Origin of the sequence: Pseudomonas sp. LSJ-87 (genome assembly GCF_032971465.1) — a bacterium.
Classification (GTDB): Bacteria; Pseudomonadota; Gammaproteobacteria; order Pseudomonadales; family Pseudomonadaceae; genus Aquipseudomonas; species Aquipseudomonas putida_Z.
The window spans coordinates 1-57,464 of record NZ_JAWJYQ010000013.1 but is presented as its reverse complement, the minus strand read 5'-3'; the positions used below and the strand labels follow the sequence as shown (position 1 = coordinate 57,464).

The 57,464-nt window shown below is 64.0% G+C and carries 49 protein-coding genes; 16 read left to right on the top strand and 33 right to left on the bottom strand.

Annotated features, from left to right (window positions below):
• Nucleotides 1–75: 75 nt before the first annotated feature.
• The 9 genes from RYH74_RS09950 (at nucleotide 76) to RYH74_RS09910 (ending at nucleotide 13,789) form a co-directional block, all read left to right on the top strand.
• Nucleotides 76–675 (top strand): LysE/ArgO family amino acid transporter, encoded by a 600-nt coding sequence (locus RYH74_RS09950; protein WP_003258234.1) that lies wholly within the window; start codon nucleotides 76–78, stop codon nucleotides 673–675.
• Nucleotides 676–984: 309 nt separating this feature from the next.
• Complete coding sequence (locus tag RYH74_RS09945; protein ID WP_013974076.1) at nucleotides 985–1,581, top strand: superoxide dismutase; 597 nt, start codon at nucleotides 985–987, stop codon at nucleotides 1,579–1,581.
• A gap of 329 nt (nucleotides 1,582–1,910) precedes the next feature.
• Nucleotides 1,911–3,965, top strand: a complete 2,055-nt coding sequence (locus RYH74_RS09940; protein ID WP_025340519.1) for a putative bifunctional diguanylate cyclase/phosphodiesterase — start codon at nucleotides 1,911–1,913, stop codon at nucleotides 3,963–3,965.
• Nucleotides 3,966–4,123: 158 nt separating this feature from the next.
• Entirely contained in the window at nucleotides 4,124–5,461 is a 1,338-nt protein-coding gene (locus RYH74_RS09935) for an imelysin family protein (RefSeq protein ID WP_317409332.1), read from the top strand.
• A gap of 276 nt (nucleotides 5,462–5,737) precedes the next feature.
• Nucleotides 5,738–7,165, top strand: coding sequence for a di-heme oxidoredictase family protein (locus RYH74_RS09930; protein WP_075046243.1), 1,428 nt, complete (start codon nucleotides 5,738–5,740; stop codon nucleotides 7,163–7,165).
• 20 nt (nucleotides 7,166–7,185) lie between these two features.
• On the top strand, nucleotides 7,186–8,250 hold the full coding sequence (locus RYH74_RS09925; protein WP_025340522.1) for an imelysin family protein: 1,065 nt from the start codon (nucleotides 7,186–7,188) through the stop codon (nucleotides 8,248–8,250).
• 2 nt (nucleotides 8,251–8,252) lie between these two features.
• A complete protein-coding gene (locus RYH74_RS09920; protein ID WP_013974083.1) occupies nucleotides 8,253–9,350 on the top strand; it encodes a DUF1513 domain-containing protein in 1,098 nt (365 codons plus the stop codon).
• Nucleotides 9,351–9,583: 233 nt separating this feature from the next.
• On the top strand, nucleotides 9,584–10,732 hold the full coding sequence (locus RYH74_RS09915; RefSeq protein WP_075046245.1) for an efflux RND transporter periplasmic adaptor subunit: 1,149 nt from the start codon (nucleotides 9,584–9,586) through the stop codon (nucleotides 10,730–10,732).
• Between the two features lie 12 nt (nucleotides 10,733–10,744).
• Nucleotides 10,745–13,789 carry a multidrug efflux RND transporter permease subunit gene (locus tag RYH74_RS09910; RefSeq protein WP_317409330.1) on the top strand — a complete coding sequence of 1,015 codons (3,045 nt, stop codon included), beginning with the start codon at nucleotides 10,745–10,747 and terminating at the stop codon, nucleotides 13,787–13,789.
• Nucleotides 13,790–13,957: 168 nt separating this feature from the next.
• Here the strand turns inward: RYH74_RS09910 and RYH74_RS09905 are convergent, their stop codons facing one another.
• The 5 genes from RYH74_RS09905 to colR all read right to left on the bottom strand — a co-directional run bounded on the left by RYH74_RS09905 (nucleotide 13,958) and on the right by colR (nucleotide 17,670).
• Nucleotides 13,958–14,191 (bottom strand): hypothetical protein, encoded by a 234-nt coding sequence (locus RYH74_RS09905; RefSeq protein WP_286918954.1) that lies wholly within the window; start codon nucleotides 14,189–14,191, stop codon nucleotides 13,958–13,960.
• Complete coding sequence (locus RYH74_RS09900) at nucleotides 14,188–14,889, bottom strand: lipopolysaccharide kinase InaA family protein (RefSeq protein WP_025340526.1); 702 nt, start codon at nucleotides 14,887–14,889, stop codon at nucleotides 14,188–14,190. The genes RYH74_RS09905 and RYH74_RS09900 overlap by 4 nt, the downstream gene beginning before the upstream one ends.
• Before the next feature lie 6 nt (nucleotides 14,890–14,895).
• A complete protein-coding gene (locus tag RYH74_RS09895; protein ID WP_025340527.1) occupies nucleotides 14,896–15,579 on the bottom strand; it encodes a class I SAM-dependent methyltransferase in 684 nt (227 codons plus the stop codon).
• Nucleotides 15,580–15,686: 107 nt separating this feature from the next.
• The gene (locus RYH74_RS09890) at nucleotides 15,687–16,997 is read right to left on the bottom strand and encodes a sensor histidine kinase (protein ID WP_286100539.1); all 1,311 of its coding nucleotides are present in this window, start codon (nucleotides 16,995–16,997) and stop codon (nucleotides 15,687–15,689) included.
• Nucleotides 16,987–17,670: a two-component system response regulator ColR gene (colR, locus tag RYH74_RS09885; protein ID WP_003255215.1), complete on the bottom strand. Its 684-nt coding sequence runs from the start codon at nucleotides 17,668–17,670 to the stop codon at nucleotides 16,987–16,989. The genes RYH74_RS09890 and colR overlap by 11 nt, the downstream gene beginning before the upstream one ends.
• 183 nt (nucleotides 17,671–17,853) lie before the next feature.
• On the opposite strand from colR, the gene RYH74_RS09880 reads away from it, so the two are divergent.
• The gene (locus RYH74_RS09880; RefSeq protein ID WP_075046248.1) at nucleotides 17,854–18,582 is read left to right on the top strand and encodes a phosphatase PAP2 family protein; all 729 of its coding nucleotides are present in this window, start codon (nucleotides 17,854–17,856) and stop codon (nucleotides 18,580–18,582) included.
• Nucleotides 18,583–18,783: 201 nt separating this feature from the next.
• On the opposite strand, the gene groL is transcribed toward RYH74_RS09880, so the two are convergent.
• The 5 genes from groL to RYH74_RS09855 all read right to left on the bottom strand — a co-directional run bounded on the left by groL (nucleotide 18,784) and on the right by RYH74_RS09855 (nucleotide 23,552).
• Complete coding sequence (gene groL / locus RYH74_RS09875) at nucleotides 18,784–20,424, bottom strand: chaperonin GroEL (RefSeq protein WP_085592107.1); 1,641 nt, start codon at nucleotides 20,422–20,424, stop codon at nucleotides 18,784–18,786.
• Between the two features lie 47 nt (nucleotides 20,425–20,471).
• Nucleotides 20,472–20,765, bottom strand: coding sequence for a co-chaperone GroES (locus RYH74_RS09870; protein WP_003260750.1), 294 nt, complete (start codon nucleotides 20,763–20,765; stop codon nucleotides 20,472–20,474).
• Between the two features lie 334 nt (nucleotides 20,766–21,099).
• Nucleotides 21,100–21,561 carry an FxsA family protein gene (locus RYH74_RS09865; RefSeq protein ID WP_025340530.1) on the bottom strand — a complete coding sequence of 154 codons (462 nt, stop codon included), beginning with the start codon at nucleotides 21,559–21,561 and terminating at the stop codon, nucleotides 21,100–21,102.
• A gap of 67 nt (nucleotides 21,562–21,628) precedes the next feature.
• Entirely contained in the window at nucleotides 21,629–22,360 is a 732-nt protein-coding gene (locus RYH74_RS09860; RefSeq protein WP_075046249.1) for a HugZ family protein, read from the bottom strand.
• A 181-nt stretch (nucleotides 22,361–22,541) separates the two neighbouring features.
• Nucleotides 22,542–23,552, bottom strand: a complete 1,011-nt coding sequence (locus RYH74_RS09855; protein WP_238066901.1) for a DUF481 domain-containing protein — start codon at nucleotides 23,550–23,552, stop codon at nucleotides 22,542–22,544.
• 166 nt (nucleotides 23,553–23,718) lie between these two features.
• On the opposite strand from RYH74_RS09855, the gene RYH74_RS09850 reads away from it, so the two are divergent.
• Complete coding sequence (locus tag RYH74_RS09850) at nucleotides 23,719–24,072, top strand: MGMT family protein (RefSeq protein WP_085592113.1); 354 nt, start codon at nucleotides 23,719–23,721, stop codon at nucleotides 24,070–24,072.
• Nucleotides 24,073–24,115: 43 nt separating this feature from the next.
• The gene (locus RYH74_RS09845) at nucleotides 24,116–25,663 is read left to right on the top strand and encodes an AmpG family muropeptide MFS transporter (RefSeq protein ID WP_025340534.1); all 1,548 of its coding nucleotides are present in this window, start codon (nucleotides 24,116–24,118) and stop codon (nucleotides 25,661–25,663) included.
• Nucleotides 25,664–25,795: 132 nt separating this feature from the next.
• Here RYH74_RS09845 and RYH74_RS09840 read toward each other — a convergent pair whose 3' ends face one another.
• From RYH74_RS09840 to RYH74_RS09830, 3 genes are all read right to left on the bottom strand, one after another.
• Nucleotides 25,796–27,040 (bottom strand): MFS transporter, encoded by a 1,245-nt coding sequence (locus RYH74_RS09840; RefSeq protein ID WP_025340535.1) that lies wholly within the window; start codon nucleotides 27,038–27,040, stop codon nucleotides 25,796–25,798.
• A gap of 226 nt (nucleotides 27,041–27,266) precedes the next feature.
• A complete protein-coding gene (locus tag RYH74_RS09835; RefSeq protein ID WP_025340536.1) occupies nucleotides 27,267–28,109 on the bottom strand; it encodes a mechanosensitive ion channel family protein in 843 nt (280 codons plus the stop codon).
• A 114-nt stretch (nucleotides 28,110–28,223) separates the two neighbouring features.
• Nucleotides 28,224–28,709, bottom strand: a complete 486-nt coding sequence (locus RYH74_RS09830) for a YajQ family cyclic di-GMP-binding protein (protein ID WP_013974099.1) — start codon at nucleotides 28,707–28,709, stop codon at nucleotides 28,224–28,226.
• Between the two features lie 100 nt (nucleotides 28,710–28,809).
• Here RYH74_RS09830 and RYH74_RS09825 point away from each other — a divergent pair, with 100 nt between their 5' ends.
• Genes RYH74_RS09825 through RYH74_RS09815 form a run of 3 tightly spaced genes read left to right on the top strand, consistent with a single transcriptional unit; the run spans nucleotide 28,810 to nucleotide 32,364 of the window.
• Nucleotides 28,810–29,727, top strand: coding sequence for a putative 2-dehydropantoate 2-reductase (locus RYH74_RS09825; RefSeq protein ID WP_317409328.1), 918 nt, complete (start codon nucleotides 28,810–28,812; stop codon nucleotides 29,725–29,727).
• Between the two features lie 38 nt (nucleotides 29,728–29,765).
• Nucleotides 29,766–31,796, top strand: a complete 2,031-nt coding sequence (locus RYH74_RS09820; RefSeq protein ID WP_075046254.1) for an ATP-binding protein — start codon at nucleotides 29,766–29,768, stop codon at nucleotides 31,794–31,796.
• Between the two features lies 1 nt (nucleotide 31,797).
• Nucleotides 31,798–32,364 carry a cob(I)yrinic acid a,c-diamide adenosyltransferase gene (locus tag RYH74_RS09815; protein WP_317409327.1) on the top strand — a complete coding sequence of 189 codons (567 nt, stop codon included), beginning with the start codon at nucleotides 31,798–31,800 and terminating at the stop codon, nucleotides 32,362–32,364.
• 128 nt (nucleotides 32,365–32,492) lie between these two features.
• Here the strand turns inward: RYH74_RS09815 and RYH74_RS09810 are convergent, their stop codons facing one another.
• The 4 genes from RYH74_RS09810 to secA form a co-directional block, all read right to left on the bottom strand.
• Nucleotides 32,493–33,437, bottom strand: a complete 945-nt coding sequence (locus RYH74_RS09810) for a Nudix family hydrolase (protein WP_286100543.1) — start codon at nucleotides 33,435–33,437, stop codon at nucleotides 32,493–32,495.
• The gene (locus tag RYH74_RS09805) at nucleotides 33,434–34,066 is read right to left on the bottom strand and encodes a glutathione S-transferase family protein (RefSeq protein WP_317409326.1); all 633 of its coding nucleotides are present in this window, start codon (nucleotides 34,064–34,066) and stop codon (nucleotides 33,434–33,436) included. The genes RYH74_RS09810 and RYH74_RS09805 overlap by 4 nt, the downstream gene beginning before the upstream one ends.
• Nucleotides 34,067–34,209: 143 nt before the next feature.
• A complete protein-coding gene (argJ, locus tag RYH74_RS09800) occupies nucleotides 34,210–35,427 on the bottom strand; it encodes a bifunctional glutamate N-acetyltransferase/amino-acid acetyltransferase ArgJ (RefSeq protein WP_023662147.1) in 1,218 nt (405 codons plus the stop codon).
• A gap of 173 nt (nucleotides 35,428–35,600) precedes the next feature.
• Nucleotides 35,601–38,336: a preprotein translocase subunit SecA gene (secA, locus tag RYH74_RS09795; RefSeq protein WP_075046258.1), complete on the bottom strand. Its 2,736-nt coding sequence runs from the start codon at nucleotides 38,334–38,336 to the stop codon at nucleotides 35,601–35,603.
• Between the two features lie 390 nt (nucleotides 38,337–38,726).
• Here secA and RYH74_RS09790 point away from each other — a divergent pair, with 390 nt between their 5' ends.
• Nucleotides 38,727–39,182 (top strand): DUF721 domain-containing protein, encoded by a 456-nt coding sequence (locus RYH74_RS09790; RefSeq protein ID WP_075046260.1) that lies wholly within the window; start codon nucleotides 38,727–38,729, stop codon nucleotides 39,180–39,182.
• A gap of 47 nt (nucleotides 39,183–39,229) precedes the next feature.
• Here RYH74_RS09790 and lpxC read toward each other — a convergent pair whose 3' ends face one another.
• The 16 genes from lpxC to mraZ form a co-directional block, all read right to left on the bottom strand.
• Complete coding sequence (lpxC, locus tag RYH74_RS09785; RefSeq protein ID WP_003260771.1) at nucleotides 39,230–40,141, bottom strand: UDP-3-O-acyl-N-acetylglucosamine deacetylase; 912 nt, start codon at nucleotides 40,139–40,141, stop codon at nucleotides 39,230–39,232.
• Nucleotides 40,142–40,253: 112 nt separating this feature from the next.
• Complete coding sequence (gene ftsZ, locus RYH74_RS09780) at nucleotides 40,254–41,450, bottom strand: cell division protein FtsZ (protein ID WP_003260772.1); 1,197 nt, start codon at nucleotides 41,448–41,450, stop codon at nucleotides 40,254–40,256.
• 55 nt (nucleotides 41,451–41,505) lie between these two features.
• The gene (ftsA, locus tag RYH74_RS09775) at nucleotides 41,506–42,762 is read right to left on the bottom strand and encodes a cell division protein FtsA (RefSeq protein WP_015271706.1); all 1,257 of its coding nucleotides are present in this window, start codon (nucleotides 42,760–42,762) and stop codon (nucleotides 41,506–41,508) included.
• A 14-nt stretch (nucleotides 42,763–42,776) separates the two neighbouring features.
• Nucleotides 42,777–43,646: a cell division protein FtsQ/DivIB gene (locus RYH74_RS09770; protein ID WP_025340544.1), complete on the bottom strand. Its 870-nt coding sequence runs from the start codon at nucleotides 43,644–43,646 to the stop codon at nucleotides 42,777–42,779.
• A gap of 5 nt (nucleotides 43,647–43,651) precedes the next feature.
• Complete coding sequence (locus RYH74_RS09765; protein ID WP_023661967.1) at nucleotides 43,652–44,608, bottom strand: D-alanine--D-alanine ligase; 957 nt, start codon at nucleotides 44,606–44,608, stop codon at nucleotides 43,652–43,654.
• Nucleotides 44,605–46,053 carry a UDP-N-acetylmuramate--L-alanine ligase gene (murC, locus tag RYH74_RS09760; protein WP_013974110.1) on the bottom strand — a complete coding sequence of 483 codons (1,449 nt, stop codon included), beginning with the start codon at nucleotides 46,051–46,053 and terminating at the stop codon, nucleotides 44,605–44,607. The genes RYH74_RS09765 and murC overlap by 4 nt, the downstream gene beginning before the upstream one ends.
• Nucleotides 46,046–47,125 (bottom strand): undecaprenyldiphospho-muramoylpentapeptide beta-N-acetylglucosaminyltransferase, encoded by a 1,080-nt coding sequence (gene murG / locus RYH74_RS09755; protein WP_075046262.1) that lies wholly within the window; start codon nucleotides 47,123–47,125, stop codon nucleotides 46,046–46,048. The genes murC and murG overlap by 8 nt, the downstream gene beginning before the upstream one ends.
• A complete protein-coding gene (gene ftsW / locus RYH74_RS09750) occupies nucleotides 47,115–48,329 on the bottom strand; it encodes a putative lipid II flippase FtsW (protein WP_075046263.1) in 1,215 nt (404 codons plus the stop codon). The genes murG and ftsW overlap by 11 nt, the downstream gene beginning before the upstream one ends.
• A complete protein-coding gene (gene murD / locus RYH74_RS09745) occupies nucleotides 48,326–49,672 on the bottom strand; it encodes a UDP-N-acetylmuramoyl-L-alanine--D-glutamate ligase (protein ID WP_039613069.1) in 1,347 nt (448 codons plus the stop codon). The genes ftsW and murD overlap by 4 nt, the downstream gene beginning before the upstream one ends.
• Nucleotides 49,673–49,678: 6 nt before the next feature.
• Entirely contained in the window at nucleotides 49,679–50,761 is a 1,083-nt protein-coding gene (gene mraY / locus RYH74_RS09740) for a phospho-N-acetylmuramoyl-pentapeptide-transferase (RefSeq protein ID WP_025340548.1), read from the bottom strand.
• Nucleotides 50,761–52,128, bottom strand: a complete 1,368-nt coding sequence (locus RYH74_RS09735; RefSeq protein WP_317409324.1) for a UDP-N-acetylmuramoyl-tripeptide--D-alanyl-D-alanine ligase — start codon at nucleotides 52,126–52,128, stop codon at nucleotides 50,761–50,763. The genes mraY and RYH74_RS09735 overlap by 1 nt, the downstream gene beginning before the upstream one ends.
• The gene (locus RYH74_RS09730; protein ID WP_410902910.1) at nucleotides 52,121–53,611 is read right to left on the bottom strand and encodes a UDP-N-acetylmuramoyl-L-alanyl-D-glutamate--2,6-diaminopimelate ligase; all 1,491 of its coding nucleotides are present in this window, start codon (nucleotides 53,609–53,611) and stop codon (nucleotides 52,121–52,123) included. Before RYH74_RS09730 ends, RYH74_RS09735 begins: the two co-directional genes overlap by 8 nt.
• On the bottom strand, nucleotides 53,608–55,350 hold the full coding sequence (locus RYH74_RS09725) for a peptidoglycan D,D-transpeptidase FtsI family protein (RefSeq protein WP_162276789.1): 1,743 nt from the start codon (nucleotides 55,348–55,350) through the stop codon (nucleotides 53,608–53,610). Before RYH74_RS09725 ends, RYH74_RS09730 begins: the two co-directional genes overlap by 4 nt.
• Complete coding sequence (gene ftsL, locus RYH74_RS09720; protein WP_025340552.1) at nucleotides 55,350–55,643, bottom strand: cell division protein FtsL; 294 nt, start codon at nucleotides 55,641–55,643, stop codon at nucleotides 55,350–55,352. The genes RYH74_RS09725 and ftsL overlap by 1 nt, the downstream gene beginning before the upstream one ends.
• The gene (gene rsmH / locus RYH74_RS09715; protein ID WP_025340553.1) at nucleotides 55,640–56,587 is read right to left on the bottom strand and encodes a 16S rRNA (cytosine(1402)-N(4))-methyltransferase RsmH; all 948 of its coding nucleotides are present in this window, start codon (nucleotides 56,585–56,587) and stop codon (nucleotides 55,640–55,642) included. Before rsmH ends, ftsL begins: the two co-directional genes overlap by 4 nt.
• Nucleotides 56,584–57,039: a division/cell wall cluster transcriptional repressor MraZ gene (gene mraZ / locus RYH74_RS09710; protein WP_004575120.1), complete on the bottom strand. Its 456-nt coding sequence runs from the start codon at nucleotides 57,037–57,039 to the stop codon at nucleotides 56,584–56,586. The genes rsmH and mraZ overlap by 4 nt, the downstream gene beginning before the upstream one ends.
• Between the last annotated feature and the right edge of the window lie 425 nt (nucleotides 57,040–57,464).

Genomic DNA, 57,464 nt, shown 5'->3' with positions numbered 1-57,464 from the left:
GCTCTATTTGTTTTTCTTATACAGCGTGGTTCATCACAATGACCAGCATCTTTTGGACTCTTTGGAGAGCACGCCATGTGGCAAAGCTATCTCAACGGCATGCTCGTGGCCTTCGGCCTGATCATGGCCATCGGTGCACAGAACGCCTTCGTCCTCGCCCAGAGCTTGCGCCGCGAGCATCATTTGCCGGTGGCGGCACTGTGCATCGTCTGTGACGCCATCCTGGTGGCGGCCGGAGTGTTCGGCCTGGCCACCGTGCTGGCGCACAACCCGACGTTGCTGGCGATCGCCCGCTGGGGCGGTGCGGTGTTCCTGATCTGGTACGGCGCCAAGGCTTTGCGCAGCGCCTGCTCCAGGCAGAGCCTGCAGCACCAGCAAGGCCAGGGTGCGCGCTCACGCCGCGCGGTACTGCTCAGCGCCCTGGCGGTGACCCTGCTGAACCCGCACGTGTACCTCGACACGGTGCTGCTGATCGGCTCACTGGGCGCCCAGCAGGCTGCGCCTGGCGCCTACGTGGCCGGCGCTGCCAGCGCCTCGCTGCTGTGGTTCTCGACCCTGGCGATCGGTGCCGCCTGGCTGGCACCGTGGCTGGCCAGGCCGGCGACCTGGCGCATGCTCGACCTGATGGTGGCGGTGATGATGTTCGCGGTGGCGGCGCAGTTGATCTTCAACTGACCTCAAGGGCCCTATCGCCGGCAAGCCAGCTCCCACAGGGATATCACCAGGCCTGAGGTCGGTGATATCCCTGTGGGAGCTGGCTTGCCGGTGATGAGGCCCTTGCAGGCAATAGCTGACGCCACTGGTCGGCACGCCCCGACCGCTCTGGAACCTCTATTCCCTATCTTTGTTGCGTGGTTATGCGCCGGGCCCGGTGCTATGATCCAGCCCTTGCGTCGCAAAGAGTACAAACTCGCCGACGCTCATCGGGCCGCCCGTGATCGGCCTTGCGCAAACCGCAAACAGACCTGAATCAGGAGATCCACCATGGCTTTTGAATTGCCGCCGCTGCCGTACGCCCACGATGCCCTGCAGCCGCACATCTCCAAGGAAACCCTGGAGTATCACCACGACAAGCACCACAACACCTATGTCGTGAACCTGAACAACCTGGTCCCAGGCACCGAATTCGAAGGCAAGACCCTGGAAGAGATCGTCAAGAGCTCTTCGGGCGGCATCTTCAACAACGCCGCTCAAGTCTGGAACCACACCTTCTACTGGAACTGCCTGGCACCAAACGCCGGTGGCCAGCCGACCGGTGCCCTGGCTGACGCCATCAACGCCGCTTTCGGTTCCTTCGACAAGTTCAAGGAAGAGTTCACCAAGACTTCGGTTGGCACCTTCGGTTCCGGCTGGGGCTGGCTGGTGAAGAAGGCTGACGGTTCCCTGGCCCTGGCCAGCACCATCGGCGCCGGCTGCCCGCTGACCAGCGGCGACACCCCGCTGCTGACCTGCGACGTCTGGGAACACGCCTACTACATCGACTACCGCAACCTGCGTCCGAAGTACGTCGAGGCGTTCTGGAACCTGGTCAACTGGGCCTTCGTTGCCGAACAGTTCGAAGGCAAGACCTTCAAGGCCTGAGTCATTCAGCCCTGAACGAAAAACCCGGCCCGGTGCCGGGTTTTTTTATGCCTGTACCGGCCTCTTCGCGGGTGAACCCGCTCCCACAGGTACGGCGCAGCTTGTGGACTTGATGCTATCCCTGTGGGAGCGGGTTTACCCGCGAAAAAGCCAGCACGGTTTTGCTTGCTCAGCCCGCATAGCACGCTAACATCAAACCTCTGGAAGATTGTTACAGCGCATTCAAGTTGCGGGGTCAGGCAACCGATACACTATTGATGGTCGGCCGATAGTGTATCGTCATCGTTGATGGCAAAATGATGCCATGCGCATGGATTAAGGAAACCCCATTGAAGCTGGAATTGCGGAACAGCTTGTCGGTCAAGTTGCTCAGGGTCGTGCTGCTGTCGGCGCTAGCGGTCGGTGTCGTGCTCAGCTGTGCGCAAATCGTCTACGACACCTACAAGACCCGCCAGGCCGTGAACAACGATGCCCAGCGCATCCTCGACATGTTCCGCGACCCCTCGACCCAGGCGGTATACAGCCTCGACCGCGAAATGGGCATGCAGGTGATGGAAGGCCTGTTTCAGGACGAATCGGTACGCATGGCCTCCATCGGCCACCCCAACGAAACCATGCTGGCGGAAAAGTCCCGCCCGTTGCAGGACATGTCCATGCGCTGGCTGACCGACCTGATCCTCGGCCAGGAACGTACCTACACCACGCAACTGGTCGGCCGCGGCCCCTACAGCGAATACTACGGCGACCTGAGCATCACCCTGGACACCTCGTCCTACGGCGAAGACTTCCTGATCAACGCCGTGATCATCTTCATCTCCGGTGTGCTGCGGGCCCTGGCCATGGGCCTGGTGCTGTACCTGGTCTACCACTGGCTGCTGACCAAACCGCTGTCGAAGATCATCGAGCACCTCACCCAGATCAACCCCGACCGCCCAAGCCAGCACCAGCTGCCGCTGCTCAAGGGCCACGAGAAGAACGAGCTGGGCCTGTGGGTAAATACCGCCAACCAGCTGCTGGCCTCGATCGAGCGCAACACCCATCTGCGCCACGAGGCGGAAAACAGCCTGCAACGCATGGCCCAGTACGACTTCCTCACCGGCCTGCCCAACCGCCAGCAGTTGCAGCAGCAACTGGACAAGATCCTCGTCGACGGCGGCCGCCTGCAACACCGCGTGGCGGTACTGTGCGTAGGCCTGGACGACTTCAAGGGCATCAACGAGCAGTTCAGCTACCAGGTCGGCGACCAGCTGCTGCTGGCCCTGGCCGACCGCCTGCGCGCCCACAGTGGCCGCCTGGGCGCCCTGGCACGCCTGGGTGGTGACCAGTTCGCCCTGGTGCAGGCCAATATCGAGCAGCCCTACGAGGCGGCCGAACTGGCGCAGAGTATCCTCGACGACCTGGAAGTGCCGTTCGACCTCGACCACCACCAGCAGATCCGCCTGCGCGCTACCATCGGCATCACCCTGTTCCCGGAAGACGGCGACAGCACCGAGAAGCTGCTGCAGAAAGCCGAACAGACCATGACCCTGGCCAAGGCCCGTTCGCGCAACCGCTACCAGTTCTACATCGCCAGCGTCGACAGCGAGATGCGCCGCCGTCGCGAGCTGGAAAAGGACCTGCGCGAAGCCCTGCCGCGCAACCAGCTGTACCTGGTGTACCAGCCACAGATCAGCTACCGCGACCACCGCGTGGTCGGTGTCGAGGCATTGCTGCGCTGGCAGCACCCGGAGCTGGGCATGGTGCCGCCAGACCAGTTCATCCCCCTGGCCGAACAGAACGGCAGCATCATCAGCATCGGTGAATGGGTGCTCGACCAGGCCTGCCGGCAATTGCGCGAATGGCACGACATGGGCTTCAGCGAGCTGCGCATGGCGGTCAACCTGTCCACCGTGCAGCTGCACCACAGCGAACTGCCGCGGGTGGTCAACAACCTGCTGCAGGCCTATCGCCTGCCGCCGCGCAGCCTGGAACTGGAAGTCACCGAGACCGGCCTGATGGAAGACATCAGCACCGCCGCCCAGCACCTGCTGAGCCTGCGCCGCTCCGGAGCATTGATTGCCATCGACGACTTCGGCACCGGCTACTCGTCGCTCAGCTACCTGAAATCGCTGCCGCTGGACAAGATCAAGATCGACAAGAGCTTCGTCCAGGACCTGCTGGACGACGATGATGACGCCACCATCGTTCGCGCCATCATCCAGCTGGGCAAGAGCCTGGGGATGCAGGTGATCGCCGAAGGCGTGGAAACCGCCGAACAGGAAACCTACATCGTCGCCCAGGGCTGCCACGAGGGCCAGGGCTACCACTACAGCAAGCCGCTGTCGGCCCGTGAGCTGACCAACTTCCTCAAGCAGGCGCAGCGAAACCAGGTTTCGATGCTCTGAGCCCCCTGCCCGGTTACAGGCCGTGACCGGCATTTACACGAATTGCATGCCCGCCCCCTTTACAGCAAATGCAAATCTTTCGCATGATGTTGCGGTTTCGCGTGCCACGGCGCACGGTCCACCCCTTGGTCCAACCACACGACGCAGGAAAACCAATAATGATTCGAATGCCTCTGGCCTCCGCCAGTCTGCTGGCCATTGCCATCGCTCTCGCCGGTTGCGGTGAAGGCAAGGACGACAAGGCCGCCGCGCCGCAAGCCCAGGCACCTGCTGCCGCCAGCACCACCACTGCGGCGCCCGGGGCTGTCGACGAAGCCGCCGGCAAAGCCGTGGTCAAGCATTACGCTGAGCTGGTCTACGCCGTGTACAGCGACTCGCTGAGCACCGCCAAGACCCTGCAGACCGCAGTCGACGCGTTCCTGGCCAAGCCCAACGACGAAACCCTGAAGGCAGCCAAAGAAGCCTGGGTCGCCTCGCGCGTACCGTACCTGCAGAGCGAAGCCTTCCGCTTCGGCAACACCATCATCGACGACTGGGAAGGCCAGGTGAACGCCTGGCCGCTGGACGAAGGCCTGATCGACTACGTCGACAAGAGCTATGAGCACGCCCTGGGCAACCCGGCGGCCAACGCCAACATCATCGCCAACACCGAGATCCAGGTGGGCGAAGAAAAGATCGACGTCAAGGACATCACCCCCGAGAAGTTGGCCAGCCTGAACGAACTGGGCGGCTCCGAGGCCAACGTCGCCACCGGCTACCACGCCATCGAGTTCCTGCTCTGGGGCCAGGACCTGAACGGCACCGGCCCGGGCGCGGGCAACCGTCCGGCGTCGGACTACCTCGAAGGCAAGGGCGCCACCGGTGGCCACAACGACCGCCGCCGTGCCTACCTGAAAGCGGTCACCGACCTGCTGGTCAAGGACCTCGAAGAGATGGTCGGCAACTGGGCACCGAACGTCGCCGACAACTACCGCGCCAAGCTGGAAGCCGAGTCGGTCAACGACGGCCTGCGCAAGATGCTGTTCGGCATGGGCAGCCTGTCGCTGGGTGAACTGGCTGGCGAACGCATGAAGGTTTCGCTGGAAGCCAACTCGCCGGAAGACGAGCATGACTGCTTCAGCGACAACACTCACTACTCGCACTTCTACGACGCCAAGGGCATCCGCAACGTCTACCTGGGCGAGTACACCCGCCCGGACGGCAGCAAGGTGACCGGCCCGAGCCTGTCGTCGCTGGTGGCCAAGGTAGACCCGGCCGCCGACGCCACCCTCAAGGCCGACCTGGAAGCCACCGAAGCCAAGATCCAGGTGATCGTCGACCACGCTCTCAAGGGCGAGCACTACGACCAGCTGATCGCTGCCGACAACGCAGCCGGCAACCAGATCGTGCGTGACGCTATCGCCTCCCTGGTCAAGCAGACTGGTGCGATCGAGCAGGCCGCGGGCAAGCTGGGCATTGCCAACCTGAACCCGGATACTGCGGATCACGAGTTCTGATCCTGCTGTAGCGGTTCTGAAAGAGGCGGCCTTCGGGTCGCCTTTTTTGCTTCCGGCCCTATCGCCGGCAAGCCAGCTCCCACAGGTACCCCACAGGGCTCAAGGGCTGTGAAGTACCTGTGGGAGCTGGCTTGCCGGCGATAGGGCCCGACCAGGCACCACAGACCATGGCCAACTGACACCGATTTCATCCAGCAATTGCAAATTGCTCTTATTCAAACTCCCTCACCCTGCTAAGCTTGCACGCCGGTTTTTCGCTCACGCCCAGGATTCTCGATGTCCTTGTCGCTGTCCCGACTCTCCCCCCTGCTGCTGGCCTTTGCCCTCGCCGCCTGTGACGACGCCCCGCGTTTCACCCAGGCCGAGCCCGGCGAAGCGTTGTCGGGCGGCAAAGCCACTGTGCAGCGCACTGACCGCAATGCCTATTCCCTGCCCTCGGCCAACCTCTCGCCCGAGCGGCGCCTGGACTTCGCCGTAGGCAACAGCTTCTTCCGCAACCCCTGGGTGATCGCCCCGTCCACCACCACCGCCCGTGACGGCCTGGGCCCGCTGTTCAACACCAATGCCTGCCAGAACTGCCACGTGCGCGACGGCCGCGGCCACCCGCCAGAGCCGGGCGACAGCAACGCCGTATCGATGCTGGTACGCCTGTCGATCCCCGACCAGCCCTACCTGGCCAAGGTGGTCGAACGCCTCGGCGTGGTGCCGGAGCCGGTCTATGGCACCCAGCTGCAGGACATGGCCATCCCCGGCGTGACGCCGGAAGGCAAGGTGCGGGTGAGCTACACCAGCGAAACGGTGTCGTTCGAGGACGGCCACCAGGTCGAGCTGCGCAAGCCGGCCCTGCAGATCACCCAGCTCGGTTATGGCGTGATGCACCCCGACACGCGCTTTTCGGCGCGGGTGGCGCCGCCGATGATCGGCCTGGGCCTGCTCGAAGCCATCCCCGAAGCCGACCTGCTGGCCAACGAAGACCCGGATGACCACAACCGCGACGGCATCCGCGGCCGGGCCAACCGGGTGTGGGACGATGCCCAGGGCAAGACCGTGGTCGGCCGCTTCGGCTGGAAGGCCGGGCAGCCCAACGTCAACCAGCAGAACGTGCACGCCTTTGCCGGCGACATGGGCCTGACCACCACCCTGCAGCCCAACGACGACTGTACCCCGGCGCAGGCCGACTGCCTGGCCGCGCCCAACGGGGACGGTGCCAATGGCGAGAAGGAAGTCAGCGACAACATCCTGCGCCTGGTCACTTTCTACACCCGCAACCTGGCCGTGCCGGCCCGCCGCGACGTGGGCTCGCCACAGGTGCTGGCGGGCAAGAACCTGTTCTATCAGGCTGGCTGCCAGGGCTGCCATACACCGCAGTTCACCACCGCCGCCAATGCCGCCGAGCCGGAGCTGGCCAACCAGCTGATCCGTCCCTACAGCGACCTGCTGCTGCATGACATGGGCCCGGGCCTGGCCGACGAGCGCACCGAATTTGCCGCCAACGGCCAGGACTGGCGCACCCCGCCACTGTGGGGCATCGGCCTGAGCGAAACGGTCAGTGGCCACAGCCAGTTCCTGCACGACGGCCGCGCCCGCAACCTGCTCGAAGCCGTGCTCTGGCACGGTGGCGAGGCCGAGGCGGCACGCAATTTCGTACTCACTTTCAATGCCGAGCAGCGTGCCGCGTTGCTGGCTTTCCTGAACTCACTTTAAAAAGCGCAAAGGAGCCGGGCATGTTCCGACCCAAACTGTTGTTCACCAGCCTCGCCGCACTCGCCCTCGGCGCCTGCTCGCCGCAGGACCCGCAAGCCGTGACCTCCGCTGCCATCGCCAAGCAGGTGATCCTGCCCACCTACAGCCGCTGGGTCGAAGCCGACCGCACGCTGGCCGCCAGCGCCCTGGCCTACTGCGAAGGCAAGGAAACCCTGGACAAGGCCCGTGCCGACTTCCTCAACGCGCAAAAGGCCTGGGCCGAGCTGCAACCGCTGCTGGTCGGCCCGCTGGCCGAAGGCAACCGCGCCTGGCAGGTACAGTTCTGGCCCGACAAGAAGAACCTGGTCGGCCGCCAGGTCGAGCAGCTGGTCAACGCCGACCAGCCGGTCGATGCCGCGGCCCTGGGCAAGGCCAGCGTGGTGGTACGTGGCCTGTCGGCCTACGAGTACATCCTGTTCGACAGCAAGCCGGACATCGCCACAGCCGAGCAGAAAGCCCGCTACTGCCCGTTGCTGGTGGCCATTGGTGAACACCAGAAGGCCCTGGCCGAAGAGATCCTCAAGGGCTGGAACAGCACCGACGGCATGCTCTCGCAGATGACCAAGTTCCCCAACCAGCGCTACGCCGACTCCCACGAGGCCATCGCCGACCTGCTGCGCGCTCAGGTCACCGCCCTGGACAGCCTGAAGAAAAAGCTCGGTGCGCCGATGGGCCGCCAGAGCAAGGGTATCCCGCAGCCACTGCAGGCCGAAGCCTGGCGCAGCCACAGCTCGCTCAAGAGCCTGGAGGCCAGCCTCAAGGCCGCCGAAGCGGTCTGGGTCGGGGTCGACAACCAAGGCCTGCGCGGCTTGCTGTCCAGCGATCAGAAAGCCCTGGCGGACAAGATCGATGCCGCCTACGCTGCCTCGCTCAAACTGCTGGCCGCCAACCAGAAGACCCTGGGCGAGCTGCTGGCCGACGACGCCGGCCAGCAAACCCTGAACCAGATCTACGACAGCCTCAACGCCGTCCACCGCCTGCACGAAGGCGAGCTGGCCAAGGCGTTGAACATCCAGCTGGGCTTCAATGCCAACGACGGTGACTGATCATGCTGCGACGCCAGGCCCTCAAACTCGGTAGCGTATTGCTCAGCGCCCTCACCCTGGGCGGCTGGAGCCTGTTCCGCAACAAAGGCAGCGAGCCCCTGCTGCTGTCGGCGCGTGACGACGGCGACGGCAAGCACTATGCGGTCGGGTTCCGCCTGGACGGCACCCAGGTGTTCAGCACCCAGGTCGCCCAACGTTGCCATGCCATCATCCATCACCCGGACCTGCCGATCGCCCTGTTCGTCGCCCGCCGTCCCGGCACCGAAAGCTACCTGGTCGACCTGCGCGACGGGCGCCTGCTGCAGACCGTCACCTCGCAGCCGAACCGGCACTTCTACGGCCACGCGGTCATCCACAAAGGTGGCGAATGGCTGTATGCCACCGAGAACGACACCACCGACCCGGGGCGTGGCGTACTCGGTGTGTACCGCTTCGAAGGCGAGCGCCTGGTGCACAGCGGGGAGATTCCGACCCACGGCATCGGCCCGCACGAAGTGGCCTGGCTGCCGGACGGCGAAACGCTGATCGTGGCCAACGGCGGTATCCGCACCGAAGCCGAAAGCCGGGTGGAGATGAACCTCGACGCCATGGAACCGAGCCTGGTGCTGATGCAGCGCGACGGTACCCTGCTGAGCAAGGAAACCCTGGCCCAGCAGATGAACAGCGTGCGCCACCTGGCGGTAGGCAGCGATGGCACTATCGCCGCCTGCCAACAGTTCATGGGCGATGCCGATGAAACCGCAGAGCTGCTGGCGATCAAGCGCCCGGGCGAGCCGTTCAAGGCCTTCCCGGTGCCGGAGCGGCAGTTGCAGGCCATGGCCCAGTACACCGCCAGCGTGGCTATCCACAGCGAGCTGCGGCTGGTGGCGCTGACCGCGCCACGGGCCAACCGCCTGTTCGTCTGGGACCTGGACAGCGGCGCGGTGCGGCTGGATGCGCCAATGCCCGATTGCGCAGGGGTGGGCGCGGTACAGGACGGCTTTGTCGTCACCTCCGGGCAGGGCCGTTGCCGGTTCTATGATTGCCGCAAGGCCGAGCTGGTCGGGCAACCGATGAACCTGCCGTCCGGTTTCTGGGACAACCACCTGCATCTCGTCTGATTTTCGGGTTGGCTGTACTGGCCCCTTCGCGGCTAAAGCCGCTCCCACAGGAATAGCGCAACCCGCTGACTGCGCGGTCCCTGTGGGAGCGGCTTCAGCCGCGAAGGGGCCGGCCCAGGCATTCCACTCCCCTTCCCCCCAAAAACAGTCAATACTTCCCCCATCCACACGTGGGCAGGATCGCCCGTTGTCGTGTCTAAGCGAATAACAACCGCATCCAAGGAACCGGACCTATGCTGCGCCGCCGCATGCTCATCATGTTGGCCGTGGTTCTGCTGATCGTGCTGGCCCTGGGGGGCTACAAAGCCTTTTCGATCTACCAGCAGATCCAGATGTTCACTGCCCCCAAGCCGCCCATCACCGTGGCGGCAGCCTTGGCCGAACAGCGCCCGTGGCAAGAGCGCCTGCCCGCCGTCGGCAGCCTCAAGGCGCTACAGGGCGTGGAGCTGAGCCTGGAGGTGGAGGGTATCGTCAAGGCCCTGCATTTCGACTCGGGCCAGCAGGTCAAGGCCGGGCAACTGTTGCTGCAACTCAACGACGACCAGGAAACCGCCCTGCTCGGCACCGCCCAGGCTGACCTGGGCCTGGCCAAGGTAGATTTCGGCCGTGGCAGCCAGCTGGTCGGCGACTCGGCCATCTCCCGCGGCGAGTTCGACCGCCTCACCGCCCAGTACCGGCGCAACCAGGCGGTGGTCGACCAGCTCAAGGCATCGAAGACCAAGAAGAGCATCAGCGCCCCGTTCAGCGGCACCATCGGCATTCGCCAGGTGGACGTCGGCGACTACCTGGCCGCCGGCACGGTGATCGCCACCCTGCAGGACACATCCAGCCTCTACGTCGACTTCAACGTACCGGAACAGGCCCTGCCGCACCTCAGCCTGGGCCAGCAGGTGCTGGTGCAGGTGGCCGCCTACCCGGGCCAGACCTTCCCCGCCAGCCTCAGCGCCATCAACCCCAAGGTCGAGGAAACCACGCGCAACCTGCTGGTGCGCGCGACCATGGCCAACCCGGACGGCAAGCTGCTGCCTGGCATGTTCGCCAGCCTGCTGATCCTGCTACCCAACCCGCAGCCACAAGTGGTAGTGCCGGAAAGCGCCATCACCTACACCCTGTATGGCAACTCGGTGTACGTCGCCACGCCGAAAAAGGACAAGGACGGCAAGCCGGAAAACGACGACAAGGGCCAGCCGCAGCTCACCGCCGAGCAGCGCACGGTGCAGACCGGCGAGCGCCGTGACGGCGTGGTGGTGGTCAGCAAGGGCCTGCAGGCCGGGGAACAGGTGGTCACCGCCGGCCAACTGAAGCTCACCCCCGGCGCCGCGATCCGCATCGGCCAGGACAAAGCCCTCAAGCCCGCACAGGGCGCGCCGGGCAAGGACTGACAGGAGGCTGGCATGGCGTTCACCGACCCGTTCATCCGCCGCCCGGTGCTGGCCAGCGTGGTCAGCCTGCTGATCCTGCTGCTGGGCTTCCAGGCCTGGAACAAGCTGCAGATCCGCCAGTACCCGCAAATGGAAAACGCCCTGATCACGGTGACCACCGCCTACCCCGGCGCCAACGCCGAGACCATCCAGGGCTATATCACCCAGCCGCTGCAGCAAAGCCTGGCCAGCGCCGAAGGCATCGACTACATGACCTCGGTGAGCCGGCAGAACTTCTCGATCATTTCCATCTACGCCCGCATCGGCGCCGACAGCGACCGGTTGTTCACCGAACTGCTGGCCAAGGCCAACGAAGTGCGCAACAAGCTGCCCCAGGACTCGGAAGACCCGGTACTGAGCAAGGAAGCCGCCGATGCCTCGGCGCTGATGTACATCAGTTTCTACAGCAAGGAGATGAGCAACCCGCAAATCACCGACTATCTGTCACGGGTGATCCAGCCCAAGCTGGCGACCCTGCCGGGCATGGCCGAAGCGGAAATCCTCGGCAACCAGGTGTTCGCCATGCGCATCTGGATCGACCCGGTGAAACTGGCAGGCTATGGCCTGTCGGCCACCGACGTGACCAATGCCGTGCGCCGCTACAACTTCCTTTCCGCGGCCGGCGAGGTGAAGGGTGAATACGTGGTCACCAGCATCAACGCCAGCACCGAGCTGAAGTCGGCCGAGGCGTTCGCCGCCCTGCCGGTCAAGACCAGTGGCGACAGCCGCGTGCTGCTGGGCGATGTGGCACGGGTCGAGATGGGGGCGGAAAACTACGACACGGTCAGCTCGTTCGACGGCACCCCATCGGTGTACATCGGCATCAAGGCCACACCGGCCGCCAACCCGCTGGACGTCATCAAGGAAGTGCGGCGCATCATGCCCGAGCTGGAAAGCCAGCTGCCCTCGGCGCTGAAGGTATCGATCGCCTACGACGCCACGCTGTTCATCCAGGCCTCCATCGATGAAGTGATCAAGACCCTCGGCGAAGCGGTACTGATCGTCATCGTGGTGGTGTTCCTGTTCCTCGGTGCCCTGCGTTCGGTGCTGATCCCGGTGGTAACCATTCCGCTGTCGATGATCGGTGTGCTGTTCTTCATGCAGATGATGGGCTACTCGCTCAACCTGCTGACCCTGCTGGCCATGGTGCTGGCCATCGGCCTGGTGGTGGACGACGCGATTGTCGTGGTGGAGAACATCCACCGGCACATGGAAGAAGGCAAGTCACCGTTCGACGCCGCCCTCGAGGGCGCCCGCGAAATCGCCATGCCGGTGGTGTCGATGACCATCACCCTGGCAGCGGTGTATGCACCGATCGGCTTCCTTACCGGGCTCACCGGCGCGCTGTTCAAGGAGTTTGCCCTGACCCTGGCCGGTGCGGTGATCATCTCCGGCATCGTTGCCCTCACCCTGTCACCGATGATGTGCGCCCTGCTGCTGCGCCAGGAACAGAACCCCAGCGGCCTGGCCCACCGCCTGGACATGCTGTTCGAACGCCTGAAGGTGCGCTACCAGCGCCTGCTGCACACCACCCTCGACAGCCGGCCTGTCGTGCTGGTGTTTGCCGTGATCATCCTGTGCCTGATTCCGGTACTGCTGAAGTTCACCCAGAACGAACTGGCGCCGAACGAGGACCAGGGGGTGATCTTCATGATGAGCAGTTCGCCGCAGCCGGCCAACCTTGATTACCTCAACGCCTATACCGACGAATTCACCCCGCTGTTCAAGGCTTTCCCCGAGTATTACTCGTCGTTCCAGATCAACGGCTTCAATGGTGTGCAGACCGGCATCGGCGGCTTCCTGCTCAAGCCCTGGAACGAGCGCGAGCGCACGCAGATGGAGCTGCTGCCGCTGGTGCAGAGCAAGCTCGAGGAAATCAGTGGCCTGCAGATCTTCGGCTTCAACCTGCCGTCGCTGCCCGGCACCGGCGAGGGCCTGCCATTCCAGTTCGTCATCAACAGCGCTGGCGACTACCCGGCACTGCTGGATGTGGCCCAGCGCATCAAGGCCCGCGCCCAGGAATCCGGCAAGTTCGCCTTCCTCGACATCGACCTGGCCTTCGACAAGCCCGAGGTGGTGGTGGATATCGACCGGGCCAAGGCGGCGCAGATGGGGGTGTCGATGGACACCTTGGGCAGCACCCTGGCGACCTTGCTGGGCGAGGCGGAAATCAACCGCTTCACCCTCGAAGGCCGCAGCTACAAGGTGATTGCCCAGGTCGAGCGGCCGTACCGCGACAACCCCGGCTGGCTGAACAACTACTACGTGAAGAACGACCAGGGCCAACTGCTGCCACTATCCACCCTCATCACCCTCACCGACCGCGCCCGCCCGCGCCAGCTCAACCAGTTCCAGCAGCTGAACTCGGCGATCATCCAGGGCGTGCCCATGGTCAGCCTGGGCGAGGCGCTGCAGACCGTGCAGGGCATCGCCCGCGAAGAGGCTCCGGAAGGCTTCGCCTTCGACTATGCCGGCGTGGCCCGCCAGTACGTGCAGGAAGGCAGCGCGCTGTGGGTGACCTTCGGCCTGGCGTTGGCGATCATCTTCCTGGTGCTGGCGGCGCAGTTCGAAAGCTTCCGCGACCCGCTGGTGATTCTGGTGACGGTGCCGTTGTCGATCTGTGGCGCGCTGCTGCCGCTGTTCCTGGGCGTATCGAGCATGAACATCTACACCCAGGTCGGGCTGGTGACGCTGATCGGGCTGATCAGCAAGCACGGCATCCTCATTGTCGAGTTTGCCAACCAGTTGCGTGAGGAGCGCGGCCTGAGCGTGCGCGAGGCGATCGAGGAGGCCGCGGCGATTCGCCTGCGGCCGGTGCTGATGACCACGGCGGCGATGGTGTTCGCCATGGTGCCGCTGATCCTGGCGACCGGGGCGGGGGCGGTCAGCCGCTTCGACATCGGTACGGTGATTGCCACCGGGATGTCGATCGGCACGCTGTTTACCCTGTTCGTGTTGCCTTGTATCTACACCCTGCTGGCGCACAAAGAGGTGGCCAGAGCGACTTCGGTTGCCTGAACCGGCCTCTTCGCGGGTAAACCCGCTCCCACAGGTACGGCACCGGATCCGGAATGGGTGCAGTACCTGTGGGAGCGGGTTCACCCGCGAAGAGGCCGGCAAGGCAAATGCAAAAATGCCAGAGGCCCCGCAATCGCGAGGCCTCTGGCATTTCCATCTACACCGGGTTCAACCGAACGGCCGCAACCCCTGGCGCATGCCGAACAGGAACAGCAACAGGTCCTGATCCGGCGCGGCCTCGGTCTGTTGCTGCGGTTTCACATCCCGCGGCAACGCGCACTGGTCGGCCAGCTCGGCCTTGCTGAACACTGTCGGCCTCGGCTCTTCCCACGCAGCCACCGCCGCGGTGGTCACCGCCAGGCCAGCTACCAGGAACAAAGCTCGAGCTATTTCTAGTTTCATTGCCCTAACCCTTTGACAGCGCTGCCAAACGCCATCTGGTAAAAGTAGAGCAGTGTTTGCCATTCCGCGTCATTGATCGACGAATGGCGGCGCAACTGGCGCAGGTCATTGCCCGCCGCGCGCTGGCAGCTGATGCGCCGCCGGCATTTTTCCAGGTCCAGCAGGGCGACTTCGACCCGGGCCTGCTCGCCCTCGCCAATCACCTTGATGAACACGTGCTTGCCATACAGGCAGCCGTGCTGCCAGTGCCCCAGGTGCATGCGCGCCAGGTTGTCCGCCAGGTCCTTGAGCATGCGCTCATGCACCACCTGCGGGTAACGCTCGCGGGCACCTTCGGCATGCCAGGTGTCGAGTTCGACAAAGCCGTCGAGTGCTTCGCTCACCAGCAGCGCACGCCACTGCTGGTCGGCACCACGCTCGGCGCCACAGAAGACGATGCGCGGTACACGCACGCCCAGTTGCTCGAAGCTGTTCAACGCATCGAGTTCACGCAATACGGTCGGCCGGCCGAAAGGGTGCAGCAGGCTACGGTAGATATGCCCGACCTGGCGCTTGGCATACAGCAGCTTGCCATTGCCATCGTCGAGGCGTTGCACACCACTCTCGCCACCACGGCGCTGGTTAGGCTCCTCGACCCACTCGCCTTGCTGGCGCCAGTAAAAATCGAACCGCGACTCCCCTCTCTGGGCTACAGCCATCAAACACTACCCCTTACGCAATACATAGACCCGCCACATGGCATAGAACGGCAGGAAGTCGAGGCGTTCCTGGATTCTGAAGCCGGCGGCTCGGAATTCTTCTTCGACCGTGTCGGCCGGTAACACAAAACGGTTCTGGTAATTGTCCTGGTCGCCCTTCCTGGCGCTGCGACGCTGTTCCAGCTTTTTCCGGCGCCAGGCCTTGAAGTTGCCATCCACCCACAAGGACAGGATCACACTATCACGGCTAACCCGTTGAAATTCCGACAGAATGGTCTTTCTGTGCGCCGCTTCGCCAATGTGGTGGAACAAGCGCATGCAGAAAATGCTGTCCACCGAGTTGTCCGGCAAGTCGATGGCAAACGCCGAAGTCTGCAAAGGGCGTACCCGTGCAACCACCTCTGGCGCTTGCGCGGTACAGGCTGTCTCGATCATCGCTTCGGAGTTGTCGGCGCCGATGATCACCCGGTTGGGCTTTTCTGCCAGCAATGGCCAGAAGCGGCCTGCACCGCATGGCAGGTCGAGGACTAGCCCAGGCTCACCAGCCAATGCCAAGGCGCGACGCGCCAGCTGCTCATCACGCTTGTGGGAAAGGCGTCGCGCCAGGCCATCCTGGTGCTTGAGAAAGTACTCGCGCGCATGTTCTTTGTCGTACTTCTCGGAAAATTCAAGCTTGATGGGGCTACGCATTGGGCATCTCCTGACTCCATTCCGCCCACATTAGGTAAGCAAGCGTAGGAATCAGGTCATGCTGATGTGAAAAATATGTTGAGCGCCGAATGACCTGTTACAACAGATTACTCGACCAAAGCCTCCGGGTCGCCCTTGGCCACGGTATTGCTCAGGTCCACCATGAAACGGCAGCCGTGCGGCAAGGTCGAGGTCAGGGTGACATGCCAGCCCTGGTCGTCGCAGATCCGCTGTACCAACGACAGGCCCAGGCCCAGGCCCTCGCCGCGCCGCTCGTCGCCGCGCACGAACGGCCGGAACATCGCCTCGCGCTGCTCCTCCGGGATACCTACGCCGCTGTCCTCCACGCTGAAGCCGTTGGCTTCCAGGCTAAGCCGGATATAGCCGCTATCGGTGTAGTGCGCGGCATTGCGCAGCAGGTTGCCCATCACCGACTGCAGGAAGGTGGCGTTGTACAGCACCGGGCTGGCACTGACGCGACCATCGAAATACAGGGCCAGGCCCTTCTGTTCGATGGTGTCGCGCCAGACCCCGACCAGTTCGTCCGCCACTTCCCGCAGGGTGGCCCGCGAAGCCACGGCGCCCTCGTCGCGCTGTGCCCGGGCCAGCATCAGGAAGGTCTTGACCAGTTCGCGCATTTCTTCCGTGGCCCGCGCCACACGCTCCACCTGGCTGCGCGAGCGGGCGTCCAGCGTCGGGTTTTCCATCAGCAGTTCGCACGAGGTGGCCAGCACCATCAAGGGCGTGCGCAGTTCATGGCTGACATCGCTGGTGAACAACCGTTCGCGGGTCAGCGCATCGCGCAGGCGGCCCAGGGTATCGTCGAAGGCTACCGCCAGCTGGCCGACTTCGTCCGCGGCATAGTCCGGCGCCAGCGGCGGGGCCAGGCCCAGCAACTGGTCACGGTGGCGTACCTGGCGCGCCAGGCGGATCACCGGCGCCATCACTCGGCGCGCCACCAGCCAGCCGAGGATGGCCGCCAGCACCAGGCTGAGCAGGAAGCCCACCACCACCACAGCAAACAGCACGCGCTCGCGTTCCTCGAAGTCGCTCTGGTCCTGCAGCAGCACATAGCGGCGGCCATCGACGATCTCGACCATGGCGTGGTACGACAGCTGATCGCGGAATACCTCGTGGAAGCCGCGGTCGAGGTGGCGCAGGTCCTTGGGCAGCTCGAAGTCGTCACGCCCGCCGCTGAAGTAGAACAACTGGTCGGGGCGTGGCCGGTGGCTCCAGTCGCTGACGCTGTCCATGCGCAGCAGGCGTTGCAGGTCACCGCCCAGCACCGAGGAAATCAGCCGCTCTTCGACCAGGTGCACGGTGCCGACGATGCCGAAGGCGAAGGCCCCGGCCACCAGCGCGCTCATCAGGGCAAAGGCGATGATGATGCGCTGGGCAAGGCTTTGCTTAAACTCCATCACGGCCCTCGGCGAGGCGATAGCCGACGCCATGGACGGTATGCAGCAGCGGTTTTTCAAACGGCTTGTCGATCACCTGGCGCAACTGGTGCACATGGCTGCGCAGGCTGTCGCTGTCAGGGCAGTCATCGCCCCACAGGGCTTCTTCCAGCACTTCGCGACGCAATACGTGCGGGCTCTTCTGCATCAGCACCGCCAGCAGCTTGAGGCCGACCGGGTTGAGCTTGAGCAGGCGGCCCTGGCGGGTGACTTCGAGGGTGTCGAGGTCATAGCTGAGGTCGGCCACCTGCAAGGTGCGGCGCCCGCCGCCCTGGGCCCGGCGCAGCACCGCTTCGATGCGGGCGGCCAGCTCCGACAGGGCGAAGGGCTTGAGCAGGTAATCGTCGGCACCGGAGCGGAAGCCTTGCAGGCGGTCGTCCAGTTGGTCGCGGGCGGTGAGCATGATCACCGGCGTATCGCGGCGGGCGTCTTCGCGCAGCCGCTTGCACAGGGTGTAGCCGTCGATGCCCGGCAACATGATGTCGAGCACGATCAGGTCGTAGTGCTCGGTGGCTGCCAGGTGCAGGCCGGACAGGCCATCCTGGGCGCAGTCGACGGTGTAGCCCTTCATGCCCAGGTAATCGGCCAGGTTGGCCAGGATATCGCGGTTGTCTTCAACCAAAAGAATGCGCATCGGTTTCTCCTGTGCGGCGCTTCTCGCTGTGGTGCGCGGCAGGCGCAGCTTAAGGCCTATGCCTGCAGGGTGCCAGCCCCAGGGAAAATTCAGCGCACTTGACGGTTTTTTCACTGATCCTTCACGGACACAGGATAGCGGGCGGCCGACAATGCCCGATCTTTTTCGCGCCCTGGAGCCGTCATGCAGCAACCAACCCGCCCTCGCCCGATCAATTTCTGGCTGTACCTTGGGCTACCCCTGGCGACCGCGCTTGGCTTGATCCTGCTGGAACTGACCTCGGTCGACATGGACATTGCCAACCTGTTCTTCGACCCTGCTGCCGGGCAATTCATCGGCCGCCACAGCTATTTGCTGGAGAACATCCTGCATGACCGGGTCAAGCAGGGGGTGATCCTGCTGGGGGTGATGTCGCTGGTGACCTTTGCTGCCAGCTTCTTCTGGAAGCGGCTGTTCGGCTGGCGCCGTGAGCTGGGCTGCCTGGTACTGGCACTGGGCCTGTCCACGGCGTTTGTCACACCGCTGAAGAAAGTGACCCAGGTGCAATGCCCGTGGAGCCTGACCCAGTTTGGCGGCAAGGAAACCTACAGCAAGCTGCTGGAGCCGCGGCCGGCGACCGACAAACCCGGGCTGTGCTGGCCGGGCGGGCATGCCGCCACCGGGTTCTGCCTGTTCGGGCTGTTCTTCATGTTGCGTGATCGCAAGCCGAGGCTGGCGCGGGTGGCGTTGGCGGTGGCCTTCGTCGCCGGGTCGGTGCTTTCGCTGGGGAGGATGATGCAAGGGGCGCACTTCCTTTCGCACAACGTGTGGACGGCGGTGTTCTGCTGGTTGATCGGCTTGGGGTCGTATTACCTGGTTCTGTATCGTCGGGGAATGGCTGAGGTACCCGCCGCTGAGCGTAGCGTCGCCTGAACCCGGGGCCGCTTTGCGGCCCTTTCGCCGGCAAGCCAGCTCCCACCTCGACCGCATTGACCTCAAGCCATGTGCGATCCCTGTGGGAGCTGGCTTGCCAGCGATGGGCTGCAAAGCAGCCCCAATGGCCCCAACAGGACAACAAAAAAGCCCCGGTTCTCACGAACCGGGGCTTTTCATGGTGCAGGGGGTAAGGCTGGCTTACATCATGCCGCCCATGCCACCCATGCCGCCCATGTCTGGCATGCCAGCAGCTGGCTTGTCTTCCGGCAGGTCGGCAACCATGGCTTCGGTGGTGATCATCAGACCGCCGATCGAAGCAGCAGCTTGCAGCGCCGAACGGGTGACCTTGGCTGGGTCCAGGATGCCCATCTCGATCATGTCGCCGTATTCGCCGGTAGCAGCGTTGTAACCGAAGTTACCCGAACCTTGCTTGACCTTGTCAGCGACAACGCTTGGCTCGTCGCCGGCGTTGGCAGTGATCTGGCGCAGCGGCGCTTCAACGGCGCGACGCAGCAGGGCGATACCGACGTTCTGGTCTTCGTTGTCGCCTTTGAGGTCGGCAATGGCAGCCAGGGAGCGAACCAGGGCCACACCACCGCCAGGCACCACGCCTTCTTCAACGGCTGCACGGGTAGCGTGCAGGGCGTCTTCAACGCGGGCTTTCTTCTCTTTCATTTCAACTTCGGTGCCGGCACCGACCTTGATCACGGCAACACCGCCAGCCAGCTTGGCCAGACGCTCTTGCAGCTTCTCACGGTCGTAGTCCGAGGAAGTCTCTTCGATCTGGGCACGGATCTGCTTGACGCGTGCTTCGATCTCGGTGTCGGCGCCAGCGCCGTCGATGATGGTGGTGTTTTCCTTGGACAGGATGACGCGCTTGGCGTTACCCAGGTGCTCCAGGGTAGCGGTTTCCAGGGACAGGCCGATTTCTTCGGAGATGACCTGGCCGCCAGTCAGGACGGCGATGTCCTGCAGCATGGCCTTGCGGCGGTCGCCGAAGCCCGGAGCCTTGACCGCAGCAACCTTGACGATGCCGCGCATGTTGTTGACTACCAGGGTAGCCAGGGCTTCGCCTTCAACGTCTTCGGCAACGATCAGCAGTGGGCGGCCGGCCTTGGCAACGGCTTCCAGAACTGGCAGCAGCTCACGGATGTTGGAGATCTTCTTGTCGACCAGCAGCAGCAGCGGGCCTTCCAGCTCGGCAACCATGGTGTCCGGCTTGTTGACGAAGTACGGCGACAGGTAGCCACGGTCGAACTGCATGCCTTCCACGACAGACAGTTCGTTTTCCAGGCCCGAGCCTTCTTCAACGGTGATCACGCCTTCTTTACCGACTTTTTCCATGGCTTCGGCAATGATTTCACCGATGGAGTTGTCGGAGTTGGCGGAGATGGTTCCTACCTGGGCGATGGCCTTGGAGTCGGCGCATGGCTTGGACAGGTTCTTCAGCTCGGCGACGACGGCAGCGGTGGCCTTGTCGATGCCGCGCTTCAGGTCCATCGGGTTCATGCCGGCAGCGACGGCTTTCAGGCCTTCGTTGACGATGGCCTGAGCCAGGACGGTAGCGGTGGTGGTGCCGTCACCGGCAGCGTCGTTGGCCTTGGAAGCAACTTCCTTGACCAGCTGGGCGCCCATGTTCTCGAAGGCGTCTTTCAGCTCGATTTCTTTGGCGACGGAAACGCCGTCCTTGGTGATGGTCGGCGCGCCGAAGCTCTTGGCCAGCACCACGTTACGGCCTTTCGGGCCCAGGGTCGCTTTTACCGCGTCAGCCAGAACGTTGACACCAACCAGCATTTTCTTACGAGCGGAGTCGCCGAATTTTACGTCTTTAGCAGCCATGATCGTTTAATCCTTGGAATTCTTTGGAGTAACGGGAAGTCGGGGAATCAGCCTTCGATAACGGCGAGGATTTCGTTCTCGGCCATGACCAGCAGGTCTTCGCCATCGACTTTCACGGTGTTGCTGCCCGAGTAAGGGCCGAAAACCACTTTGTCACCCACTTTCACGGCCAGCGCGCGAACTTCGCCGTTGTCCAGGATGCGACCGGTGCCGACGGCGACGACTTCGCCGCGGTTTGGTTTTTCAGCGGCCGAACCCGGCAGGACGATACCGCCAGCGGTTTTCGATTCTTCTTCGCTGCGACGGATAACGACGCGGTCATGCAGAGGACGAAGCTTCATTGTCGATCTCTCCCAAATAGTGGTTTTCATCGGCCGGTGTCGACACCGGCGGTTTGATGCAGTCCGGCGTTGCCGGGGGTGATCCGCAATGGGCGAAGCACCTGTGTAATGTCTGGTGTCGCCACCAGAAACCTTGCGGTGACCACATACATGAGGCCGCCATATTCAATTACAAGGCTTGTTTCAGAAAATTTTTCATTAGCGCCTTGGCCCCGCAAAAAGCTGGGGCCGCTGCGCGCCCCTTTCGCGACACAAGGCCGCTCCCACAGGAGGTGTGCATTCCCTGTGGGAGCGGCCTTGTGTCGCGAAAGGGCCGCGAAGCGGCCCCCGGCTATTACTTGTCGCGGCGCTCGTACTCGCCTTCGATCACATTCGGCCGATGCCCGCCATCCTGCGGCCGGGCCTGGAACGGGTCGTCCTGGAAGGCGCGCTGGCGCATGGCCTGGGCCTCGGCACGCTCGCGCATCTTGCGCGCGGCCAGGTGACGGGTGAATGGCAGCAGGCACAGCAGGCCCAGCACGTCGCTGATGAAACCTGGCAGCAACAGCAGGCCACCACCAACGGCCAGCATCATGCCCTGGAACATGTCCTCGGCGGGCAGTTCGCCACGCTGCAGGCTTTCACGGGCGCGCAGTGCGGTGGCCAACCCGGCCACGCGCATAACCAGCACACCCAGGGCGGAGCCGGCGATGATCAGCAGCAGCGCCGGGAAGAAACCGATGGCGGCACTGACCTTCACGAAGACGAACAGCTCCAGCACGGGAAACAGTAGAAACAACAGTAGAAAAGCACGCATCAAAGCATTCCTCGTCGGAAGAGACCCTTCCTGTAAGACCAACAAATGGATGCGGGCGCTCGGCTTTTCAACCCTCGACTTCCGTCGCAACCGGCCACTGGTCGGCGCGTGCCAGCAAAACCAGGGCTTCGCGGACTTGTGTCGGCGTGTTGCAAGTACTTGGGAAAGGCAACCAGTGCACCGCCTGGCCGATACGCAGGTGCATGCCTTCGCTGTCTACCCCGACCATCTGCGCTGGCGCATGGTTTGGCAGCTCGGTCAGTTGCACATAGTGGGCGATGGCGTTGGCGTGGTCGTTGTTCATGTGTTCGACCATGCTTGCCTCGGCTTTACCGGCGAACGGGTTGGCCAGGGTTACCTGGTCAAGCCAGTGGATCGCGCCGAAGCCGCCGATGTAGCGGTGGCGCACCGGCTGCAGCACCCAGAAGTCGAAGTCGTGGGCCTTGTGGTAGTTGGCCGCGTCCGGGAAATAGCGGTAGTAGCGCTCGGCGGCGGCCTCGATGGCGGCCTCCTCCACCAGCTTGTGCGCCTCGGCCATCACCGTCAGGCGCCCCACGGCCTGCACGTCCTCGGCTTCGCGTTCGCCCACCAGCAGCGAGCACTTGGGGTCTTTCTGCAGGTTGTGGGTGTGCTGGGCGATGCGGCTGATGAGGATCAGCGGGTTGCCCTGGGCGTCCAGGCAGTACGGCACGACCGAGCCGAACGGGTAGCCGGGCATCGACTTGGAATGGGTCGAGAGCACGCCGCGGTATTCCTTGAGCAGCAGCTCCCGGGCGGGGCGGATGGCATTGGTACTCACTTGGGGGCGGCTCCTGATATCGGGCTGGATGGGACAAGATAAGCATTATCAGATCCAGTGCCAATGGGGCTGCTTTGCAGCCCATCGCGACACAAGGCCGCTCCCACATGGACCGATGTATATTTTGCCTTTGTGGGAGCGGCCTTGTGTCGCGATAGGGGCACAACGCGCCCCCGGCGGTTTACCAGGTAACGCCGAAGCCTGCGGTATAGCGGGTCTTGTCCAGGTCACTGTCACGCGTACCGGTGATGACGTCCTTCTCCGCCTTGAGGTTGAGCGAGGCCCACTCGGTGACCTTGTAGCGCAGGCCAATCTCGGCATCCAGCGCGTAGTCGGCCACGCCACCCAGCGGCTTGGCGAACTCGCCGTTGGTGAACAGCTGCACGTTCTTGCCAATCAGGTAGCGGGTGTAGTCCCACTTCACCGCCGCGGAATAGAAGTTGTCCTTGGCGCCATCCTGGTATTCGAAGTCGGTACGGTTGATCAGCGAACCCAGCGAGAATGCGCCCAGTTCGTCGTCCCAGAACTGGTAACCCGGGCCGGTACCCACGGTGCGCTGGCGAGCGAGGTCTTCGATGCGGTCGCGCTTGTACTCTGCGCGCCCCTGCCAGAACCACTTCTCGGTAAGGAAGCGGTCCAGGGCGTACTCGGCACTCCAGTTGTCGGTGGTGGTGACGTCGTCCTTGGTCTCGCGGTTGTATTCGCCTTCGGCGTTGTGCCGCCAGCGGCCATGGCGGGCGCTGGTCTTGAAGCCGATGTCGTAGTCGTCGGTGTCGTTCTCGGCGCGCTTGTAGTCCAGCGCCACGTCGACGTTGCCCTTCCACACGAAGTCCTCGACCAGTGGCTTGGGCTTCATGATCTGCTCGATGCTGGCCAGCTCCACGGTCTTTGGCGCCTCGCCATTGGCCAAGGTCACCTTGCCGGGCTCGGCGGCCTTCAGCGACTTGGCGCGCTCACCGCTGTAGGCGTCCTGCTTGACCAGCATCTCCTGGTCGCTCTCCAGGGTCTGGACTTCTTTCCAGTCCAGGGCGATGGAACCGCCATAGGGGGTTTCCAGCAGCAGCTTGCCGCCGTCGAAGACTTTGATCTTGCCGCTGAGCCGGTCGCCGTTCTTCATCCACACGGTGTCGGCGAACACCGGGGAGGCGCACAGGGAAACAGCAAGCAGGCACAACAAGGATCTAGAATACATAAGCGGGCTATGATTTGCGGACTACGGGTTCGATTTGACGAAAAAAGCCGGGCATTATCCAGATAACCACGACCAGAGCAAGGAAAGACCGGGAGCATGCCGTTGAGTTCAACTCTCATTTGCCAGACCGCCGGTCCGGTTTCATCTGCAGCCCAGTGGGGGCCTGATGTCTGACGGATATGAGCACGCCCTGGACTCCGCCGAGGGCCGACGAACGGCGCTGTATTCGGTACTCGGCCAAGTGCCGGCCGGCAAGGTGGTCAGCTATGGCCAGTTGGCCGAACTGGCGGGGCTTGGGCGGGCGGCACGCTGGGTCGGGCGTACCCTCGGGCAACTGCCCGCGGACACTCGCCTGCCCTGGCACCGGGTGCTTGGCGCAGGTGGCCGGCTGAGCCTGGCACTGGGTACCCCGTCTGGGGATGAACAACGGGCGCGACTGCGTGCGGAGGGTGTGAATGTAACCAACAATCGTGTGGATATGACGCGCCATGGCTGGCGCCCGATGGAGCACAGCGGTTAGAGTGCGCGCTTTGTTTTCGCAAACTTGAGGCAGATGTTGGCCCATGCCCCGTAAAACCTGGCGCGCTGCGCTTGCTGCCTATGCCAGCCCGTCAACCTTGGTACTTTTGCTGCTCGGCTTCGCTGCCGGTCTGCCTTACATGCTGGTGTTCTCCACCCTTTCGGTGTGGTTGCGCGAAGCCGGCGTGGCCCGCGAGACCATTGGCTACGCCAGCCTGATCGGCCTGGCCTACGCCTTCAAGTGGGTGTGGTCGCCGCTGCTCGACCAATGGCGCCTGCCACTGCTCGGCAGCCTGGGGCGTCGGCGTTCGTGGCTGCTGCTGTCGCAGGCGCTGGTGGTGGTCGGGCTGGTCGGCATGAGCCTGTGCGATCCGCAGCAGCACCTGTCATGGCTGATCGCCCTGGCGGTGCTGGTGGCCTTCGCCTCCGCTACCCAGGACATCGCCGTCGATGCCTACCGCCTGGAAATCGCCGACGACCAGCGCCAGGCTGCGCTCGCTGCCAGCTACATGGCCGGCTACCGCGTGGCGGCCCTGCTGGCCACGGCTGGTGCACTGTTCTTCGCCGAGTGGTTCGGCTCCACCGGTTTCAGCTACCTGCACAAGGCCTGGGCCGGCACCTACGTCATGTTCGCGGTGATGATGCTGCCCGCCGTGTTCACCACCCTGATCATGCGCGAACCACCCGTACCCATGCGTACCCAGCTGTCGGCAGCGCGCTATGGGCTGGTGCACCAGCTGGCCTCGGTGTTCGTATTGATCATCCTGCTGGTTTCGGTACCGGCGAGCTTCACCCAGATGTTCAATACCGGCTGGTCCAGCGTCATCTCCGGTGATGCCACGCCACTGGACCTGCTGCTGGAAGACCGCGCCTTCCTGCGCCTGATCCTCTACGTGCTGCTGACCTGGGCGTGCCTGTCGAGCCTGGGTCGTCGCGGCCTGGCCCCGGTGCTGACCCCGGTCAACGACTTCATCGCCCGCTACCGCTGGCAGGCCCTGCTGCTGCTCGGCCTGATCGCCACCTATCGCATGTCGGACACGGTGATGGGCGTGATGGCCAACGTGTTCTACATCGACATGGGCTTCACCAAGGACCAGATCGCCAGCGTCAGCAAGATCTTCGGCCTGATCATGACCCTGGTCGGCGCCGGGGTTGGTGGCCTGCTGATCGTGCGCTTCGGCATCATGCCGATCCTGTTCATCGGCGGTGTGGCCTCGGCGGGCACCAACATCCTGTTCCTGATGCTGGCCGACATGGGCCCGAACCTGCAGATGCTGGTGGTGACCATCTCGCTGGACAACTTCAGCTCCGGCATGGCCACCTCGGCCTTCGTCGCCTACCTGTCGAGCCTGACCAACCTGAAGTTCTCGGCTACCCAGTACGCGTTGCTCAGTTCGATCATGCTGCTGTTGCCAAGGCTGATCGGGGGTTATTCGGGGGTGATGGTGGAGAAGTTCGGTTACCACGACTTCTTCCTGATCACTGCCCTGCTGGGCGTGCCGACCTTGATCCTGATTGCCCTGCAGTGGCGCCAGGAGGCCGGGCCGGGCAAACCGGTGGCAGAGGAAGGTTCGGCGGCCGAGCGGCCCTGACAGATTTGTATTGCCTGTACTGGCCTCTTCGCGGGTAAACCCGCTCCCACAGGGACTGCACAGCTCTCGAGGGCAGTGCTGTACCTGTGGGAGCGGGTTTACCCGCGAAGAGGCCGGTACAGGCAATAAAGTTTACTGAGCAACAGCCCCCTCACCAGGCCGCCCACCCACCACAAACCACAGCGGCCACAGCGCCAAGGCCCCCGCCACGCCTGCCGCCAGGGCAAAGTGCAGCAAGCTGGCCCCGGCGCCAATCATCGCCAGCACCGCCCCACCCAACCCCAGCAAGGCGATGGTGATCATCCCCAGCATGGCCGATACCAGGCCCTTGCTCTGCTCGCTGGCGAACAGCGTCATGCGATACAGCACCGCGTTGGCCACGCCCAACCCCAGTGCGTACAGCGACATGCCCGCCACCACGCTGGTCACGCTCGGCCAGTACCAGGTCGCCAGCACCATCAGGCACAGGCCGGCCAGGTATGGCCACAACGCACCCCGCACCAGCGCCGGCAGCGGATAGCGGTCGGCGATGCGGTTGATGATCAGGTTGCCCAGGATCAGCCCGCCAAACACCGGCAACTGCCACAAGGCGTACTCCATGGTGCTCAGCCCCTCGTCGTGGATCAGCAGCACCGGCGACAGGCCGATCCAGCCAATCAGCGGCAGACCGACCAGGCCCAGGGCCGCGCTACCTGCGACAAAGCGGCGGTTGGCCAGCAACTGGCCGTAACCGGCCAGCAGCGGCAGCAGGTGGATGGGCGTGAATGCCAGGCGCGAGCCATCACGGCGTTCCACGCCAAGGGTTTCCGGCATCAGCCGGTGAAGCAGCAGCCAGGCCAGAACCGCGCCGATGGCAAAGGCCACGAACAGCCAGCGCCAGTCCAGCCACTGCAGCAGCAAGGTGCCCACCAGCGGCCCGAGCAGTGGTGAGAGCAAGGCGATGTTGGCCAGCAGGGCCATCATGCGCACGGCGTCCGCTTCGCTGAAGGCTTCGTTCAGGGCCGGGTAGCTGACCGTGACCACAAAGCCCAGGCCGATGCCCTGCAGCAGGCGCAGCAAGTTGAACAGGCCGATGTCGTGCACCCAGAAGGTGGCCAGGCAGGCCAGGCCGAAGAACGCGCAGCCGATCAGCAGCAACGGGCGCCGGCCATAGCGGTCGGCCAGCGGGCCGATCAGCCATTGCAGCACCACGCCACCCAGCAGGTACAGGTTGAGGGCATGGGGAATGTATTCGGGGCTGGCGTTCAGGTCGCCGACCACCACCGGCATGGCCGGCATGACGGCGTCGCTGGCCAGGTAGGTGAGCAGCTCGAACAGCGCCAGGGTCAGGCCGAACAGCAAAGCGCGCAGGGGGGTGATGTACAGCAGTGGTTTCATGATGGCGTATCGGGTGTGGCAGGTGGGGTCAGGCTATATGCCAGAAATGGCGGGGTATTGCTGTGAACAAGTGTAATCAGGGCAGAAAAAGCTGGGGCCGCTTTGCGCCCCTTCGCGGGCTTGCCCGCTCCCACAGGTCGAGCGCCGGGTTCGAGAGCGGCGTCGAACTTGTGGGAGCGGGCGCGCCCGCGAAGGGGCGCGAAGCGGCCCCGGATTCAACGCGGTATTACTGCGCTGCAGTCTCCTGCACCACGCGAATCACCCGCTGCGGGAACGGAATGTCGATCCCTTCAGCCTTCAACCGGTCACGCGCATGCTCGTTGAGCATGAACATCACATCCCAGTAATCGGCAGTCTTGGTCCACAAGCGCAACGACACGGTGATCGAGCTGTCGCCCAGGGTCGCGACCACCGCCTGCGGCGCCGGGTCGGGCAGTACACGCGGGTCCTGCGCCAGCTCCAGCAACACGTTGCGGGCCTTCTGCAGGTCGGCGTCGTAGTCCACGCCCACATCGAACACCACCTTGCGCGTCGGCTGGCGGTTGGTGTTGGTGATGATGCCGTTGGACAGGCTGCCGTTGGGCATGATCACAGTCTTGTTGTCACCGGTGCGCAGCACGGTGTGGAAGATCTGGATGCTGTCGACGGTGCCAGCCACGCCTTGCGCCTCGATCCAGTCACCGATGCGGAACGGGCGGAACATCAGGATCAGCACACCGCCGGCGAAGTTCGCCAGGCTGCCCTGCAAGGCCAGGCCGATGGCCAGGCCCGCGGCACCGATGGCGGCAACGAACGAGGTGGTCTCGATACCGATCATCGACGCCACGCTGACGAACAGCAGCACCTTCAGCACGATATTCGACAGGGTGCTGATGAAGCCCTGCAGCGCCAGGTCGGCGTTGCGCAGGCCAACCAGCCTGCCCAGGCGGGCGCTGACCTTGTTGATGATCCACCAGCCGACCGCCAGGGTCAGCAGCGCCAGCAGCACACGGCTGCCGTATTCCATGATCAAGGGAATCCAGGTCTGGGATTGGCGGACCAGCTGATCGACTTCAGCGTTCAAATCCATATTCATCTCCTGATGCCGAGCGGCAAGTACACGGTAGAACAGGCCGCGCGCGATTGCGCAGCCCCGGCCCCCATGGACATCATTTCGCCATCGGGGTTCCGGGTGGTGCCCACATCAGTCGCGGAAGTTGTTGAACTGCAACGGCATGTCGAATTCCTTGGTACGCAGCAGGGCAATGGCTTCCTGCAGGTCGTCACGCTTTTTACCGGTAACGCGTACCTGTTCGCCCTGGATGGCGGCCTGCACTTTCAGCTTGGCATCCTTGATGGTGGCGACGATCTTCTTCGCCAGGTCCTTGTCGATGCCTTCGCGGAACTTGGCTTCCTGTTTCTTTTCCTTGCCCGAGGCGTACGGGTCCTTGGTTTCCAGGCACTTCACGTCGATCTTGCGCTTGACCAGCGCCAGGCGCAGGATTTCCAGCATCGCTTCGAGCTGGAACTCTTCCTCGGCGGTGAGCATCACGGTCTGCTCTTTGTCCTTGAACTCGAAGGTACCCTTGCCCTTGAGGTCGTAGCGGCGGTCCAGGTCCTTGATGGCGTTGTCGACCGCGTTCTGCACTTCGTGCTTGTCCAGTTCCGATACCACGTCGAACGAAGGCATGGTTGTTCTCCCAAAATAAAAGCGCGCTCAGGCTGAAGATGGAGCGCGCTGGGTTTGACGGTTAAAATGCGGGCTCATTATAACGGGTTGCGAAACGCATATGAGCAGCACCTGGCATATTCTCGGCGCCGGTAGCCTGGGCAGCCTGTGGGCTTGCCGCCTGGCGCGCGCGGGCAAGGCAGTACGCCTGATCCTGCGTGACGGGCAACGGCTGCAGGCCTACCAGCAGGCCGGCGGCCTTACCCTGGTCGAACAGGACCAGCCCCGCCACTACGCCATCCCCGCCGAAACCGCGCAGGCACACGGCCCGATCCATCGTCTGCTGGTGGCCTGCAAGGCCTACGACGCTGCCCCGGCCATTGCCGGCGTGGCAGCGCGCCTGGCCGAGGGCGCCGAAGTGGTGCTGCTGCAGAACGGCCTGGGCAGCCAGGACGAAGTCGCCGACCTGGTGCCCCACGCGCGCTGCATCTTCGCCTCCAGTACCGAAGGGGCGTTCCGCGAGGGTGACTGGCAGGTACGCTTTGCCGGCCACGGCTTCAACTGGCTGGGCGACCCATGCAACCCGACGATCCCGACCTGGTTCGATGACCTGCACGAGGCCGGCATCCCCGCCGAGTGGACGGTGGATATCCTCACCCGCCTGTGGCGCAAGCTGGCGCTCAATTGCGCCATCAACCCGCTGACCGTGCTGCACGACTGCAAGAACGGCGGGCTGCTGGGCCACCTGGGCGAAGTGGACGCCCTGTGCATCGAGCTGGCCCAGCTGCTGCGCCGCTGTGGTCAGCCAGAAGCGGCAAACGGGCTGGACGAAGAAGTACAGCGGGTAATCCTCGCCACCGCAGCCAACTACTCTTCCATGTACCAGGATGTACGCGCTGGCCGGCGCACCGAGGTGCACTACCTACTTGGCCACGCCTGCCGCGCCGCTAGCCGTCATGGCCTGCAGCTGCCACAGCTGGAACGCCTGCTGCAGCACCTGGTCGATAACCTGCGCGTGCGTGGTTTGCCCTGCGACTGACGCGGCCCTTTCAACCGGATATGGACATTGCCTAGCCCATGACCTTGCGCCAACGCCTGGAAAACCTCCCGGTCGGGCAGAAGCTGCTGGCGGCCCTGCTGGTGTTGCTGGTGACCATCCTGCTGGTGGCCAACCTCACCTTCATCAGCGCCGCCTACTGGATCACCCAGGAAAGCATGGCGCCACAGGCGCTGCACACCATCGGCCGACTGGTGGCCAACCCGCAGCTCGCGGCCCGCGCCGGCGACAGCCCGGACACCGCCAGCGCCCTGCTCAAGGAACTGGACAGCTACACGCCGCTGCGCGCCGCCGCCGTCTACGGTGGCGATGGCCGCATACTGGCGCAACTGCAGCACGGCGAGCCGCTGGCGTTGCCCAGGCGTTTTCGCGACATCGACGGCTGGCGCCTGATGGAGTTTCGCAGCACCCAGCTGATCCGCATGCCACGCGACGCCAACCCGCCCGCGCACCTGCTGCTGGTAGCCAGCAGCGAACTGCCCACGGCTTTCTACACCGGCACCCTCAGCGCCAGCCTGGGCATCCTGGTGTTCAGCATCCTGCTGTGGATCGTCATCGCCCGGCAGATCAAACGCCTGATCACCCAGCCGATCAACCAGCTCGAAGAGCTCAGCCGCCAGGTCACCCGCGAAGAGAGCTATGCCCTGCGTGCGCATCGCGGCAACGACGACGAAATCGGCAGCCTGGCCGAAGCGTTCAACACCATGCTTTCGCGCATCGAGGCCCGCGAACAGCAGCTCAAGCGCACCCGCGACGAGTTCCAGGAGGCCTACGACCAGGCCCAGGGGCTGGCCGAGGAAACCCGCCATACCAACCGCAAGCTGGAGCTGGAAGTCCAGGTGCGCAGCAAGATCGAGAAGAAGCTCACCGGTTTCCAGAACTACCTCAACAGCATCATCGACTCGATGCCTTCGGCGCTGATCGCCCTCGACGAACAGCTCTACGTGACCCAGTGGAATCACGAAGCCACGGTGCTTTCCGGCACGCCACTGGACGAAGCACTGAACCAGCCTATCTTCATCGCCTTCGAACCGCTCAAACCGTTCCTGCCACAGCTGAAGGAAACCGTGGAAAAGCATCGGGTGGCGAAGATCGAGCGAGTCACCTGGCCCAAAGGCGACGACCTGCGCCACTACGCCCTGACCTTCTACCCGCTGACCGGTGGCGGCGGCCGTGGCGTGGTCATCCGTATCGACGACATCACCCAGCGCCTGTCGCTGGAGGAAATGATGGTGCAATCGGAGAAGATGCTTTCGGTCGGCGGCCTGGCCGCCGGCATGGCCCACGAGATCAACAACCCGCTAGGCGCGATCCTGCATAACGTGCAGAACATCCGCCGGCGCCTGTCACCCGAGCTGCCGCGCAACCAGGAGCAGGCCGAGGAACTGGGCATCGACCTGCCCACGGTCAACCGCTATCTGGAGAGCCGCGAAGTGCCGCTATTGCTCGACGGCATCCAGCAGGCCGGAGCCCGGGCGGCGAAGATCGTCACCCACATGCTCAGTTTCAGCCGCCGCAGCAACCGCCAGTTGGCGCCGTGCGACCTGCCGGCGCTGATCGATCAGGCGGTGGAGATTGCCGGCAACGACTTCGACCTGGCCATCGGCTTCGACTTCAAGGGCCAGGCCATCGTGCGCCAGTTCGACCCCGAACTGGGGCAGGTGCCGTGCACCGCCAACGAATTGGAGCAGGTGCTGCTCAACCTGCTGAAAAACGCCGCCCAGGCCATTCACCAGCGGCCGCAGCCGAGCGAGCCCGGGCGCATCACCCTGCGCACCCGCTTGAGCCCGCCATGGGCGGAAATCCAGGTCGAGGACAACGGCGTCGGCATGCCCGAGGGGGTGCGCAAACGCACCTTCGAGCCGTTCTTCACCACCAAGGAAATCGGCCAGGGTACCGGGCTGGGCCTGTCGGTCTCGTACTTCATCATCACCAACAACCACAAGGGGCAGATGGAAGTGCAATCCACGCCCGGCCAGGGTACCTGCTTCACCCTGCGCCTGCCCCTCGGCCAGCCGGCAGCGGCGGCGCCGGCCAAAACGGAGAAATGACATGGGTTACCGCCTGTCGAAGATCTACACCCGCACCGGCGACAAAGGCGAAACCGGCCTGGGCGACGGGCGTCGGGTGCCCAAGGACCACCCACGGATCGAAGCGATTGGCGAGGTGGACAGCCTGAACAGCCAGCTGGGTTTGCTGCTGGCGGGGCTGGCCGAACAAGGGTTGGATGAAGTGAGCGCAGTGTTGGTGCCGTGTCAGCACCGCCTGTTCGACCTGGGCGGTGAGTTGGCGATGCCCAGTTATCAGGCGTTGAACCTGGCGGAGGTGGAACGCCTGGAGGCGGCGATCGATGTGTGGAATGAAGAGCTGGGGCCGTTGAAGAACTTCATCTTGCCCAGTGGCTCGGCGCTGGTGGCGCAGGCGCATGTGTGCCGGAGCCTGGCGCGCAGTGCGGAGCGGCGGTGCCAGCAGCTGAATGCGCTGGAGCCGTTGGCGGGGGTTGGGTTGGCCTATATCAACCGGCTTTCGGATCTGCTGTTCGTGGCGGCGCGGATCATTGGGCGGCGGCAGGGGGTGGCTGAGGTTTTGTGGCTGCCTGCTGAAAAGCCGCAGGGCTGATATTTTTGGGGCTGCTGCGCAGCCCATCGCGACACAAGGCCGCTCCCACATGGGGCGGTGTACGCAGATCCTTGTGGGAGCGGCCTTGTGTCGCGATGGGCCGCAAAGCGGCCCCAATTACAGGCGACTCAGATCTCAGGCCAGAACGCCCGGATCCCGGCCACACCCTGTGCCCCCGCTTCCCAGGCCTGCTCGCGCTCACCCGGGCCTACCCCACCCAGCAGGTAGACCGGCTTGTTGAACCCGGCAATCAACCGCTGTGCCTCGTCCCACCCCAGCGGCACCGCCTCAGGGTGTGTCCGGGTTGCCTGCACCGGCGACAAGGTGACGAAGTCCACGCCCATCTGCTCCGCAAGCGCCAGCTCTTCGGCACTGTGGCAGGACGCCGCCAGCCAGCGTTCCCTGGGGAACGGCCGGCCGTTGGCGGCATACTTGCGCAGTTGTGCAGCCGTCAGGTGCCAACCCGCGGCAGGGAAGTCACCCAGCCACTCCAGCGGCCCCTTGAGCATCAGCTGCGCCTTGCCCGCGCACAGGCCGACCGCATCCACCGCCACATCGCGGTACTTGGGGTCGTACATGTCCGGGGCACGCAACTGGATCAGGCGAATGCCGCTGGCCACCGCCTTCTGGATGCCCTTGAGCATCTGCGGCACTTCCAGGCCATCGGGGGTGATCAGGTACTGGTCCGGCAGGCGCGCGGCCGCAACGATCGGTTTATTGGCCTCGGGGAATTCGTACTGGGGCAAATCACGTGGGGCAACCCATTCCAGCGGCTGGCCCTCGGCGCCATGCGGCTCGCCGGTGAACGCCTCGACTTCGCGCACGTCCAGCAGCACCTGCTTGTCCGGGTAGTCGTGGCTGACCTTGATCAGTGCGCGCGAACGGCTTACCTCGATGCCCAGCTCCTCGCGCAGCTCGCGGGCCAGCGCCGCCTCGACGCCCTCACCCTCTTCCACCTTGCCGCCCGGGAATTCCCACAGGCCGCCCTGGTGCTGGGTATCGGCACGCCGTGCGATCAGAATTCGGCCGTCAGTACCACGAATGACAGCAGCTACAACATGAATCCGTTTCACCCTTCACGCTCCGCCAGGCAAGCCTGCTGCCAGGCCTGGAAGGCCGGCCACTGGTAAATGGTTTCGATATAGGCCGCCGCCTCCGCAGGCACTTCCACGCGGTAGGTGCGCAGGCGTACGGCCACCGGGGCAAAGAAGGCATCGGCCAGGCTTGGCTTGCCGAACAGGAACGGGCCGCTGTCCTTGGCCACCAGGCGGCATTCGGACCATAGTGCAACGATACGGTCGATATCGATTTGAACCTCCAGCGGCACGCTGTCCAGCGCCTGGTCGCGCGACAGGTCGAACGGCATGGCACCGCGCAGGGCGAAGAAGCCGCTGTGCATCTGCGCGCAGGCCGAACGGGCCTGGGCCCGGGCCGCCACGTCGGCAGGCCACAGCTGGGCATCGGGGTGGCGTTCGTTGAGGTATTCGGCGATGGCCAGCGAGTCGGCGATCACACCGTGCTCGGTCTTGAGCAGCGGTACCTTGCCGGTGGCAGAGAAGGCGAGGATGCGCTGACGGGTGTCAGGCTGGTTGAGTTTGATCAGTGTTTCTTCGTAAGGCACACCAGCCAGCTCGAGGGCCAGGGCGCCACGCAGCGACCAGGAGGAATACAGCTTGTCGCCGATAATCAGGTGATAGCTCATGGTTCGGCTCCATCGTTTGGGAATTTTGGGGCTGCTCTGCAGCCCTTTCGCGACACAAGGCCGCTCCCACATGGGGCGGTGTACGCAGGTCCTTGTGGGAGCGGCCTTGTGTCGCGATGGGCCGCAACGCGGCCCCAATTACATCAGGTACGGTACTCGGCGTTGATCTTCACGTACTCGTGGGACAGGTCGGTGGTCCAGATGGTTTCGCTGCACTGGCCACGGCCCAGCTCGATACGGATGGTGATCTCTTCCTGGGCCATTACCTTGGCGCCCTGGTCTTCGGTGTAGCTCGGGCTGCGGCCGCCTTTGCTGGCAATGCACACGCTGTCCAGGTACACATCGATCAGGCTCACATCCAGCTCCGGTACACCGGCACGGCCAACGGCGGCGAGGATACGGCCCCAGTTGGGGTCGGAAGCGAACAGCGCAGTCTTGATCAGCGGCGAGTGGGCCACGGCGTAGCCGACGTCCAGGCACTCCTGGTGGTTGCCACCGCCGTTGACCTGCACGGTAACGAACTTGGTGGCGCCTTCGCCGTCACGGACGATGGCCTGAGCCACTTCCATGCACACTTCGAACACCGCCTTCTTCAGCGCTTCGAACAATGCGCCGCTGGCTTCGGTGACTTCCGGCAGGTTGGCCTTGCCGGTGGCGATCAGCATGCAGCAGTCGTTGGTCGAGGTGTCGCCATCGATGGTGATGCGGTTGAACGACTTGTTGGCACCGTCCAGCATCAGGTCCTTGAGTACCGCCGGGGCAACCTTGGCGTCGGTGGCGATGTAGCCGAGCATGGTAGCCATGTTCGGGCGAATCATGCCTGCACCCTTGCTGATGCCGGTGACGGTAACGGTCACGCCATCGTGCTGGAACTGGCGGCTGGCACCCTTGGGCAGGGTGTCGGTGGTCATGATGCCGGTGGCGGCTTCGGCCCAGTGGTTTTCCGACAGGTTGTCGAGGGCGGCCTGCAGCGCGCCTTCGATCTTCTCGACCGGCAGCGGCTCGCCGATTACGCCGGTGGAGAACGGCAGTACCGACTCGGCCGGTACGCCGGCCAGCTCGGCCAGCTTGGCGCAGGTGCGTTCGGCGGCGGCCAGGCCTGGCGCGCCGGTGCCGGCGTTGGCGTTACCGGTGTTGGTCAGCAGGTAGCGCACGGTGCCCTGCACACGCTGCTTGGACAGGATCACCGGCGCTGCGCAGAAGGCGTTGAGGGTGAACACGCCAGCCACGCTGGAGCCTTCGGCGCAGCGCATGACCACCACATCCTTGCGCCCCGGGCGCTTGATGCCGGCAGAAGCGATGCCGAGTTCAAAACCCGGAACCGGGTGCAGGGTGGGCAAAGGACCAAGACCAACAGCCATTAGAGCGCTCCTAGAAAATACGGTTGATATCGAAAAACGGGGCCGCTTCGCGCCCCATCGCGACACAAGGCCGCTCCCACATAGGACGGCGCAGCGTTGCGGCTGTGCGCTATCCCTGTGGGAGCGGCCTTGTGTCGCGATAGGGCCGCACCGCGGCCCCAATTCAGGTCAGATCACTCGATCTGCCCGTGGCAATGCTTGAACTTCTTGCCCGAACCACACCAGCACGGCTCGTTGCGGCCCAGCTTCTGCTCGTTGCGCACCGGTGCCGAGGCGACGGCCACTTCGGCGCCCTCCTCGTTCAGTTGCTCGCTTTCCAGGCCCGGGGCAGCGGCATGCTGGAACTGCATGCGGCTGGCCAGTTCCTCGGCCTCGCGGCGCAGGCGGGCTTCCTCTTCGACCGGGTCTTCGCGGCGTACCTGAACGTGCGACAGCACACGGATGGTGTCGCGCTTGATCGACTCGAGCAGCTCCTGGAACAGGCTGAAGGATTCGCGCTTGTACTCCTGCTTCGGGTTCTTCTGCGCATAACCACGCAGGTGGATACCGTGACGCAGGTGGTCCATGGTCGACAGGTGGTCTTTCCACAGGTCGTCCAGCACGCGCAGCAGGATCTGCTTCTCGAAGGTACGCAGGGCTTCGATACCGGCCTGGTCTTCCTTCTCGGTGTACGCGGTGGTGATTTCGTTCAGCAGCTTCTCGCGCAGGGTCTCTTCGTAGAGGTGATCGTCCTCGTCGAGCCACTGCTGGATCGGCAGCTTCATGGCGAAATCGCTGGCAAGCGAAGCTTCCAGACCGGCCACGTCCCACTGCTCTGGCAGCGACTGCGGCGGAATGTGCTGGCTGATGGTAGCGTCCAGTACTTCCTTGCGGAATTCGACGATGGTGTCGCCAATGTTCTCGGCGGCCAGCAGGCTGTTGCGCATGTGGTAGATCACCTTGCGCTGCTCGTTGGCCACGTCGTCGTATTCCAGCAACTGCTTGCGGATGTCGAAGTTGCGGCCTTCGACCTTGCGCTGGGCCTTCTCGATGGCGTTGGTGACCATGCGGTGCTCGATGGCCTCGCCGGACTGCATGCCCAGCGCCTTCATGAAGTTCTTCACCCGGTCAGAGGCGAAGATACGCATCAGGCTGTCTTCCAGCGACAGGTAGAAGCGGCTGGAGCCCGGGTCGCCCTGACGGCCGGAACGGCCACGCAGCTGGTTGTCGATACGGCGCGATTCGTGGCGCTCGGAAGCGATCACGTGCAGGCCACCCGTCTCGATCACCTGCTGGTGACGCTTCTGCCAGTCGGCCTTGATCTGGGCGATCTGCTCGGCGGTCGGGTTTTCCAGGGCAGCCACTTCGGCTTCCCAGTTACCGCCCAGCAGGATGTCGGTACCACGGCCGGCCATGTTGGTGGCGATGGTCAGGGCACCTGGCGCACCGGCTTGCGCGATGATCTCGGCTTCCTTCTCGTGGTACTTGGCGTTGAGCACCTTGTGGTCGATACCTTCCTTCTTCAGGAGGTTGGACATGTGCTCGGAGGTTTCGATGGTCGCAGTACCCACCAGCACCGGGCGGCCCTGCTTCATGCTTTCCTTGATGTCGGCGATGATCGCGGCGTATTTCTCGTCGGCGGTCAGGTACACCAGGTCGTTGAAGTCTTTACGCGCCAACGGCTTGTTCGGCGGAATGACCATCACGTTGAGCCCGTAGATCGACTGGAACTCGAACGCTTCGGTGTCGGCGGTACCGGTCATGCCGGACAGCTTGGTGTACAGGCGGAAGTAGTTCTGGAAGGTGGTCGAAGCCAGGGTCTGGCTCTCGGCCTGGATGTTCAGGTTCTCTTTGGCTTCGATGGCCTGGTGCAGGCCTTCGGACAGACGACGGCCCGGCATGGTACGGCCGGTGTGCTCGTCGATCAGCAGGACCTGGCCGTCCTGGACGATGTATTCGATGTTGCGGTGGAACAGCTTGTGCGCGCGCAGGCCGGCGTAGACGTGGGTCAGCAGGCTCAGGTTATGCGCCGAGTACAGGCTCTCGCCCTCGGCCAGCAGGCCGGACTGGGTGAGCATCTCTTCGATGAACTGGTGACCGGCTTCGTTCAGCTCGACCTGACGGCTCTTCTCGTCGATGGTGAAGTGGCCTTCCTGGGTGACCTGGCCTTCGACCTCTTCGATGTGCTGGGTAAGGCGCGGGATCAGACGGTTGATCTCGATGTACAGCTTGGAGCTGTCCTCGGCCTGACCGGAGATGATCAGCGGGGTACGCGCTTCGTCGATGAGGATGGAGTCGACTTCGTCGATCACGGCGAAGTTCAGTTCACGCTGGAACTTCTCGTCCTGGCTGAACGCCATGTTGTCGCGCAGGTAGTCGAAACCGAATTCGTTGTTGGTGCCGTAGGTGATGTCGGACGCGTAGGCGGCGCGCTTTTCTTCCGGCGGCTGGAAAGCCGAGACGATGCCGACCGACAGGCCGAGGAACTCGTACAGCGGGCGCATCCAGTTGGCGTCGCGGCGGGCCAGGTAGTCGTTGACGGTGACCACGTGCACGCCCTTGCCGGACAATGCGTTGAGGTACACGGCCAGGGTACCGACCAAGGTCTTGCCTTCACCGGTACGCATTTCTGCGATCATGCCCTCGTGCAGGGTCATGCCGCCGATCAGCTGCACGTCGAAGTGGCGCATGCCCATCACGCGCTTGCCGGCCTCACGGGCCACGGCGAAGGCTTCAGGCAGCAACTGGTCCAGTGTCTCGCCTTTGGCCAGGCGCTCCTTGAACTCTGCGGTCTTGCCCCGCAGTTGCTCGTCGGAGAGGGCCACCATCTTCTCTTCGAGAGCATTGACGATGTTCACCGTCTTGAGCATGCGTTTGACTTCACGCTCGTTCTTGCTTCCAAAAAGTTTCTTTAACAAAGGCGCAAACATATCGGCAGGATCTTCCACACGTAGGGATGGAGGGCGGCCCCATGAGTCGCCCGTGCAGCCCTGAGGCCGCATGCGAACGAGCATTCTACCCGGAAACGATGGTGAGGAAAGTGGTGGATTTCCACGATGCTTGTACAGCGTTTTGGCGGGGGCTTGTTTTAGATAGGGGCATTTTCCCTGAGTTCAAGGTTCGGGAAGATGAAACGTATCGAGAATGAGTCTTGTCTTTTGTTATCTGTGCCGGCCTCTTCGCGGGTAAACCCGCTCCCACAGGATCACCTACACATCAAGGGCAGTGCCTTACCTGTGGGAGCGGGTTCACCCGCGAAGAGGCCAGTGCAGGCTATAGAGATGTTAGACTGCGGACCATGTAACCTCATGCGTACCCCCATGGCCTACAAACCCTCCCCCGCCCAGCCGCCCTCGGCCCTGCTCCGCCAGGTCCGCCCGCTGCGCCTGCTGCTGAACCAGGCCGAACGCCTGGAGCACCTGCAGCGCCTGCTGGAAAGCCAGCTGCAACCAGCCGCCCGCGAGCACTGCCATGTGGCGTCGTGGCGCGATGGCACATTGTTGCTGGTGGTAACCGACGGCCACTGGGCAACCCGCCTGCGCTATCAGCAGAAACGCTTGATGTCGGCATTACAGGCCATGGAGGCGTTCGCCAACCTCAGGCGCATCCTGTACAAGGTCCAGCCCCCGCTGGTGCCAGCCAAGCGTGGTGGTCATGCTGCGGAACTGTCCAATAACGCAGCCGAGAGCCTGCGCGATACCGCCGAGGGCATCACTGACCCCAAGCTGCGCGCAGCACTGGAACGATTGGCCGCCCACGCCCAGGACAAGCCATAAAAAAGGCCACCCGAAGGTGGCCTTAATGAACTAGAGAGTGTTCGAACTTACACGGCCGCAACAGGGCGCATGTACGAGATCGGTGCCGTGCTGGCATCTTCGAAGGTGACCACTTCCCAGGCATCGGTTTCGGCAATCAGCTTGCGCAACAGCTGGTTGTTCAGCGCGTGGCCGGACTTGTAGCCCTTGAACTCGCCGATCAGGCTGTTGCCCAGCAGATAAAGGTCGCCAATGGCGTCGAGGATCTTGTGCTTGACGAATTCGTCATCGGAACGAAGGCCGTCTTCGTTGAGCACACCGGTCTCGTCGACCACGATGGCGTTCTCGACACTGCCACCTAGCGCAAGGTTGTGCTTGCGCAGGTACTCGATGTCACGCATGAAACCGAAGGTACGGGCGCGGCTGACTTCCTTCACGAACGAGGTGCTGGAGAAGTCGACGACCGCACTCTGGGTCTGGCCCTTTAGGACCGGATGATCGAAGTCGATCTCGAAGCTCACCTTGAAACCGTCGAAAGGCAGGAAAGTGGCGCGCTTGTCGCCCTCTTCCACGGTTACCTCACGCAGGATGCGGATGAACTTCTTGGCTGCGTCCTGTTCTTCCAGGCCGGCAGACTGAATCAGAAATACAAAGGGTCCGGCGCTGCCATCCATGATCGGCACTTCCGAGGCGGAGAGCTCGACGTAGGCGTTATCGATGCCCAGGCCCGCCATGGCGGAGAGCAGGTGCTCGACCGTATCGACCTTGACGTCACCGTTGACCAGCGTCGTCGACATGGTTGTCTCGCCGACGTTGGCCGCGCGCGCCGGGATTTCGACCACAGGGTCGAGGTCGGCGCGGCGGAAGACGATGCCGGTGTCAACAGGTGCAGGCTTGAGGGTCAGGTAAACCTTCTCCCCGGAGTGCAGACCGACACCTGTGGCACGGATGGTATTCTTCAGGGTGCGTTGTTTAATCATGGCATTGGCCGCTTCAGCGCAAATTGCGAACAGGTATCAACAAAGGCTGGGGATGATAACAGACCCAACCTTTGATGAATACCAATCACCTTTATACCCCTGATAAATTCCATTAATCAGCCTGACGACGCAGGAATGCCGGGATATCGAGGTAGTCCAGGTCATCCTGAGGGTTCAGTTTAGCGGCTGCAGCAGCACCTGCATGGGCCTGGTTGCGCATTACGGTCGGGCGCTCCAGGTCACGGTAGTTGACCGCAGGCTGCTCCTGGCGAACCGGCGCCGGGTTGGAAGCCTCGTACACCTGCTGGGCAGTCTGCAGGGTGTTGTCGACCACCTTCACAGGCTTCTCGATGCGCGCGCCCAGGCCGGTGGCCACTACGGTCACGTGCAGTTCGTCGCGCATGTCCGGGTCGATCACGGTGCCAACCTTGACCATGGCGTGGTCGGAGGCGAAGGCTTCGATGATGCTACCCACGTCGGAGTACTCGCCCAGCGACAGGTCAGGGCCTGCGGTGATGTTCACCAGGATGCCGCGGGCGCCCTGCAGGTTGACGTCTTCCAGCAGCGGGTTGCGGATCGCTGCCTCGGTGGCTTCACGCGCACGGTTCGGGCCGCTGGCGCAGCCAGTACCCATCATGGCCATGCCCATTTCACCCATCACGGTACGCACGTCGGCGAAGTCGACGTTGATCATGCCCGGGCGCTTGATGATATCGGAGATACCGCGCACGGCACCGGCCAGTACGTCGTCGGCCTTGGCGAAGGCGGACAGCAGGCTGGCATCCTTGCCCAGGATGGTCAGCAGCTTCTCGTTGGGGATGGTGATCAACGAGTCGACGCTTTCGGCCAGCATGCGGATGCCTTCATCGGCGATCTGCATGCGCTTGCGGCCTTCGAACGGGAACGGACGGGTCACCACGGCAACGGTGAGAATGCCCATTTCCTTGGCCACTTCGGCGATGATCGGCGCTGCACCGGTACCGGTACCGCCGCCCATGCCAGTGGTGATGAACACCATGTTGGTGCCCTGCAGCACTTCAGCGATGCGCTCACGGTCTTCCAGCGCGGCCTGGCGGCCGACTTCCGGATTGGCACCGGCACCCAGGCCCTTGGTCACGCCAGTGCCCAATTGCAGGATGGTGCGCGCGCCGATGTTCTTCAGCGCCTGGGCATCGGTGTTGGCGCAGATGAATTCCACGCCTTCGATGCTGCTCTTGACCATGTGGTTGACGGCGTTGCCGCCACCACCGCCAACGCCGATCACTTTGATGACCGGGCTTTGCGGGACGTTGTCTACGAGCTCGAACATTTTCCCTCTCCTTACAGTTCTCTAGTTGTCGCGCCTACCACTACTGCTTTGAAACTTAGAAGTTGCCCTGGACCCAGCGCTTGAAGCGTTCAAGCACTGGAGCCTTCGGTTCATCGCCATAGCTGTTGTTGCTGCTGTTACCGGTCAGGGGCAGGTCTTCGGTCTGCTTCTGCAGGCCGTAGGTGAGCAAGCCCACGCCGGTGGAATAGATCGGGTTGCGAACCACGTCGCTGAGCCCCCGAACGCTGTGCGGCACGCCCAGGCGTACCGGCATGTGGAAGATTTCCTCGGCCAGTTCCACGGCGCCTTCCATCTTCGCGGTGCCGCCGGTGAGGACGATGCCGGCCGGCACCAGGTCCTCGTAGCCGCTGCGGCGCAGTTCGGCCTGGATCAGGGTGAAGAGCTCGTCGTAACGTGGCTCTACCACCTCGGCCAGGGCCTGGCGCGACAGCTCGCGCGGTGGGCGATCACCCACGCTTGGCACCTTGATGGTCTCGCCGGCGCCAGCCAGTTTGGCCAGGGCGCAGGCGTAGCGGATCTTGATTTCTTCGGCGTACTGGGTCGGGGTACGCAGGGCCATGGCGATGTCGTTGGTCACCTGGTCGCCGGCAATCGGGATCACCGCAGTGTGACGGATCGCGCCCTCGGTGAAGATGGCGATGTCGGTGGTGCCACCACCGATGTCCACCAGGCACACGCCCAGCTCTTTTTCATCGTCGGTCAGCACCGAGTAGGCCGAGGCCAGCTGCTCGAGGATGATGTCGTCGATTTCCAGGCCACAGCGGCGTACGCATTTTTCGATGTTCTGCGCCGCGTTGACCGCGCAGGTGACCACGTGGACCTTGGCTTCCAGACGTACGCCAGACATGCCCAGCGGCTCGCGCACGCCTTCCTGGTTGTCGATCACGTAGTCCTGCGGCAGGGTGTGCAGCACGCGCTGGTCAGCCGGGATGGCGACGGCCTGGGCGGCGTCGAGTACGCGCTCCAGGTCGGCCAGGCTGACCTCGCGGTCGCGGATGGCGACGATGCCGTGGGAGTTCAGGCTGCGGATGTGGTTGCCGGCCACGCCGACAAAGGCCGAGTGGATGCGGCAGCCGGCCATCAGCTGCGCTTCTTCCACGGCGCGCTGGATCGACTGCACGGTGGACTCGATGTTCACCACCACGCCTTTTTTCAGGCCGCGGGACGGATGGGTACCGATCCCGACGATTTCCAGGGTGCCGTCCTCGCCCACTTCACCCACCAGCGCCACCACCTTGGAGGTGCCGATGTCCAGCCCGACGATCATTTTGCCGCTATGCGCGTTTGCCATGGTCCTGCCTCTCTCTAATTCTTCGCAACGGCGGGTTGGGCCGTCGTCGGTGCAATCGGTTCCCGCCAACCAACGGCAAGTCCGTTGGAGTAACGCAGATCAATGCGGGCGATAGTGCTGATCTGGTCTTTGAGTGTCTTGTCGTAAATGGCAATGAAACGGCGCATCTTCTCCACCAGATGGTCGCGCCCCAGCAGCAGCTCGATGCCCGGCCCGGCGCTGCTCGCGCCCGTGGTCAGGAACCAGCTGCCTCGCTCGCGCAGCTCCAGGCGAGCGATGGAAAAGCCCAGGGGGCGCAGCATCTGGCTCAATACCTGATACTGCTGCATCACTTGTTGCTGAGCACGCTGCGGCCCGGCCAGCTGCGGCAGGTGCTCGTAGTTGGCCAGTTCGCGCGGGGTGAAGGCCTGGCCCTGGTTGTTGAGCAAGGCTTCGTCACCCCAGCGCGCCACCGGCAACTGTTCTTCCAGGCGGATCACCACCTCGTCGGGCCACACCCGGCGCACTTCGGCGTGGGCGATCCACGGCATCTGCTCGAGCTCTGCGCGCATCGCCGGCAGGTCGACACTGAAGAAGCTCGCTGCCACGTAGGGCGCGATACGCTGCTGCACCGACTGCTGGCTGATGTAGCTGAGGTCGCCCTGCACGTCGATCTTGGTAATCGGCCGGTCGGCGTACGGCATCAGGCGAATGGCGCCCTCGTAGGCGCCAAACCCGGCCGCCACCAGCAGCACCGGCCACAGCAGGCGCTTGAGACCACCCAGGCTTGGCCGCGGCAGGCGCGCCGATACGGGCTCGTCGGCCACCAGCCGGCTGGCACCACGCGGCACCGGCTTGCTACGGCCGGTAACGGGTTGCTGCTGACGTATCATCGCGCCTTGCATGGTTGTTAACCTCGCGTCGCCACGCTTTCGGCCAGGATCGCCAGCACCAGTTGCTGGAAGTCCAGGCCGGCCGCGCGGGCCGCCATGGGCACCAGGCTATGGTCGGTCATGCCGGGTGCGGTGTTGACTTCGAGCAGCCAGAACCGGCCCTGCTCGTCCTGCATCACGTCCAGCCGCCCCCAGCCTTCGATGCCGATGGCATCGCAGGCACGCGCGGTCAGGTCGATCAGTTCCTGTTCCTTGACGCTGTCCAGGCCGCACGGAATGCGGTACTGGGTATCGTTGGCGATGTACTTGGCGTCGTAGTCGTAGAACACGTGCGGCGTACCCAGGGCGATCGGCGGCAGCACCTGGCCGCGCAATACCGCGACGGTGAACTCCGGCCCATGGATCCACTGTTCCACCAGTACCTGGGAATCGTATTTAGCTGCGTCCTGCCAGGCGGCGACCAGTTCCTGGGCGCTGTTCACCTTGGCCATGCCGATGCTGGAACCTTCATGGGCGGGTTTGACGATAAGCGGGAAGCCCAGTTCCGTACTGGCCTGCAAACAATCGCTTTCGCTCGCCAGCACCGCGTGGCGCGGGGTCGGAATACCCAGGCTCTGCCACACCTGCTTGGTGCGCAGCTTGTCCATGGCCAGTGCCGAGGCAAGGATGCCACTGCCGGTGTAGGGGATGCCCAGGCACTCGAGCAGGCCTTGCATGCTGCCGTCTTCACCGCCACGACCGTGGAGGATGATGAAGGCGCGGTCGATCTTCTCGCTTTGCAGGCGGTCGAGCAGGTCGTCACCCACGTCGATGGCGACAACGTCGACACCGGCGGTGGTCAGCGCGTCGATCACTGCGGCACCGGACTTGAGCGACACTTCGCGCTCGGCGCTCTTGCCGCCGTACAGCACCGCGACGCGGCCGAACGCCTTGACGTCCAGGGTCGAGTGCAGCTTGTCGTAGGCGCTGGTCATTTCGACTTCTCCTGCTTGGCGCCAGCGAACAGCGGGCTTTTCATCAATTGAGGGGCCAGGCCGCCGACATCACCGGCACCCTGGCAGATCAGGATGTCGCCAGCGCGCAGCAGTGGCTTGACCAGCGGCGCCAGGTCGACGCCACGCTCGATGTAGATCGGGTCCAGCTTGCCGCGCTGGCGGATGCTGTGGCACAGCTGGCGGCTGTCGGCGCCGGGGATCGGCTCTTCGCCGGCCGGGTAGACCTCCATCAGCAGCAGCACGTTGGCATCGCCCAGCACCTGGACGAAATCGTCGTACAGGTCGCGGGTACGGCTGTAGCGGTGCGGCTGGTAGACGATCACCAGGCGACGGCTTGGCCAACCGCCGCGCACGGCCTGGATCACCGCGGCCACTTCGGTCGGGTGGTGGCCGTAGTCGTCGACCAGCATCACGCTGCCGCCTTCGACCGGCAGTTCGCCGTACACCTGGAAGCGGCGGCCGACGCCCTGGAAGCCGGACAGGCCCTGGACAATGGCTTCGTCAGTGATGCCTTCGTCGGTGGCGATGGCGATGGTGGCCAAGGCGTTGAGCACGTTGTGGTTGCCGGGCATGTTCACCGACACCTCCAGCGGCTCGCGGTCACGGCGCAGCACGGTGAAGTGGGTCTGCATGCCCATCTGGCGCACGTTGATGGCGCGGATGTCGGCCTCGTCGCTGAAGCCATAGGTCACGGTCGGGCGCTTGACCTGTGGCAGGATCTCGCGCACTACCGGGTCGTCCAGGCACATCACGGCCAGGCCGTAGAACGGCAGGTTGTGCAGGAACTCGACGAAGGTTTTCTTCAGTTTGTTGAAGTCACCTTCGTAGGTCGCCATGTGGTCGGCGTCGATGTTGGTGACCACGGCTACCATCGGCTGCAGGTGCAGGAAGCTGGCATCGCTCTCGTCCGCTTCGGCAATCAGGTAGCGGCTGGTACCCAGCTGGGCATTGGTGCCGGCCGCGGTCAGGCGGCCACCGATGACGAAGGTCGGGTCCAGGCCGCCAGCGGCGAACACCGAGGCCAGCAAGCTGGTAGTGGTGGTCTTGCCGTGGGTGCCGGCAACGGCCACGCCATGGCGATAGCGCATCAGCTCGGCGAGCATCTCGGCACGCGGCACCACCGGAATGCGCCGCTCGAGGGCGGTGGCGACTTCCGGGTTGGCCGGGTTGATGGCGCTGGACACCACCAGCACATCGGCGGTGGCGGCGTTCTCGGCGCGGTGACCGACGAAGATCTCGGCGCCGAACGATTCCAGGCGTTCGGTAACCGGCGAGGCCTTCAGGTCGGAACCGGACACTTCATAGCCCAGGTTCAGCAACACTTCGGCAATGCCGCACATGCCCACGCCGCCGATACCGACGAAGTGGATACGGCGGATACGGCCCATCTTCGGCTGGGGCATGGCTTTCTGGCTCTCAACCATGGGCCACCTCCAGGCAGATATCGACCACGGTGCTGGTTGCGGCAGGTTTGGCCAGGCGCCGTGCGGTGCCTGCCATGACGTTGAGTTTCTCGGGTTGCATCAGCACCTCGTTCAGGCGTTCAGCGAGCTGCGCTGCGCCAGTTGTCGCTTGTGGCATCAGGAAGGCTGCGCCTTCCCGGGCCAGATATTGGGCGTTGTGGGTCTGGTGGTCGTCGATCGCGTGGGGCAATGGCACCAGCATCGAAGGCAGGCCCGCTGCCGCCAGCTCGCTGACGGTCAGGGCGCCGGCCCGGCACACCACAATGTCGGCCCAACCATAGGCTTGGGCCATGTCCTTGATGAAGGGCTCTACCTGAGCCTCGACACCCGCCTCGTGATAACGCTCGGCGGTGGCCGGCGCGTGTTGCTTGCCGGCCTGGTGGAATACCTCTGGCCGCAGTGCGGCGGGCACTTCGGACAGGGCCTTAGGCAACAATTTGTTCAATGGTTCCGCACCCAGGCTGCCGCCCATCACCAGCAGGCGCGCACGGCGCTCGGCCAGGGGCGCGCGCAGGGCGTCCATGAACAGTTCCGGGCGCACCGGGTTGCCGGTGGTGCGCAGTTTGTCGCTGGCGGCGAAGGTGGCCGGGAAGGCTTCGCAAACACGCGCAGCCAGCGGCAGCAGCAGGCGGTTGGTGGTACCGGCGCGGGCATTCTGCTCGTGGATCACCAGCGGTACGCCGCACAGGCGTGCGGCCACGCCGCCGGGGCCGGTCACATAGCCACCGAAGCCGACCACACATACAGGCTTGAGCTCGCGCACGATACGCCGCGCCTGCAGCACGGCCTTGACCAGGGTGAACGGCGCCTTGAGCAACGACAGCTTGCTCTTGCCGCGCAGGCCGCTGACCTGGATCAGGTGCAGCGGCAGGCCGGCCTGGGGCACCAGTTCGTTCTCGATACCGCGCGGGGTGCCCAGCCAGTGCACGCTGTAGCCGCGCGCCTGGAATTCACGGGCGCAGGCCAGGGCCGGGAACACGTGGCCCCCGGTGCCGCCCGCCATGATCAGTACGTTCTTGCCGTCAGCGGCCATGATTGGTCTCCTCGGCAAAATCGCTTTCGCTGAATTCGTGTTCCTCACTGCCCAGGTGCGTGCGGCTTTCCCACTCGATACGCAGCAACAGGCCCACGCAGGCACAGCAGATCACCAGCGAGCTGCCCCCGTAGCTGAGGAACGGCAGGGTCAGGCCCTTGGTCGGCAGCAGGCCAACGTTCACACCGATGTTGATCAGGAACTGGCCGATCCACAGGAAGGCCAGGCCGAAGGCAACATAAGCGGCAAAGAACTGCTTGGCTTTCTCCGCCCACAGGCCGATATACAGGGCACGCACAGTGACGAATACGAACAGCGCGATAGTCAGCAGCGAGCCGACCACGCCGAGTTCTTCGGCCAGTACCGAGAACACGAAGTCGGTGTGCGCTTCAGGCAGGTAGAACTGCTTCTGCACGCTGTTGCCCAGGCCAACGCCCAGCCACTCGCCACGGCCGAAGGCAATCAGCGCCTGGGTCAGCTGGTAGCCCGAGCCGAACTGGTCGGACCACGGGTCGGTAAAGGTAATCAGGCGCGCCATCCGGTAAGGCTGCGCCTGTACCAGGACGAACACCGCGACCACCGCCAACACCACCATCAGGCTGAAGCGGAACAGCCCCACCCCGCCGAGGAACAGCATGGCCGCCGCCGCGCCCATCATCACCACGGTGGCGCCGAAGTCCGGCTCCATCAGCAGCAGGGCAGCCATGGGCAGCAGCACGATGAACGGCTTGAAGAAGCCCATCCAGGTTTCGCGTACCTCGGTCTGCCGGCGCACCAGGTAGCCGGCCAGGTAGACGACCACGAACACCTTGGCGATTTCCGAAGGCTGCACGTTGAAGAAGCTGAAGCCGATCCAGCGCATGGAGCCGTTCACTTCGCGGCCGATACCCGGCACCAGCACCAGTACCAGCAGGCCGAAGGCACCCAGCAGCATCAGGAAGCCCATGCGCTGCCAGGTGGCGATCGGTACCAGCATTGTGGCGCCACAGGCGACCAGGCCGAGGAACACGTACACCAGGTGGCGGAACATGTGGTAAAGCGGGTTGCCCGACTGCACCGCAGCCACTTCCGAGGACGCCGAGGTGATCATCACCAGGCCCAGGCCCAGCAATGCCAGGCAGCCGGCGAGCATCGCGAAGTCCAGGTCGATGCCACGGCCGCTGATCAGCGGCGACGGATAGGGCTTGAGGATGCCGAAGATCATGCAAGGCCTCCCGCTGCCTGGGCGAACAGGCGCCCGCGTTCTTCGAAGTTCTTGAACATGTCGAGGCTGGCGCACGCCGGCGACAGCAGCACGGCATCACCCGCCTGGGCCAGTTCGGCGCATTGCTGCACGGCGTCGTCGAGGGTCTTGACGCGGACCAGTTGCACGCCATCGCCCAGAGCTTCGGCCAGGCGCTCGGCATCACGGCCAAGCAGTACCACGGCGCGGCAGAAGCGCTTGACCGGCTCGCGCAGCGCTGCGAAGTCGGCGCCCTTGCCATCGCCACCGGCGATCAGCACCAGCTTGCCTTCGATGTCGGCACCCAGGCCTTCGATGGCGGCCAGGGCAGCACCGACGTTGGTGGCCTTGGAATCGTCGTACCAGTTAACGCCGTTACGCTCGCGCACCCACTGGCAACGGTGGGCCAGGCCGCCGAACTCGCGCAGCGCCTCGAGCATCGGTTCGAACGGCAGGCCGGCAGCATGCCCCAGGGCCAGTGCCGCCAGGGCGTTGCTCTGGTTGTGGGCGCCGCGAATCTTCAGCTCACGCGCCGGCATCAGCGCCTGGAACTCGAACGCCAGGTATTTCTCGCCGTCCACTTCGCGCAGGCCGAAGGCCTTGAAGTCCGGCTGGTTCAGGCCGAAGGTCCAGCATGGGCGGCCTTCCACCGGCAGCGGTCGGCTCAGGGCGTCCTGGCGGTTGACCACGACCTGGCGGGCACCACGGAAGATCCGGTGTTTGGCCAGGTGGTAGGCCGGCAGGCCGCTGTAGCGGTCCATGTGGTCTTCGCTGATGTTCAGCACGGTGGCCACTTCGGCGTTGAGCTGGTCGGTGGTTTCCAGCTGGAAGCTGGACAGTTCCAGCACGTACAGCTCGACGTCATCGGCCAGCAGGTCCAGCGCCGGGGTACCGAGGTTGCCGCCCACCGCCACGCGCTTGCCCGCCTTGGCGGCCATTTCGCCAACCAGGGTGGTGACGGTGCTCTTGGCGTTGGAGCCGCTGATGGCAATGATCGGGGCCTTGGCGTGGCGGGCAAACAGTTCGATGTCACCGGACAGCTTCACGCCACGCGCGGCCGCCTGCTGCAGGGCCGGGGTGGCCAGGGCCAGGCCGGGGCTGACGTACAGCTCGTTGGCGCGGCACAGGAAGTCCACGTCCAGTTCACCACAGCGCACTTCCACCTGCGGGTAATCACGGCGCAGGGTGTCCAGTTCCGGCGGTTGCTCGCGGGTGTCGGCGACCGCAAAGGCAATGCCCCGGCTCGCCAGGAAGCGAACCAGGGACATGCCGCTCTTGCCGAGGCCGACAACGATGCGGAATTGGTCGGAAGCGATCAGGGACACGCTCATCTACCTCAGTTTCAGGGTTGCAAGGCCGACCAGCACCAGGATCACGGTGATGATCCAGAAGCGGACGATCACCCGTGGCTCTGGCCAGCCCTTGAGTTCAAAGTGGTGGTGGATCGGCGCCATGCGGAACACGCGCTTGCCGGTCAGCTTGAAGGAGGCAACCTGGATCACCACCGACAGGGTTTCCATGACGAACACGCCGCCCATGATGAACAGCACGATTTCCTGGCGGACGATCACGGCGATGGTGCCCAGGGCGGCGCCCAGCGCCAGCGCGCCGACGTCACCCATGAATACCTGCGCCGGGTAGGTGTTGAACCACAGGAAGCCCAGGCCGGCACCGATCAGCGCGCCGCAGAACACGATCAGCTCGCCCGAGCCCGGCACGTATGGGATCAGCAGGTATTCGGCGAACTTCACGTTGCCCGACAGGTAGCAGAAGATGCCCAGGGCACCGCCGACCATCACCGTCGGCATGATCGCCAGGCCGTCGAGGCCGTCGGTGAGGTTGACCGCGTTGCTCGAACCGACAATGACGAAGTAGGTCAGCACGACGAAGCCGATGCCCAGCGGAATGGTGACATCCTTGATGAACGGCAGGATCAGCGTGGTTTCGACGCTGGTCGGCGCGGTCTTGTACAGGAAGATGGCTGCAGCCAGGCCGAACACCGACTGCCAGAAGTACTTCCAGCGGCTTGGCAGGCCACGCGAGTTCTTTTCGATCACCTTGCGGTAGTCATCGACCCAGCCGATGGCACCGAATGCCAGGGTAACGATCAGCACCACCCACACGTAGCGGTTGGTCAGGTCGGCCCACAGCAGGGTGCTGACGGCGATGGCGGACAGTATCAGCGCCCCACCCATGGTCGGGGTGCCGGACTTGGACAGGTGCGATTGCGGGCCGTCGTTACGCACGGCCTGGCCGATCTGGCGGATTTGCAGGGTACGGATCATCCACGGCCCCAGCCACAGCGCCAGGGACAACGCGGTCAGCACACCCAGAATCCCGCGCAGGGACAGGTACTGGAAGACCGCGAAGCCTTTGTGGAACTGTTGCAGATACTCGGCCAACAGCAGCAGCATTAATGTTTCTCCCCGCTGGCACCGCACAATGCCGCCACGACGTTTTCCATCGCAGCGCTGCGCGAGCCCTTGATCAAGATAGTGGTGTCGCTGGCATTCTCGGCGCCAACCGCGTCGATCAGCTCAGCTTGAGTAGCGAAATGGCGGCCATTGGCGCCGAACGCCTTGACCGCGTGTTTCATGTTGGAACCCACTGCGTACAGGGCGTCGACCTTGCCACGCGCGTAGTCACCCACCTGACGGTGGCCTTCTTCCGCCCATTGCCCCAGTTCGCCGATATCTCCAAGCACCAGGACGGTGCGTCCGGAAAAGCCGGCGAGTATATCAATGGCCGCGCACATGGAGGTGGGATTTGCGTTGTAACTGTCGTCGATCACGCGCACGCCGTTCGGCGCGATCTGCGCCACGGTACGGCCCTTGACCGGCTGCACGGCAGCCAGGCCGGCGGCGATGCCGCTCAGGCTCAGACCAACGGCATGGGCAGCGGCGGCGGCGGCCAAGGCGTTGCTGACGTTGTGCTCACCAAGCACATTGAGTTGCACGTCCACCACGTCACCAGCGCCGTGCAGCTTGAACGACGGGCAACCACGGGCATCGCGACCGATGTCCGTGGCATGGAAATCGGCCTTTGCATTGCTGCGGGCGAAGCTGAAGACCTTGTGCGCGCCGGCGCGTGCCTTCCAGATATCAAAGGCCTTGTCGTCCAGGTTGAGGATGGCGATACCGCCCGCGCCCAGGCCTTCGAGGATCTCGCCCTTGGCTTCGACGATCTTTTCCGGGCCGCCGAACTCGCCAACGTGGGCGGTACCGGCGTTGTTGATGATGACCACCTGGGGCTGGGTCAGGCCGACGGTGTAGCGGATCTCGCCAATGCGCGAGGCGCCCAGTTCGATCACCGCGGCACTGTGCTCGGGGGCGATCTCCAGCAGGGTCAGCGGCGCGCCGAGGTCGTTGTTCAGGTTGCCGCGGGTGGCGTGCACCAGGCCACGGGTGCGCAGGATGCTGGCGAGCATCTCCTTGACCGTGGTCTTGCCGCTGGAACCGGTGATGGCCACCACCGGCTTGTCGAAGGCAGCACGGCTCAGCGCGCCAAGCTGGCCGAGGGCCAGGCGGCAATCGGCGACCAGCAGCTGCGGCAGATCGACATCGGCTACTTCACGCTCGACCAGGGCCGCGACAGCGCCCTTGGCCTTCACATCGGCCAGGTAGTCGTGGCCATCGAAGCGCGGGCCGGCCAGGGCGACGAACAGTTGCCCGGCGCCAACACTGCGGCTGTCGATGCTGACGCCGGTGAAGGTGGCGTCGGCACCGACTTGTTGACCACTCAGTGCTGTGGTCAGCTGGCTGAGTGACATCGGCTTAAGCATGTGGAGCCTCCCAGGCTGCAAGTGCCTTTTCGGCCTCGGTCAAATCGGAGAAGTCATGGCGCTCGCCATTGATCTCCTGGTAATCCTCGTGCCCCTTGCCGGCCAGCACGATCACATCGTCGGCAGCGGCAGTGGCGATCAGGTGTGCGATGGCTTCGCCACGACCGGCAACGAACTCGACCTCGGCAGGCTTGGCGAAACCGGGACGGATGTCATCGAAAATGCGCAGCGGGTCTTCAGTACGCGGGTTGTCGTCGGTGACCAGCACGCGGTCTGCCAGGCGTTCGGCCACTTCGGCCATCAGCGGACGCTTGCCGCGGTCTCGGTCGCCGCCGCAGCCGAACAGGCACAGCAGCTTGCCGTGCGCGTGCGGGCGCAGGGCTTCGAGTACTTTCTCCAGGGCGTCCGGGGTGTGCGCATAGTCGACCACCACCAGCGGCTTGTCGCCCCCACCCAGGCGCTGCATGCGGCCGATCGGCCCCTGCAGCTGCGGGGTGACCTTGAGGATTTCGTCCAGCGCGTAGTCCAGCGCCAACAGGGTCGCCACGGCGGCGAGCATGTTGCTCAGGTTGAAGCGGCCCAGCAACTGGCTGCGCAGGGTACGTTCGCCCTGGGCGGTGACCAGGGTGGCGCGCACGCCATCGTCATTGAACACGGCTTCGCGGCAGAACAGCGAGGCCTCCGGGTTCTCCAGGCTGTAGCTGAGCAACCGGGTCTCGATATGGTCGGCACTCGGCCGGCGGGCAAAGGCCTCGGCCAGGCGGCGACCGAAGGCGTCGTCAAGGTTGACCACCTGGCAGCGCAGGCTCGACCAGGCGAACAGCTTGGCCTTGGCGGCCTCGTAGGCCTCCATGCTGCCGTGGTAGTCCAGGTGATCGCGGGACAGGTTGGTCATGACCGCGATGTCGAATTCCAGCGCGGCGACCCGGCCCTGCTCCAGGGCGTGCGAGGAAACCTCCATGGCCACGGCCTTGGCGCCACCTTTCTTGAGGTCGTTGAGGGTCGACTGTACGGCGATCGGGTCGGGCGTGGTCAGGCGGCCACTCTGCAGCTCACCATAGAAGCCGGTACCCAGGGTGCCGATCAGGCCGCAACGCTGGCCAAGCAAGTCCAGCGCCTGGGCCACCAGCTGGGTGACGCTGGTCTTGCCGTTGGTACCGGTCACGCCCACCAGGTTCAGCTGGCGGCTCGGTTCACCATAAAAGCGCCCTGCGATATCCGAAAGCTGGGCGATCAGGCCCTTGACCGGGATGAGCGGCGCGTCGGTCAGTGGCAGAACGCTCGTGCCCTGTTCTTCATAGGCCACGGCAGCAGCGCCACGCGCCAGGGCATCGGCGATATGCTCGCGGCCATCGACCTTGGCGCCCGGCACGGCCAGGAACAGATCGCCCGGGCGCACATTGCGGCTGTCCAGGGTCAGTTCACGGATCAGCGGATCACGGCTGGCGTGAGCGAAAAGCTTGCTCAATGGCATTGTCATCATCCACGCCCTCCCTTGGCGGTTGCTGCTGCATTGACTTGCGATTGTTCGACGGGTGCTGGTGGCGGCAGGTTGTCTGGCGGCACGTTCATCAGGCGCAGGGTGCCGGACATGACCTTGCTGAACACCGGCGCCGAAACCAGGCCGCCGAAGTAGCCGCCCTTGCCTGGTTCGTCGATGACCACGACGATGGCGTAGCGCGGGTCGCTCATCGGCCCGAAGCCGGCGAACAGCGAGCGGTAGGCGTTTTCGGTGTAGCCCTTGGAGCCCACGGTGGCTTTACGCGCGGTACCCGACTTGCCGGCCACGTGGTAGAACGGCACCTGGGCGCGGAACACGCCGCGCGGTGCTTCGATCACCTGTTGCAGCATGCCTTGGACGGTTTCGGCGGTTTCCTTCGGAATGGCCTGCACGGCTTCCGGGGCCTTGTCGACCTTGAGGATCGACAGCGGCACCATCTTGCCGTCGTTGGCCAGCGCCGCGTAGGCATGCACCAGTTGCAGGGCGGTGACCGACACGCCATAGCCATAAGACAGGGTCGCGGTCTCTGCCTTGCGCCACTCGCGGTGGTTGGGCAGGTTGCCGACGCGCTCGCCGGGGAAGCCAAGGCCGGTGTACTGGCCCAGGCCGACCTGGGACATGACCCGGTAGATGGCCTCGCCGCCGATGTCGAAGGCGATCTTGCTCATGCCGACGTTACTGGAGTTGATCAGGATGCCGGTCAGGTCGAGGATCGGGCCCTCGCTCCTGGACACGTCCTTGATGGTGTAGCGACCGATCTGCAGGCTGCCCGGGTACACCTCGACCTTGTCGGTCGGCTTCCAGCGGCCACTTTCCAGTGCCGCGCTCATGGAGATCGGCTTGACCGTGGAGCCCGGCTCGAACACGTCGATGATCGCGCGGTTACGCATGGCGGCCGGGAACATGCTGCGACGGTTGTTGGGGTTGTAGGTCGGCTGGTTGACCATGGCCAGGACCTCACCGGTCTTGACGTCCATGATCACCAGGCTGCCGGCCTTGGCGTCCTGTTCGGCAATGGCGTTGCGCAGCTCGCGGGTGGCCAGGTACTGCAGGCGCAGGTCTATCGACAACGCCAAGGTCTTCCCGGCCTTGGCGTTCTTGGTTACCTGGATGTCCTTGATCAGCCGGCCGCGCCGGTCCTTGATCACCTGCCGCTTGCCGGGTACGCCGGCCAGCCACTCGTCATAGGCCAGTTCCACCCCTTCCCGACCGTGGTCGTCGAGGTCGGTGAAGCCGACCATGTGCGCAGTGACATCACCGGCCGGGTAGAAGCGGCGGAATTCTTCCAGGCCGTACACACCCGGCACTTTCAGGTCGAGTACATGCTGGCCCTGCTCCGGGGTAAGGCCGCGGACCAGATAGATGAACTCTTTGCTGGCCTGCTGGGTCAGGCGCTCGGTCAGCTGCTGCGGGTTCTGCCCCAGCGCTGCCGCCAGCTGTGGCCAGCGGTCTTTGGAGGCCTGCATTTCCTTGGGGTTGGCCCACAGGGTGGTGACCGGGGTACTGACCGCCAGCGGTTCACCGTTACGGTCGGTGATCAGGCCGCGGTGAGCCGGGATAGGGATGTGACGCAGGCTGCGCGCATCGCCCTGGCCCTTGAGGAAGTCACGGTCGACCACCTGCAGGTCGATGATGCGCCAGCAGATGGCACCGACCATCAGCGCCAGCAAGCCGATCACCACGCGGAAGCGCCATGGGTAGAGTGCGCCTTCGAGCTTCATCATGGCGCCACCATCCGCACTTCGTCAGCCGAAGGTACGCGCATCTTCAGTTGCTCGGAAGCCAGGTTTTCGATGCGGCTGGCGGCGGTCCAGGTGCTTTGCTCGAGGATCAGCCGGCCCCACTCGGCCTGGGCCTTGTCGCGTTCGTTCAACTCGCCGTACAGGGTGTTGAGCAACTGACGGTTCCAGTGCGCGCTGTAGGACACGGCGATGGCCGAAATCAACACGGCAACGAACAGCAGAAGCATCAGGAAGCTTCCGCCTGGCAAGGGTTTGGCAAACAGCCTGCTCACCGCAGCTTCTCCGCCACCCGCATCACGGCGCTGCGCGCCCGCGGGTTGGCCTTGAGCTCGGCTTCGGAGGCGAACTGGGCCTTGCCGATGAGCTTGATTTTCGGCTCGAAGGCCTTGTGCTGAACCGGCAGGTTGCGTGGCAGGTTGTCAGCCTCGCCCTTGACCAGCTTGCGCATGAACAGCTTGACGATACGGTCTTCCAGCGAGTGGAAACTGATGACTGCCAGGCGACCGCCAACTTCAAGCGCTTCGAGCGCTGCCTCAAGACCGGTCTCTAGGTCGCCCAGCTCGTTGTTGACGTGAATGCGCAGGCCCTGGAAGGCACGGGTAGCCGGGTTCTTGCCTTTTTCCCAAGCCGGGTTGGCCACCTTGAGCACTTCCGCCAGGTCGGCGGTACGGGTGAACGGCTGCTTTTCGCGGCGCTCCACCACAGCACGCGCCATGCGCCCGGCAAAGCGCTCCTCGCCGTATTCCTTGAATACGCGGGCGATCTCTTCCACCGGCGCAGTGGCGATGAACTCGGCGGCGCTGATGCCCTGGTCCGGGTTCATGCGCATGTCCAGCGGGCCATCATTGAGGAAGCTGAAGCCACGCTCGGGGTCATCCAGCTGCGGCGAGGAAACGCCCAGGTCGAGCAATACGCCACTGACCTTGCCATCCAGGCCGCGCTCGGCCACTTCCGCGCCCAGCTCGGCAAAGCTGCGCTGCACAATGACAAAGCGGCCGTCTTCGGCCGCCAGCGCTTGCCCCGTGGCAATCGCCTGTGGATCTTTGTCGAAACCCAGCAGCCGCCCTTGCGGCCCGAGCTTGCTGAGAATCAGCCGGCTGTGCCCGCCACGGCCGAAAGTGCCGTCCAGATAGCAACCGTCGGCGCGCAGGGCCAATGCCTCGACAGCTTCGTCGAGCAGGACGGTAATGTGGTTGAAGCCGCTATCTATGGTCACAGGATCAGGTCACGCAATTCGTCGGGCATGGCGCCCGGTTGTTGAATAGCTGCAAGGTCGGCTGCCGAAACCGCGTTCCAGGCATCTTCATCCCACAGCTGGAATTTGTTCAGTTGCCCCACCAGCATCGCCTTCTTGTCGAGCTTGGCGTACTCACGCAGACGGGGCGGCACCAGGAAACGCCCGCTGCCATCGAGCTCCAGGTCAACCGCATTACCGATCAGCAAACGCTGCAGGCGGCGGTTTTCCTCACGCAACGATGGCAAGGCACGCAACTTGGCTTCTATCTGTTCCCACTCATCGAGGGGATAAACACACAAGCAGGGGTCAACGGCGTCGATGGTCACGATCAGCTGACCATTGCAACGCGAATCGAGCTCGTCACGGTACCGGCTCGGCATGGCGAGACGGCCCTTGGCATCGAGGCTGACGGCGTTGGCTCCGCGGAACACGGCTGCGATTCCCCACAATGTTAGCTTTTTTGTGCCAGAAAACCCACTTCATCCCACTTTCTGCCACTTGCGCACACTATAGGAATCCGCCCGCAGCACCGTCAAGGCACGTTCGGAAGGAAAAGCCTTACAGGACCGAGATTTAGCGCAATAAAGGAATGCGGAAGGACTACCGAGGAGAAAAAAACACGAGAAAAATCAAACCCACGCAGGCGAATGGAGTTCGAAGTTAAAGTGATTTATTAAGAGTAAGATTTTTTCGGTATTACCAGAGGACATCTGCTATCGAATAAAGCAGGGAGGGAAAGGTGGAGAGTCGATCTGTAAGCCGGGTTTTGTCGAGGACAGTCATTCCTCTACGACGGCCATCGCTGGACGCCTCTAGCAACCTACCCGGTTCCGACGCGGGCCACGCCTGATGGAAC

Bases quoted from the DNA above. Each gene is read 5' to 3' on its own strand.
- RYH74_RS09865 (WP_025340530.1), bottom strand. From the start codon at position 21,561: ATGCGTGCTTTTCTACTGTTGTTTCTACTGTTTCCCGTGCTGGAGCTG.
- RYH74_RS09735 (WP_317409324.1), bottom strand. From the start codon at position 52,128: ATGCTTAAGCCGATGTCACTCAGCCAGCTGACCACAGCACTGAGTGGT.
- secA (WP_075046258.1), bottom strand. From the start codon at position 38,336: ATGTTTGCGCCTTTGTTAAAGAAACTTTTTGGAAGCAAGAACGAGCGT.
- RYH74_RS09805 (WP_317409326.1), bottom strand. From the start codon at position 34,066: ATGAGCTATCACCTGATTATCGGCGACAAGCTGTATTCCTCCTGGTCG.
- RYH74_RS09935 (WP_317409332.1), top strand. From the start codon at position 4,124: ATGATTCGAATGCCTCTGGCCTCCGCCAGTCTGCTGGCCATTGCCATC.
- mraY (WP_025340548.1), bottom strand. From the start codon at position 50,761: ATGCTGCTGCTGTTGGCCGAGTATCTGCAACAGTTCCACAAAGGCTTC.
- RYH74_RS09770 (WP_025340544.1), bottom strand. From the start codon at position 43,646: ATGCAAGGCGCGATGATACGTCAGCAGCAACCCGTTACCGGCCGTAGC.
- colR (WP_003255215.1), bottom strand. From the start codon at position 17,670: ATGCGCATTCTTTTGGTTGAAGACAACCGCGATATCCTGGCCAACCTG.
- RYH74_RS09925 (WP_025340522.1), top strand. From the start codon at position 7,186: ATGTTCCGACCCAAACTGTTGTTCACCAGCCTCGCCGCACTCGCCCTC.
- RYH74_RS09850 (WP_085592113.1), top strand. From the start codon at position 23,719: ATGTCTGACGGATATGAGCACGCCCTGGACTCCGCCGAGGGCCGACGA.
- groL (WP_085592107.1), bottom strand. From the start codon at position 20,424: ATGGCTGCTAAAGACGTAAAATTCGGCGACTCCGCTCGTAAGAAAATG.
- lpxC (WP_003260771.1), bottom strand. From the start codon at position 40,141: ATGATTAAACAACGCACCCTGAAGAATACCATCCGTGCCACAGGTGTC.
- RYH74_RS09905 (WP_286918954.1), bottom strand. From the start codon at position 14,191: ATGAAACTAGAAATAGCTCGAGCTTTGTTCCTGGTAGCTGGCCTGGCG.
- murC (WP_013974110.1), bottom strand. From the start codon at position 46,053: ATGGTTGAGAGCCAGAAAGCCATGCCCCAGCCGAAGATGGGCCGTATC.
- RYH74_RS09945 (WP_013974076.1), top strand. From the start codon at position 985: ATGGCTTTTGAATTGCCGCCGCTGCCGTACGCCCACGATGCCCTGCAG.
- RYH74_RS09835 (WP_025340536.1), bottom strand. From the start codon at position 28,109: ATGGATTTGAACGCTGAAGTCGATCAGCTGGTCCGCCAATCCCAGACC.
- RYH74_RS09880 (WP_075046248.1), top strand. From the start codon at position 17,854: ATGCAGCAACCAACCCGCCCTCGCCCGATCAATTTCTGGCTGTACCTT.
- RYH74_RS09845 (WP_025340534.1), top strand. From the start codon at position 24,116: ATGCCCCGTAAAACCTGGCGCGCTGCGCTTGCTGCCTATGCCAGCCCG.
- RYH74_RS09725 (WP_162276789.1), bottom strand. From the start codon at position 55,350: ATGAAGCTCGAAGGCGCACTCTACCCATGGCGCTTCCGCGTGGTGATC.
- RYH74_RS09920 (WP_013974083.1), top strand. From the start codon at position 8,253: ATGCTGCGACGCCAGGCCCTCAAACTCGGTAGCGTATTGCTCAGCGCC.
- RYH74_RS09915 (WP_075046245.1), top strand. From the start codon at position 9,584: ATGCTGCGCCGCCGCATGCTCATCATGTTGGCCGTGGTTCTGCTGATC.
- murG (WP_075046262.1), bottom strand. From the start codon at position 47,125: ATGGCCGCTGACGGCAAGAACGTACTGATCATGGCGGGCGGCACCGGG.
- RYH74_RS09855 (WP_238066901.1), bottom strand. From the start codon at position 23,552: ATGTATTCTAGATCCTTGTTGTGCCTGCTTGCTGTTTCCCTGTGCGCC.
- RYH74_RS09900 (WP_025340526.1), bottom strand. From the start codon at position 14,889: ATGGCTGTAGCCCAGAGAGGGGAGTCGCGGTTCGATTTTTACTGGCGC.
- ftsZ (WP_003260772.1), bottom strand. From the start codon at position 41,450: ATGTTCGAGCTCGTAGACAACGTCCCGCAAAGCCCGGTCATCAAAGTG.
- RYH74_RS09790 (WP_075046260.1), top strand. From the start codon at position 38,727: ATGGCCTACAAACCCTCCCCCGCCCAGCCGCCCTCGGCCCTGCTCCGC.
- RYH74_RS09730 (WP_410902910.1), bottom strand. From the start codon at position 53,611: ATGATGACAATGCCATTGAGCAAGCTTTTCGCTCACGCCAGCCGTGAT.
- ftsW (WP_075046263.1), bottom strand. From the start codon at position 48,329: ATGATCTTCGGCATCCTCAAGCCCTATCCGTCGCCGCTGATCAGCGGC.
- ftsA (WP_015271706.1), bottom strand. From the start codon at position 42,762: ATGGCAAACGCGCATAGCGGCAAAATGATCGTCGGGCTGGACATCGGC.
- RYH74_RS09825 (WP_317409328.1), top strand. From the start codon at position 28,810: ATGAGCAGCACCTGGCATATTCTCGGCGCCGGTAGCCTGGGCAGCCTG.
- RYH74_RS09910 (WP_317409330.1), top strand. From the start codon at position 10,745: ATGGCGTTCACCGACCCGTTCATCCGCCGCCCGGTGCTGGCCAGCGTG.
- RYH74_RS09820 (WP_075046254.1), top strand. From the start codon at position 29,766: ATGACCTTGCGCCAACGCCTGGAAAACCTCCCGGTCGGGCAGAAGCTG.
- RYH74_RS09895 (WP_025340527.1), bottom strand. From the start codon at position 15,579: ATGCGTAGCCCCATCAAGCTTGAATTTTCCGAGAAGTACGACAAAGAA.
- RYH74_RS09950 (WP_003258234.1), top strand. From the start codon at position 76: ATGTGGCAAAGCTATCTCAACGGCATGCTCGTGGCCTTCGGCCTGATC.
- RYH74_RS09870 (WP_003260750.1), bottom strand. From the start codon at position 20,765: ATGAAGCTTCGTCCTCTGCATGACCGCGTCGTTATCCGTCGCAGCGAA.
- RYH74_RS09930 (WP_075046243.1), top strand. From the start codon at position 5,738: ATGTCCTTGTCGCTGTCCCGACTCTCCCCCCTGCTGCTGGCCTTTGCC.
- argJ (WP_023662147.1), bottom strand. From the start codon at position 35,427: ATGGCTGTTGGTCTTGGTCCTTTGCCCACCCTGCACCCGGTTCCGGGT.
- RYH74_RS09830 (WP_013974099.1), bottom strand. From the start codon at position 28,709: ATGCCTTCGTTCGACGTGGTATCGGAACTGGACAAGCACGAAGTGCAG.
- RYH74_RS09890 (WP_286100539.1), bottom strand. From the start codon at position 16,997: ATGGAGTTTAAGCAAAGCCTTGCCCAGCGCATCATCATCGCCTTTGCC.
- RYH74_RS09765 (WP_023661967.1), bottom strand. From the start codon at position 44,608: ATGACCAGCGCCTACGACAAGCTGCACTCGACCCTGGACGTCAAGGCG.
- RYH74_RS09840 (WP_025340535.1), bottom strand. From the start codon at position 27,040: ATGAAACCACTGCTGTACATCACCCCCCTGCGCGCTTTGCTGTTCGGC.
- RYH74_RS09815 (WP_317409327.1), top strand. From the start codon at position 31,798: ATGGGTTACCGCCTGTCGAAGATCTACACCCGCACCGGCGACAAAGGC.